The organism is Paenibacillus sp. Y5S-9, assembly GCF_036894235.1.
Classification (GTDB): domain Bacteria; phylum Bacillota; class Bacilli; order Paenibacillales; family Paenibacillaceae; genus Paenibacillus.
On sequence record NZ_CP145887.1, the window covers coordinates 1,557,129 to 1,614,799 of the forward strand.

At 46.5% G+C, this 57,671-nt stretch carries 44 protein-coding genes and 2 tRNA genes (2 of these 46 cut by a window edge); 28 read left to right on the forward strand and 18 right to left on the reverse strand.

Going from position 1 to position 57,671, the window contains the following annotated elements:
- Positions 1-844, reverse strand: the 5' portion of a protein-coding gene (locus tag V6669_RS06820) for a helix-turn-helix domain-containing protein (protein ID WP_338592078.1). It extends 1,211 nt beyond the left edge of the window; 844 of the gene's 2,055 nt are visible here — the first part of the coding sequence; it begins with the start codon at positions 842-844; its stop codon lies beyond the left edge, outside the window.
- A gap of 494 nt (positions 845-1,338) precedes the next feature.
- Here V6669_RS06820 and V6669_RS06825 point away from each other — a divergent pair, with 494 nt between their 5' ends.
- The 6 genes from V6669_RS06825 to V6669_RS06850 all read left to right on the forward strand — a co-directional run bounded on the left by V6669_RS06825 (position 1,339) and on the right by V6669_RS06850 (position 6,631).
- Complete coding sequence (locus tag V6669_RS06825; RefSeq protein ID WP_338592080.1) at positions 1,339-2,559, forward strand: amidohydrolase family protein; 1,221 nt, start codon at positions 1,339-1,341, stop codon at positions 2,557-2,559.
- 56 nt (positions 2,560-2,615) lie between these two features.
- The gene (locus tag V6669_RS06830; RefSeq protein WP_338592082.1) at positions 2,616-3,782 is read left to right on the forward strand and encodes a hypothetical protein; all 1,167 of its coding nucleotides are present in this window, start codon (positions 2,616-2,618) and stop codon (positions 3,780-3,782) included.
- A gap of 256 nt (positions 3,783-4,038) precedes the next feature.
- A complete protein-coding gene (locus V6669_RS06835; protein ID WP_338592084.1) occupies positions 4,039-4,974 on the forward strand; it encodes a helix-turn-helix domain-containing protein in 936 nt (311 codons plus the stop codon).
- Positions 4,975-5,001: 27 nt separating this feature from the next.
- The gene (locus V6669_RS06840) at positions 5,002-5,490 is read left to right on the forward strand and encodes a DinB family protein (protein WP_338592087.1); all 489 of its coding nucleotides are present in this window, start codon (positions 5,002-5,004) and stop codon (positions 5,488-5,490) included.
- 189 nt (positions 5,491-5,679) lie between these two features.
- Positions 5,680-5,967, forward strand: coding sequence for a hypothetical protein (locus V6669_RS06845; protein WP_338592090.1), 288 nt, complete (start codon positions 5,680-5,682; stop codon positions 5,965-5,967).
- A 142-nt stretch (positions 5,968-6,109) separates the two neighbouring features.
- Positions 6,110-6,631 carry a GNAT family N-acetyltransferase gene (locus V6669_RS06850; RefSeq protein ID WP_338592092.1) on the forward strand — a complete coding sequence of 174 codons (522 nt, stop codon included), beginning with the start codon at positions 6,110-6,112 and terminating at the stop codon, positions 6,629-6,631.
- A gap of 35 nt (positions 6,632-6,666) precedes the next feature.
- Here V6669_RS06850 and V6669_RS06855 read toward each other — a convergent pair whose 3' ends face one another.
- Both V6669_RS06855 and V6669_RS06860 read right to left on the reverse strand, forming a co-directional pair.
- On the reverse strand, positions 6,667-7,911 hold the full coding sequence (locus tag V6669_RS06855; protein ID WP_338592094.1) for a hypothetical protein: 1,245 nt from the start codon (positions 7,909-7,911) through the stop codon (positions 6,667-6,669).
- An 18-nt stretch (positions 7,912-7,929) separates the two neighbouring features.
- Positions 7,930-8,280, reverse strand: coding sequence for a hypothetical protein (locus V6669_RS06860; RefSeq protein ID WP_338592096.1), 351 nt, complete (start codon positions 8,278-8,280; stop codon positions 7,930-7,932).
- A 438-nt stretch (positions 8,281-8,718) separates the two neighbouring features.
- Here V6669_RS06860 and rhaD point away from each other — a divergent pair, with 438 nt between their 5' ends.
- The 7 genes from rhaD to V6669_RS06895 all read left to right on the forward strand — a co-directional run bounded on the left by rhaD (position 8,719) and on the right by V6669_RS06895 (position 21,529).
- Positions 8,719-9,570, forward strand: a complete 852-nt coding sequence (rhaD, locus tag V6669_RS06865) for a rhamnulose-1-phosphate aldolase (protein WP_338592098.1) — start codon at positions 8,719-8,721, stop codon at positions 9,568-9,570.
- Positions 9,571-9,894: 324 nt separating this feature from the next.
- Positions 9,895-11,712, forward strand: a complete 1,818-nt coding sequence (locus V6669_RS06870; protein ID WP_338592100.1) for an APC family permease — start codon at positions 9,895-9,897, stop codon at positions 11,710-11,712.
- 344 nt (positions 11,713-12,056) lie between these two features.
- Entirely contained in the window at positions 12,057-13,019 is a 963-nt protein-coding gene (locus V6669_RS06875; protein WP_047842000.1) for a sugar ABC transporter permease, read from the forward strand.
- Positions 13,016-13,837 (forward strand): carbohydrate ABC transporter permease, encoded by an 822-nt coding sequence (locus tag V6669_RS06880; protein ID WP_338592104.1) that lies wholly within the window; start codon positions 13,016-13,018, stop codon positions 13,835-13,837. The genes V6669_RS06875 and V6669_RS06880 overlap by 4 nt, the downstream gene beginning before the upstream one ends.
- A gap of 390 nt (positions 13,838-14,227) precedes the next feature.
- The gene (locus V6669_RS06885; RefSeq protein WP_338592106.1) at positions 14,228-15,586 is read left to right on the forward strand and encodes an ABC transporter substrate-binding protein; all 1,359 of its coding nucleotides are present in this window, start codon (positions 14,228-14,230) and stop codon (positions 15,584-15,586) included.
- Positions 15,587-16,015: 429 nt separating this feature from the next.
- A complete protein-coding gene (locus V6669_RS06890) occupies positions 16,016-21,181 on the forward strand; it encodes an S-layer homology domain-containing protein (protein ID WP_338592108.1) in 5,166 nt (1,721 codons plus the stop codon).
- A gap of 135 nt (positions 21,182-21,316) precedes the next feature.
- The gene (locus V6669_RS06895) at positions 21,317-21,529 is read left to right on the forward strand and encodes an immunity 17 family protein (RefSeq protein WP_338592110.1); all 213 of its coding nucleotides are present in this window, start codon (positions 21,317-21,319) and stop codon (positions 21,527-21,529) included.
- A gap of 256 nt (positions 21,530-21,785) precedes the next feature.
- On the opposite strand, the gene V6669_RS06900 is transcribed toward V6669_RS06895, so the two are convergent.
- Together V6669_RS06900 and V6669_RS06905 are read right to left on the reverse strand one after the other, a co-directional pair.
- Complete coding sequence (locus V6669_RS06900; RefSeq protein ID WP_338592113.1) at positions 21,786-24,374, reverse strand: glycine betaine ABC transporter substrate-binding protein; 2,589 nt, start codon at positions 24,372-24,374, stop codon at positions 21,786-21,788.
- Positions 24,340-25,569, reverse strand: a complete 1,230-nt coding sequence (locus V6669_RS06905) for a glycine betaine/L-proline ABC transporter ATP-binding protein (RefSeq protein WP_307414572.1) — start codon at positions 25,567-25,569, stop codon at positions 24,340-24,342. Before V6669_RS06905 ends, V6669_RS06900 begins: the two co-directional genes overlap by 35 nt.
- A 501-nt stretch (positions 25,570-26,070) precedes the next feature.
- On the opposite strand from V6669_RS06905, the gene V6669_RS06910 reads away from it, so the two are divergent.
- Complete coding sequence (locus tag V6669_RS06910) at positions 26,071-26,646, forward strand: GbsR/MarR family transcriptional regulator (protein ID WP_338592117.1); 576 nt, start codon at positions 26,071-26,073, stop codon at positions 26,644-26,646.
- A gap of 126 nt (positions 26,647-26,772) precedes the next feature.
- Here V6669_RS06910 and V6669_RS06915 read toward each other — a convergent pair whose 3' ends face one another.
- Positions 26,773-28,404 (reverse strand): helix-turn-helix domain-containing protein, encoded by a 1,632-nt coding sequence (locus V6669_RS06915; RefSeq protein WP_338592120.1) that lies wholly within the window; start codon positions 28,402-28,404, stop codon positions 26,773-26,775.
- 185 nt (positions 28,405-28,589) lie between these two features.
- Entirely contained in the window at positions 28,590-29,876 is a 1,287-nt protein-coding gene (locus tag V6669_RS06920; protein WP_338592122.1) for a DUF5050 domain-containing protein, read from the reverse strand.
- Positions 29,877-30,116: 240 nt separating this feature from the next.
- Here V6669_RS06920 and V6669_RS06925 point away from each other — a divergent pair, with 240 nt between their 5' ends.
- Positions 30,117-31,130 carry a Gfo/Idh/MocA family oxidoreductase gene (locus V6669_RS06925; RefSeq protein ID WP_338592124.1) on the forward strand — a complete coding sequence of 338 codons (1,014 nt, stop codon included), beginning with the start codon at positions 30,117-30,119 and terminating at the stop codon, positions 31,128-31,130.
- 39 nt (positions 31,131-31,169) lie between these two features.
- Positions 31,170-32,156 carry a Gfo/Idh/MocA family oxidoreductase gene (locus tag V6669_RS06930; RefSeq protein ID WP_338594868.1) on the forward strand — a complete coding sequence of 329 codons (987 nt, stop codon included), beginning with the start codon at positions 31,170-31,172 and terminating at the stop codon, positions 32,154-32,156.
- Between the two features lie 3 nt (positions 32,157-32,159).
- Here V6669_RS06930 and V6669_RS06935 read toward each other — a convergent pair whose 3' ends face one another.
- From V6669_RS06935 to V6669_RS06945, 3 genes are all read right to left on the reverse strand, one after another.
- Entirely contained in the window at positions 32,160-32,954 is a 795-nt protein-coding gene (locus V6669_RS06935; RefSeq protein WP_338592126.1) for a MurR/RpiR family transcriptional regulator, read from the reverse strand.
- 135 nt (positions 32,955-33,089) lie between these two features.
- On the reverse strand, positions 33,090-33,923 hold the full coding sequence (locus tag V6669_RS06940) for an ABC transporter permease subunit (RefSeq protein ID WP_289391512.1): 834 nt from the start codon (positions 33,921-33,923) through the stop codon (positions 33,090-33,092).
- Positions 33,916-34,821: an ABC transporter ATP-binding protein gene (locus V6669_RS06945; RefSeq protein ID WP_338592135.1), complete on the reverse strand. Its 906-nt coding sequence runs from the start codon at positions 34,819-34,821 to the stop codon at positions 33,916-33,918. Before V6669_RS06945 ends, V6669_RS06940 begins: the two co-directional genes overlap by 8 nt.
- Positions 34,822-35,265: 444 nt before the next feature.
- On the opposite strand from V6669_RS06945, the gene V6669_RS06950 reads away from it, so the two are divergent.
- Positions 35,266-37,101 carry an HSP90 family protein gene (locus tag V6669_RS06950; protein ID WP_338592137.1) on the forward strand — a complete coding sequence of 612 codons (1,836 nt, stop codon included), beginning with the start codon at positions 35,266-35,268 and terminating at the stop codon, positions 37,099-37,101.
- On the forward strand, positions 37,101-38,150 hold the full coding sequence (locus V6669_RS06955; protein WP_338592139.1) for a hypothetical protein: 1,050 nt from the start codon (positions 37,101-37,103) through the stop codon (positions 38,148-38,150). Before V6669_RS06950 ends, V6669_RS06955 begins: the two co-directional genes overlap by 1 nt.
- Positions 38,151-38,301: 151 nt before the next feature.
- Here V6669_RS06955 and V6669_RS06960 read toward each other — a convergent pair whose 3' ends face one another.
- The 4 genes from V6669_RS06960 to V6669_RS06975 form a co-directional block, all read right to left on the reverse strand.
- Positions 38,302-40,452, reverse strand: coding sequence for a serine hydrolase (locus tag V6669_RS06960; RefSeq protein WP_338592142.1), 2,151 nt, complete (start codon positions 40,450-40,452; stop codon positions 38,302-38,304).
- A gap of 107 nt (positions 40,453-40,559) precedes the next feature.
- Positions 40,560-41,330, reverse strand: coding sequence for a DUF3169 family protein (locus V6669_RS06965; RefSeq protein WP_338592144.1), 771 nt, complete (start codon positions 41,328-41,330; stop codon positions 40,560-40,562).
- Between the two features lies 1 nt (position 41,331).
- Positions 41,332-41,541, reverse strand: coding sequence for a helix-turn-helix transcriptional regulator (locus V6669_RS06970; RefSeq protein WP_338592147.1), 210 nt, complete (start codon positions 41,539-41,541; stop codon positions 41,332-41,334).
- Positions 41,542-41,715: 174 nt separating this feature from the next.
- Positions 41,716-43,011, reverse strand: a complete 1,296-nt coding sequence (locus tag V6669_RS06975; protein ID WP_338592149.1) for an MFS transporter — start codon at positions 43,009-43,011, stop codon at positions 41,716-41,718.
- A 165-nt stretch (positions 43,012-43,176) separates the two neighbouring features.
- Here V6669_RS06975 and V6669_RS06980 point away from each other — a divergent pair, with 165 nt between their 5' ends.
- The gene (locus tag V6669_RS06980; RefSeq protein WP_338592151.1) at positions 43,177-45,063 is read left to right on the forward strand and encodes an ABC transporter substrate-binding protein; all 1,887 of its coding nucleotides are present in this window, start codon (positions 43,177-43,179) and stop codon (positions 45,061-45,063) included.
- Between the two features lie 241 nt (positions 45,064-45,304).
- On the opposite strand, the gene V6669_RS06985 is transcribed toward V6669_RS06980, so the two are convergent.
- Positions 45,305-46,798, reverse strand: a complete 1,494-nt coding sequence (locus V6669_RS06985; protein ID WP_338592154.1) for a serine hydrolase — start codon at positions 46,796-46,798, stop codon at positions 45,305-45,307.
- 249 nt (positions 46,799-47,047) lie between these two features.
- Between V6669_RS06985 and V6669_RS06990 the strand changes: the two genes are divergently transcribed.
- The 6 genes from V6669_RS06990 (at position 47,048) to V6669_RS07015 (ending at position 55,646) form a co-directional block, all read left to right on the forward strand.
- Positions 47,048-48,244 carry a DUF4367 domain-containing protein gene (locus V6669_RS06990; RefSeq protein ID WP_338592156.1) on the forward strand — a complete coding sequence of 399 codons (1,197 nt, stop codon included), beginning with the start codon at positions 47,048-47,050 and terminating at the stop codon, positions 48,242-48,244.
- A gap of 395 nt (positions 48,245-48,639) precedes the next feature.
- The gene (gene alr, locus V6669_RS06995; protein ID WP_338592159.1) at positions 48,640-49,827 is read left to right on the forward strand and encodes an alanine racemase; all 1,188 of its coding nucleotides are present in this window, start codon (positions 48,640-48,642) and stop codon (positions 49,825-49,827) included.
- Positions 49,828-50,087: 260 nt separating this feature from the next.
- The gene (locus V6669_RS07000) at positions 50,088-50,369 is read left to right on the forward strand and encodes a ribbon-helix-helix protein, CopG family (RefSeq protein ID WP_017690037.1); all 282 of its coding nucleotides are present in this window, start codon (positions 50,088-50,090) and stop codon (positions 50,367-50,369) included.
- A gap of 3 nt (positions 50,370-50,372) precedes the next feature.
- Complete coding sequence (locus V6669_RS07005) at positions 50,373-50,723, forward strand: type II toxin-antitoxin system PemK/MazF family toxin (RefSeq protein ID WP_024630714.1); 351 nt, start codon at positions 50,373-50,375, stop codon at positions 50,721-50,723.
- A 234-nt stretch (positions 50,724-50,957) separates the two neighbouring features.
- Positions 50,958-53,147 (forward strand): alpha-galactosidase, encoded by a 2,190-nt coding sequence (locus V6669_RS07010; protein WP_338592163.1) that lies wholly within the window; start codon positions 50,958-50,960, stop codon positions 53,145-53,147.
- Between the two features lie 276 nt (positions 53,148-53,423).
- On the forward strand, positions 53,424-55,646 hold the full coding sequence (locus V6669_RS07015; protein ID WP_338592166.1) for a Tex family protein: 2,223 nt from the start codon (positions 53,424-53,426) through the stop codon (positions 55,644-55,646).
- Between the two features lie 180 nt (positions 55,647-55,826).
- On the opposite strand, the gene cmpA is transcribed toward V6669_RS07015, so the two are convergent.
- Positions 55,827-55,970 carry a cortex morphogenetic protein CmpA gene (gene cmpA, locus V6669_RS07020; protein WP_017690033.1) on the reverse strand — a complete coding sequence of 48 codons (144 nt, stop codon included), beginning with the start codon at positions 55,968-55,970 and terminating at the stop codon, positions 55,827-55,829.
- Positions 55,971-56,151: 181 nt separating this feature from the next.
- On the reverse strand, positions 56,152-56,508 hold the full coding sequence (locus V6669_RS07025) for a hypothetical protein (protein WP_017690032.1): 357 nt from the start codon (positions 56,506-56,508) through the stop codon (positions 56,152-56,154).
- A gap of 119 nt (positions 56,509-56,627) precedes the next feature.
- On the opposite strand from V6669_RS07025, the gene V6669_RS07030 reads away from it, so the two are divergent.
- From V6669_RS07030 to V6669_RS07040, 3 genes are all read left to right on the forward strand, one after another.
- The gene (locus V6669_RS07030) at positions 56,628-57,089 is read left to right on the forward strand and encodes a SprT family protein (protein WP_036669054.1); all 462 of its coding nucleotides are present in this window, start codon (positions 56,628-56,630) and stop codon (positions 57,087-57,089) included.
- Positions 57,090-57,182: 93 nt separating this feature from the next.
- Positions 57,183-57,258 (forward strand) — tRNA-Asn (locus V6669_RS07035).
- A 6-nt stretch (positions 57,259-57,264) separates the two neighbouring features.
- Positions 57,265-57,353: transfer RNA gene (locus V6669_RS07040), tRNA-Ser, on the forward strand.
- Positions 57,354-57,575: 222 nt separating this feature from the next.
- Here V6669_RS07040 and V6669_RS07045 read toward each other — a convergent pair.
- On the reverse strand, positions 57,576-57,671 hold the 3' portion of the coding sequence (locus tag V6669_RS07045; RefSeq protein ID WP_338592174.1) for a winged helix-turn-helix domain-containing protein. 603 nt of this gene lie beyond the right edge of the window; only the last 96 of its 699 coding nucleotides appear in the window; its start codon lies off the right edge, out of view — the gene reads right to left on this strand; it ends in the stop codon at positions 57,576-57,578.

Sequence of the window (57,671 nt, forward strand, 5' to 3'; positions counted from 1 at the left end):
TTTCCAGCAGTTCTGAATACATGGTGGCGTTGGAGATGGCAATGGCTGCCTGATCCGCAAACCCCTGCATTACATTCAGATCATGCGGGGCAAATCGTCTGTTTTGTTCAAATTGGTATACCAGCATCACCCCGATTTTGTGGGTGTTCATGGTCACGGGAACGGCGATAAGTCCTTTAGCCATAATACCGTCTGGCAGTGAACTTACAATGATATTCGCATTCTCCTGACTGACATTGCCCATATCCTTAAAGGCATCATCCGGTGTGCTATACATTCGGCCAATGCCTTCCTCGTATACCTTTCCCGTAATGCCCTCATCCAGCTCGCCCTGATATTGATACACACTATCCTGAAAACCGACCTTGGCTCTAGGAATCATCTTGCCAGAGTCCGGATCAACCATCATGAACAGTCCGCAGGAAAGAGAGGGGATGACATGCAGCGCATTCTCCATGATTTTGAGTAACAAGTCGTTCAGCTCCAGGGAACAGGTTAGCTCTCGCAGCCCGGTCAACCATCGATCATTGTGCGCACGTTCCATCTCAATCTGCTGCTTCAGCAGTCCTTCCCGAATCAAAGACTCCAGACGTTCACTCTGTAGCAGAGTAAGCTGCTTCTGGGTATCGATAACCACACGAATGTTGATATTGGACAAAAAAATGAATGTATACCTGAGAGTCTTCCAGGAGGACTCGAGCTGTTCATAATCTGTATATTCAGGTACCTCTCCTTCACGCAGCCAGTTATTCCACTGGAAATCGTATTCATCCTTGATCCAGATTCCGTACGGAGCAGCTCCAAAGACCTGAACCATAAATGAGCGAACCGCTTCATGAATCATAGCAAACGTACCCCTTTTGTGTTCACATGGCAAAATGCTTTCATATATAACATGATCTTCACTATGCTGTGTGATTTATATTTTGTATTGTGTATATCACCATAATTAATATTAAAATGCTGTTGCTATCAACAATGACATTATACATTTGCAACTTATATAATGTCATTAACTTTAACACGATACAATTTCATTGTAGTACAACAGTAGAGCTGTAAATCGAACATGTACACGTAATATTTAAGTTCAACTTAACTTTTTACACGAGAACGGAGAGGACAGAAATAACGTGAAGAAGCAAAGCGTTCGCCTAAAAGCTTTCGCAAGAAAGCTACTTCGGAAGCATAGGCTATCCCCGGATTTTCCCATTGGAGAAGGGAATCAAAAAAATCTGGGGATAACAGCGATCGGAAGGTTATTCTGTCATCGGAGTGGGAGTGTGAATATTCTTTAGTTGAACTTACAACCAAGTCTGAAAATGAGGTGGAGTACAGATGAGTCAAATTACTGCTTTTGTAGGTGCATTGTTGATTGATGGACAAGGTGGAGAGCCTGTTTCCGATAGTGTGGTCCTGGTTGAGAACGGGAAATTCATAGCAGCGGGTGCGAAAGTAACCGTTCCAATTCCGGAAAATGCCGAGCTTGTTGATGTAAAAGGCAAAACGGTGATGCCAGGATTAATCGATGCCCATGTCCATGTACACGGGGCCAAAAATCTGAATATGGCTGCGGTGGCGCTGGAAGCCAATGAACTCCAGATGGGGAGAGCACTTCAGGATCTGCCGAAGCTGATCAACGCAGGATTTACAACCGTCAGGGATGTCGGTAGCCATGTTGCTGTATACATTCGCGATCTGATCAAGGAAGGTGTGGTGAAGGGGCCGCGGATTAAAACTTCCCGTCATATGCTCTCTCAGACGGGTGGACATGCAGATATCCATATGATTCCAACGGAACTGAATATCTTCACCGTGTGTGACGGCGTTCCCGAAGTCATTAAGGCAACACGCACGCAGTTCCGTGAAGGGGCGGATTTTATTAAAGTGTGTTCCACAGGCGGGGTACTTTCGGAGAAAGATGACCCTCGTTGGTCGCAATTCCGCATGGATGAGCTGAAGGCGATCGTGTATGAAGCGGAAGCGGTACAGTCTTATGTGGCTGCACATGCGCAAGGTGCACAGGGGATCAAAAATGCGTTGGAAGCGGGCGTACGCACCATTGAACACGGGATCTACATTGATGAAGAAGGCATTGGCATGATGCTGGATCAAAAGGCGGTTCTGGTTCCAACGCTAGCCATTGTACATCGGATCATCAAAGAAGGGCATAAATACGGTGTTCCCGAATTTGGCATCCGCAAAGCCAAAAGTGTATATCAGGAGCATATTGAGAACATGATTATCGCGCGTAAGGCAGGCGTAACCATTGCAGTAGGGACAGATTTCTGCACGTGTGCACCTGTTGAGCATGGCGGGAATGCACTCGAACTGCGATTGCTTGTTGAAGATGTTGGATTTACGCCGATGGAAGCGATCGTAGCCGCAACAAGAGATGCGGCGAGAGCGATGCAGATGGAAGCGGAGATCGGTACGATTGAACCTGGCAAAGCTGCTGATCTGCTGGTACTGAATGTGAATCCGTTGACGGATATTGGACTGCTCGAACACACAGAGAATATCGAACAGGTCTATTTATCAGGTGAACGCTTGAAATAAGAAAGATGGTTCCACGTGTACTGAACTGACAACATAGAGAATGGGGAGAAGCCACCATGTTTAGTCAACCGATATATATCGCTACAGTATTACTTGTTATTTTAGCTATAGGGGAACTGGTTTCGATCTGGTCCAAAGCGCGAATTCCGTCCTTGCTTGTTATTCTGATCGGATATTTGCTGCTGAACTGGGCGGGTTTATTTCCCAAAGGAGTGGTCTCCAGCTCTGCTTTGACTGCGTTCGGGGCTCTCATGGTGGCTCCGCTGATTGTACACATGGGGACATTAATACCGCTGAAATTAATACGGTCCCAATATAAAGCAATACTGATCTCACTGTTCGCATCACTCACGGCGACAGGTCTGATCCTGTTGATCGTATCACCGATCTATGGTTATCCTACAGCTGTTGCCGGATCAAGTCCGGTTGTTGGTGGCATTATCTCTTATCTGATCACAACCACGAAGTTGCAGGAGATGAACTTGGGTCATCTGATTACAATTCCGGCTGTCATTCTGGGTATTCATTCCCTCGTGGGGATGCCGATTGCAACCAATATGTTGCGCAGATATGCGTTAAAACTGCAGAAGCAGGGCGCATTTGAAAACAAGGTTGCTGGGGAAGGCCATGTGAACATTAAAGAAGCGAATGCCAAAACATTCCTTCCACAGCGATTCCAAACCGCACCTATCCTGCTGTTGCTCTTGTTCATTATGGGCAGTCTATCCATTTATCTGGGCAATATAACCGGACTTAGCTACAGTATCTGGGCTCTGTTGCTTGGAGTTCTAGGACATCTGATCGGACTGTTCCCATCTCGTATTCTGGATAAAGCAAGTACATCGGGAATTGCCATGATAGGTCTGATCGTAGTCGTTATGACAAGTATGGAGTCGATCACTTTCGATGCGGTGGTTAGTTCCATTATTCCAGTGTTGTTCATTATCGCAATCGGTGTAATTGGGGTGTTGATCGGTGGATTTGTTGGCTCCAAGCTGTTCAAATGGGACCCGCTCAAAGGTCTGCCTGTGGCACTGACTGCACTATTCGGTTTTCCGGGGGACTACATTATCTGTGAGGAAGTAAGTCGTTCAGTTGGACGTGATGAAAATGAACGCAAAGCCATCCTCGATGAGATTTTAACGCCGATGCTGGTAGGAGGATTCACAACGGTCACAACGGCATCCGTGTTAATTGCGTCCATATTGATCAAGACACTTTAAGAGGTTGTTCAAAAACGGTCTTTTTGAACACGCACTATAAGAAAAATTGATGTTCTTTTCATCCCAATTTCAGTTTCCATTAAGGTTGGGAAGGTAAGATAAGTCTTGTAAACCCCTTCTCGTGTTAAATAGATGTGTGACTGGCCCTATCGGATTGTCCTCCGGTAGGGCACTTTTTTTCTTCATTTCTTCGGTTGGTGGTATGATAGATGAATACATAATGTGTAACCAACTCTAGTGATCGGAGGATGGAATTGTGGATCACAGCCTGCACCCGTTGTTTAAGCCTATTCAGATAAATGGAACGTACCCTAACAGTTATTATGTTGAGAAAATACCTGCTGCCGGCTTGATGGCTTATGTGGCCTGTTATTGGGAATCAGGATCTCTTCCGAACACGCATGCAGATGTTGCTAATAAAGAAGGTCCAGAGCGATCGATGACGACGGCACCTGCCCGGGTATTGCCGGATGGTTGCACGGACATGCTGATTACATACGACCCAGTCTGTTCAGAGCACTCCTATGCTTACTGTGGCAATTATACACAGCCATTCGCTGTACCTGAGCCAGCCGATGATGGTCCCCCTGCTGGAGACTACACCTTTGGTGTCCGGTTCTTCCCGGGTGGAGCGCATGTCTTCCATGGCATGCCTCTGGAGTGGTTTACGGATAAGCGAATTGCCCTTCAGGAATGTTGGCCGGAGAAGCTGAACGAGCTTAAGGAACGGATGGCCGAAACGAATAGTTTTGCAGAGCGAGTAGAGGTTATGAATGCGTACTTGAGTCCGTTTCCCGTGCAGGCAAGCACATCGGAGAACAATTTGATGAAAAACGTGCTGCACCGCATCTTTATAGATGGGGGACGTATGAGTGTCCAAGAGCTGGCGATGCGTGAAGTGATCAGTGAGAGGCAGTTGCATCGCAAGTTCTCGGAATGGGTAGGAATCAGCCCCAAGCGATTCAGTGAGGTGGTTCGTTTTCATCGTGTGTTGAGTGATATTCATCAGGGGAACACGGCAGATTGGGCAATGCTTGCCCAGAATCATGGATTTTTTGACCAAGCCCATCTAATTCGGCAATTTCGCAAGTTTTATGGAGAGACTCCGTTGACGGCAGCCAGGGAGCACGGCAGAATGTTGTCCGATTTGTACAATAGATCTGCAGCACCTTCGGTTATACTGAAGTCGTGAGAATAAAAGATAAGGGAGACATCATATATGAATGGAACATTGCAGATTCGGGATCACTTGTTAAATGAATTGAAAACAGGCGTACGGACGGGGGCTTCGTTAATTCGCTTGATCCGTTCGGAGGATTGGTCGTATCGTCCACAGGAGAATATGCGTTCATTGGCGGAGCTAGTGCATCACTTTATCCAGATCACAGCATCGGATCTTGCCATTATGCAGGAGAAAGGTGAAGCTGAGGTTGGGCTGGTAGAGAATAGCCTGTCGGGGACCCAGGATATCGAGAAGCTTGAAGCAACGTTATGGAGCAATTTCGAATCCTACAAAGCCTATATTACGGGATTGAGCGAAGACGACTTTTTGAATCGTTCAACAAAAGCTTTTTATATGGAACATGGTCACTTGCAGGTTCAATGGCAGATTGAAACGGTAACACATGTATTCCATCACCGTTCGCAGCTGTATAACTATCTCAAGCAGCAGGGCCATGAACTGAACTTTTTCATGCTGTATGCGTAATTAAACCTGTAATATTAAAGTAAGCTTAGTTGGCTTCACCGGATGGTCCGGTGGGGCTTTTTTTGCGTACATTCGTCTATCAATCTATGAAGTCTATCAAAATTGGACATTATGACGCTGGTAATTCACCGTTGCTTTAATAGATTTCAAGCATAGAATACCGTATCAAAGCAAAAGGAGGTGATTTCAATGGCCATCCTTTTACCGATACAAAATTATAACCTTCCTGCCGGTGCGGGCAAGTCCTACTACGAAAACCTGGCTGGAGGCACAAATGCCAGTGCTACAGTGAACAACGCTGGACCTTTTCCGGTATCTCTCGTGATCACACGTGTTAATGCACCAGTAGTCACTTACGTTGTTCCTGTAAACAGCAGCCTTACCATTTCTGCAGGTGGAGTTCTGGTTTTTGCCTTGTTAGCAAACGTTGGAGGCGCAGCTTCCGGAACAATTCAATTCGCCGTAGCAGATTTGTAATTGATGTGAACTGGATTGGAATGGCCTCTGTCGGACATCTTGTCGGCAGGGGTCTTCTTTTTTTGTTTATCCTGACGGTCATTCGATTAATTTAAGGTATAGGCGGCACGCAGATTGGTGTTGGCATACAGGAGGTTAGTGGATGATGAACAGAACAATCTTATTTGAAACGGAACGGTTGGAATGTGCGACTTGGAATGAAGGAGATCGTGCGCTGGCGTTTGCATTGTGGGGCGATCACGAGGTTGCCAAATGGATTAGCAGCAAGGGGTTCCTGAGCGAAGATGAAGTAGAAGCGAGATTAACACAGGAGATTCAAAGGCAGAAGGAAGCGGGTGTGCAATATTGGCCCCTTTTTGAGAAAGAGTCGGATGTGTTTGTCGGTTGCTGTGGCCTGCGTCCGTATTCTTCAGAAGAGGATATGTATGAATTGGGATTTCATCTAACCCGGGATCACTGGGGCAAAGGGTATGCGCAGGAAGCGGCACGGGCGGTAATTGGTTATGCCTTTGACAAAATGAACGTGAAGGCACTGTTTGCCGGGCATCATCCGGATAATGAAGTGTCACGTCACATCTTGATCAAGCTGGGATTTGAGTATACAGGTGATGAACGTTATGAACCGACAGGAAAGATGCATCCATCGTATGTGCTGCGAAAATAAGAAACCCCCGACCAGTGAAGGACAGGGATTACATGTTAGGCGATACTGAATAATACGGTTTTGGTTCCCACAAGTATAGATCCGCTGTTAACAAAATAATAGTTGGAGGCGGCATCCAGCGTTAAAGGTCCTGTCCAGGTGATCGTAGCAAACTGACTACTGAATATGCCTGTTGGAGGCACGTCACTTAAGGCGAGTGTGACGGTCACATTGCCACTGATCGTGGAATTGGTAATGTGGGAGTATCCTCTGACGTTAATGGTACTGTCTGAAGCACTATCTACCATCCGTTGAATATTCAAACCGTTATGAATCATCGTGTTGATTCGACTGTGATACAGGTACGTATTCAGATTACCCATATGACCCGATTGTACAATATTTCCTACGACTCTGGCATTGAGCAGTTGAAATTCAATAGTCGTGAACGGGTCACCAACAGCTACATTCTGAAAAGTGACGTCACCGCTTATAATGGCGCCGTCCGTGTAGTTGGTATGCGTACTGACGGACGTGCCGTCATTAAACGTTCCTATAACCGTAACAGGACGAGCATCAAATGCAGGTCCTTGAACCAGATAGACATCTTCTGCAGCCTGGCTTGTCTGGATCGTGACATTGCGGGGAATGGAAGAAGCGAAGTTGGCCAGATCCGAATTTCCGAGTTGCCAGGGGCCAAGTCCCAAAATTTGCACATGTCTTGCGGGAGGAATAACAATGTCTTCATTGAAGGATGAATTGCCGGCAATTAGAATAATCAACCGGGCTCTCATACCAAAAGTAACCGCAAGTGGACTATTCGTGGCTGCGTCGATAGCCGCCTGTAGGGAGTTGAATGGATCAAAGGGTGATCCGGTACCCGGTCCAGGAGCACTGGAATCCGCCCAGTAAATTGTCTGTCCCCACTCGAAGTCGGGAGTGCCACCTTCAGCACCCAGCAACTCAGAAGTCACCAGTCGATGGGCAGCGACCAATTGTCCTGTGGCATTTTTGCCCCACATGGAAACGTCGGTTAAGCTCTCCGCCAAGCCACTGGTAGTGAAAATAAATTCGAAGCCATCCAAGTTTGCAAAATAACTCTTGGTGAAGACTTCATTGGGCGCAAGCGAGATAGATTCCAGTACATACAAGGTCCGGCTTCCGTTCAGCGCATATCCTTCGATAAGAACATTTGAGGCGTTGATTGGATCTTCGTTATCTATTTTGACAGTAACCGATTGGGTAAGTCTTGATCCGGATACCAGATTGTTCTCAATGGGTCCGGATGAGATTGTGGCCATCTTTGTTTCCCCCTTTTTTTATAGAGCTAGTTCATTTGAAACAATGCGGTGTGCGGTGACGATTTGCCCGGTGCTGTCTTTTCCCCACACCGAAATTTCAGTCAATGCGGCTGCGTCTCCACTCGTTGTGAATACATATTCGTATCCATCCAGGTTGGCAAAGTAGGTTTGAGAGAAAACTTGCCCGGGGGTCAAATTAACGGATTGCAGCACATATAAGGTCCTCGTTCCATTCAGGAAATAACCTTCAATGAGTACATTGGACGTATTGATGGAATCGGTGTTGACCATTTTGATGGTGACTTGTTGTGTAGGCCTGCTGCCACCGGAGAGATTGTTCTCGATCGGGCCTGTAGAAAGGACTGCCATAGGTTCATCTCCTTTTTTATGAATGTCTTTTCCTGAGAAAAGCTAGAATAGCATATGTTAGAATTGGCAAAAGCGTTTGGACAGAGAGATAGATGTACTGACTGAAAAGAAGGCACTCAAATTTCTGTCCAGAGGGGATATATGTTTTCATGTTTTTTTTATTTCGCTTTCAGCTTCTATTAAGGTAGAAGAGGTATGATAGGTCTTGTAAACCCCTTCTCGTGTTAAATAGATGTGTGACTGACCCCGCCGGACGCCGGTGGGGTATTTTTTTTGTTTTATTTTCAAATAAACAAAACTAAACAAAAATAAATAAAAGTTTATTTCTGTGTTTTTTATTGACTATCAAAGATAAACAAAGGTATAATGAATGTGAAATAAAGAACTTACTATGTACGTGGCAAGCCATATGATTTTCAATATAAGGAGAGATTGATCATGAACGTGACCCTTACCAATGAAACAACGCAGGTTGCAGGTTTCCATATTCCATTTGTCCGTGAGATGGCTGAGATTACACAACATATGTGGAAAAATGGCTGGGATGAGCGCAATGGTGGTAATGTCAGCTATCTGCTGGAGGAAGAGGAAGTAGCCCAATATATCGATATCCATCATGTGATTCGCAAGATCAAACCGGCATTTTCGGTGCAAGAGCTAGCAGGCAAGTATTTTATTGTGACGGCATCGGGCAAATATTTTAAAAATGTACTCGCTGATCCCGAGAGCAACCTGGGGTTGCTACGTGTATCGCAAGATGGTCAGGAGCTGGAAGTGCTCTGGGGATTGAAGTCGGGGGCAAACCCAACAAGTGAGTTGCCTACACATTTCATGAGCCATATTGAACGTTTGAAGCTGGACCCCAACCACCGGGTTGTCATGCACAACCATGCCACTCATGTATTGGCCATGACGTTTATCCACGAATTGGATGAAGCAAAATTCACCAAGACCCTCTGGCAGATGTGCACGGAGTGTGTGGTTGTATTCCCGGATGGAATTGGCATTATTCCATGGATGATTCCTGGATCGAACGAGATTGGCCGCGAAACGGCTGAGAAAATGAAAGAATACCACGCGGTCATCTGGCCGCAACATGGTATCTTTGGAACAGGCACAACGATTGACGAAGCTTTTGGTCTGATTGAGACCATCGAGAAGGCAGCCCAAGTGTATATGCTGGTTGCTGGTCACGAGATCCGGCAGAGAATTACGGACGAACAGCTGACCACACTGGCACAAGCGTTTGGTGTTACTCCTCGTCCAGGCATTCTGGACGTGAAGGTGTAACGAATTAATCCGAGGTTAACAACAATTGAAAGGTTGATCTGACGCGTAGTGATTCTGATTGAGAATATTGATTCGTTATATACAGGAAGTGGTCTTTGGTTCACTGAACCAAAGGCCATTTTCTGTTTTTCGGCTAACAAACGTCGTTTTGGTTCAAAATAGTTCAAAATACTAAACAAGAATGGCTTTGTTATCGATTATTGAATCGTAGAATGCATTATCACGCGCTGGCGAAATTCGGGTGAAATGACGTATTGTCAACGGCTCTGCGATTTTGCATAATAACAATGCTTCACAGATGAGAGATGGAAGGAAGTTATGATCATGCTTGGCAAAATGAAGAGAATCTTAATAGGCAAGCCAATGAAATCGGCTCAACTGGATGGAGAAAAATTGGGGAAATGGAAGGCACTCGCCATCCTGTCCTCGGATGCCCTATCGTCCGTTGCCTACGGTACGGAACAGATTTTGCTGGTGCTCGTTGCGGCCGGATTCGCCGCCCTGTGGTACTCCGTTCCGATTTCCATCGCCGTGCTGGGATTACTCGTCATTTTAATTTTTTCCTATCGCCAGACGATATTTGCTTATCCAACAGGGGGCGGCGCTTATATCGTAGCCAAGGATAACCTGGGTACAACATCCAGTCTGATTGCCGGAGGATCTCTGCTGGTCGATTATATTTTGACCGTTGCGGTAAGTTCGTCCGCAGGGACGGATGCGATTACGTCGGCTTTTCCTATGCTGCATGATTACAGTGTTGTGATTGCACTGATTATGATTGTTTTTCTAACCATTATGAATTTGCGGGGAGTGACGGAGTCAGCGTCTGTGCTCGCGATCCCCATCTATCTGTTTATTTTTTCGATTGCAATTCTGATTATCTCGGGCGGAATCAAATTTCTTGCCGGGGGGATGGAAGCAGCTGCACCTGAATTCGGAACAAGTCTATCCCATGTAAGTATGTTTCTGTTATTAAAAGCATTCAGCTCCGGATGTTCTGCGTTGACTGGTGTGGAAGCGGTAAGTAACGCGATCCCGAACTTCAAGCAGCCTGCCGAGAAAAATGCCGCGGGTACATTACTGCTTATGGGTTGTATATTGGGAGCCATGTTCATCGGCATCACCTTACTGGCTTATGGCTACGGAGTGAAGCCTGATCCCAAAGCAACGGTCATTTCCCAGATTGCTGAAGCGACATTTGGCAGGGGCACGATGTATTTTATCATCCAGGGTGTAACAGCTCTGATCCTGTTCCTGGCAGCCAACACAGCATATTCGGCTTTTCCGCTGTTATCCTTCATGATGGCTAAGGATAAATACATGCCGCATGCATTTATGGTCAGAGGAGACCGCCTTGGGTTCTCGAACGGGATCATTTTCCTCAGTGTGATGTCTGCGCTGCTGGTAGTTGGATTCAAAGGAAATACGGAAAGTCTGATTCCGCTCTATGCGGTAGGGGTGTTCATTCCATTTACCCTGTCACAGCTCGGTATGATGATTCGCTGGATCAAAGTCAAGCCTTCTGGCTGGCAGATGAAGTTGCTGGTCAATACGGTCGGTATGTTGACTACATTATCGATTACCCTGATCTTTATTTTCACCAAGTTCACGCAGACATGGGTCATCTTTATCTTTTTGCCGGTCGTTGTTTATGTGTTCATGCGTATTCACCGTCACTATTGCAACATTGCCGATGAGCTGCGGATTGATATTCAGGTCGATAAGCCAGCCAAAAAAGGCAATACGATAGTCATTCCTGTTGCGGGCATTACCCGAGTTGTCATGAATACGATCAGTTACGCCCAGACGATGTCGGATCACGTGGTCGCGCTGTACATTGGATTCGATGATGAGGCCATACGCAAGATGGAGCAGAAGTGGGAAGAGTGGAATCCAGGTGTTCGTCTGGTCGTGATCAAATCGAGATACCGTAGCATTATGGGGCCGCTGAAGAAATTCATTGATACCGTAGAGTGGAAAACGGCCGAGACCGATCACATCACCATATTAATCCCGCAATTCATCACCAAGCACTGGTGGCAAAATGTACTGCATAACCAGACCAGCTTCATGATCCGGGCCTATCTGATCAATTACAAAGACGTGATTGTCACCACTGTGCCATATCATCTTAATCGTTAATTCGAACGGTTAATCGCTTCACCTCGTGTGGAAGATTTACAGATTATTGTAAACTGAGTCATGTTCTTTAACAGGCAAACGTTCATATTCCATTTACACATCGAACCGCAGGGATATCTCCAAAAAGGGGAGTTCTTGCGGTTTTTTTGTCATGAGATAAGGTCTGGATACCGCTCTCGAATGGATGCACATTTGCGTAAACTCCCTTGTCCATGATTAACGTTACGTTGATTCAGAATGAATTTTGCTGTGACATTCGACTCTTACACTAGATAACGTGGTGCTGAAGTTGATGTAACATTTCACACACACTGAATGCGTGAAACAAGGGGGAAGAAAATCCGATGAGTGAGCTTGATAACCGGATCAGCTTGCCCGCCGCCAAACGGCGCGTATCCGGTACGAGTGCGCGCCGGACAGCCTCGCTGCGTGTGCAGCGAATGCGGGAGAATCTGCTGGCCTATGGTTTCCTGGCACCATCGCTGCTTTTGTTTGCAGTGTTTCTGTTTTACCCGATGTTTAAGTCCGTGTATCTCAGTCTGCATTCCACAGATCCGACGGGGCAGATTGCGGCTTATGTAGGACTGGATAACTTCAAGGCGGTGTTTCAATCAGGACTGTTTATGCAAGGGATGAAAGTGACGTTACTATTTGTCCTGTTTACAGTACCCACAGGTATGCTGGCTGCTCTGATTCTAGCTGCACTGACTCACAATAGGTTCAAGGGAATGCGTGTGTTCCAATTTGTGTTCTCTCTGCCCGTGGTGTTATCCGTCGGCTCGTCAGCGGTCATCTGGAAGTTTCTATTCCATCCGACCCTGGGCATGCTGAATTATCTGCTTGGCAAAGTAGGCATCGACCCAATTCCCTGGCTTACCAGCCCGGATTGGGCATTGATCTCGATCTCCATCATGACGATCTGGATGAATCTTGGATTCAACTACATTATTCTATCCAGTGGTTTGGCAGGCATCCCGGATGAGATCTACGAGAGTGCCAAGATTGACGGCGCAGGACCATTGCTGACATTTCGCAAAATCTCGATGCCACTACTGTCACCCACGTTATTTTTTGTTACGGTCGTATCGATCATTGGTGCTTTTCAATCGTTCGGTCAAATCAACATTCTAACCCGGGGTGGTCCGATGGACAGTACAAATGTTTTTGTATATTCCATCTATCAGGAAGCCTTTGTTAATTTCCGCTTTGGTACAGGTAGTGCACAGGCACTGATCCTGTTCGTGGTGATTATGCTGCTGACCCTGATCCAGTTCAAATGGGTAGAAAGGAAAGTGCATTACCAATGAGTGCAACATGGACCAAAACGCTGTTGTATGGATTACTGACGATCTGTGCAGCGCTTGTGCTGTATCCGGTGATGTACACCTTTTTCATGGCTGTGATGACACCGGAAGATGCGAGCGCTTATCCGCCGCTTATCATTCCAAATTCTATCGATCTGTCCAACTTTAGCGAAGTATTTGATATTGTTCCGATTGGTCGATTTATCGGCAATACCTTCCTTGTTGCAGGACTGACGACACTTGGTCAATTGATTACAGCGAGTATGGCAGCCTATGCTTTTGCGAAAATGCAATTCAAAGGCAAAAACGTCATCTTCAGCATGTTTGTCGCAACGATGATGATTCCATGGGAAGTGACGATGATCCCCAACTACCTGACAGTTCGCAGTTGGGGTTGGCTTGATAGTTATCAAGGGCTTATGGTGCCGTTTCTGGCAACGGCGTTTGGTACATTCCTGCTAAGACAGTTCTTCATGCAGCTACCCAAGGAATTGTTCGAGGCGGCGAGAATCGACGGTTGTGGTCATATTCGCTATTTCATATCGCATGTCTTGCCTTTGTCCCGTCCGGCACTTGGAACACTGGCAATCTATTCATTCTTAAGCATGTACAATTCGTATCTCTGGCCGCTGCTGGTGACAAACACACCGGAAATGAGAACCGCTCAGATCGGGATCTCGATGCTGGAGTTCCAGGAATCCACAGCGTGGAATCTGGTATTTGCCGGAACAGCGATGGTCATTCTACCATCCTTACTGTTATTGATCTTCGGGTTGAAACAGCTTGTACGCGGAATGGCCGCAGGCGCACTGAAGGGGTAAGAGGGGGAAGTTTTACAAGTGTTTAAGTGAAATGGAAGCTCTGAAGGTTTTGATCTAAAGATTTTGATTTAGAGGTTATGAATAAAGGTTTTAAATTAAACCTTGTATCTTCGTACAAGGTCTAAGGTTTGGATACCAGGAGCGAATAAAATGAGGCTCGTGCTTCAAATAAGATGTTGAAATGAACGACGGTAGTAGTGGAGGGGACGAAATCGATTCTGCAGAAGCAAAGCGTTCGCCTTTATCCCCGGATTTCCCCCTTTGAAAGGGGATGAAAAGAAATCCGGGGATAACAGCGATCAAAAGAACGATTCGTAACCGTAACGGCCACACCGCGTCATCCCCAAGATTTTATTGTACGCGAGCCATATAAAAGGAGAGCGATTTCGTTTGAAAAAAAGAGGAACATTTGCATTAATGCTGGCTGCACTCATGTTGGTCATTTCCGCTTGCGGAACAAAAGCTGAAACAAGCAGCCCGGCAAGTGGAGCACAAGCAGAAGCAGCCGCAGCTGAAACAACACAATTGACGTGGTGGCACTCCATGTCTGGCGCTGGGGAGAAAGCCATTAACCAGCTCGCTTCCGACTTTAATGCTAGCCATCCGGACATTCAAGTGAAGCCCATCTATCAAGGGAAGTACGATGAGAGTCTGAATAAACTCAAAGCATCCATGGGCTCAGACAGCGGTCCAGACATTATCCAGGTTTACGAGATCGGCAGCAAGTTCATGATCGATTCGGGCATGATTACGCCAGTACAACAGTTCATCGACAAGGATCAGTTCGACCTGTCCCAACTGGAGCCAAACATTATCCGATACTACACCATCGATGGCAAATTGAACGCCATGCCGTTTAACACATCCAACCCGATCCTTTACTACAACAAGGATATGTTCAAAGCAGCAGGTCTGGACCCGGAGAACCCGCCGAAGACGTATGAAGAGTTTGAGCAAGCGGCAAAAGCACTGGCGAAAGACGGTAAGCCAGGAGCATCCATGGCGATCTATGGCTGGTTTATGGAACAGTTTTTTGCAAACCAGAATGCAGATTATGTAAACAATGGAAACGGAAGAACTGAAGCAGCTACTGAGTCTCTGCTGAACTCCGAAGCTGGAGTGAAGACATTAACGTGGTGGAAAAAGATGATTGACGAGAAAACCCTCTCCAATCTGGGACGTAGCACAGACGATACAACAGCAGCATTTACCGCTCAGCAAATCGGTATGACCCTGGATTCCACGGCTGGCCTGCGTAAAATCGTAGAAGGTTCAGGTGGCAAGTTTGAACTGGGAACAGGCTTCCTGCCTCGTCCAGCGAATGCCAAAGAAGGCGGAGTTGTAGTGGGTGGAGCAAGCTTGTACATCATGAATAACAAATCGGAAGCACAACAGCAAGCGGCATGGGAGTTCATCAAGTACTTGGCTACACCAGAGGTACAAGCGAACTGGAGTGTTGCTACAGGATACTTCCCTATTACGACAGCAGCCTACAATGAGCAAGTATTAAAGGATAATATGGCGAAGTACCCGCAATTCCAGACAGCAGTCGATCAATTGCACGCTTCCGCGGATTCGACAGCAACATCCGGGGCATTAATGGGTGTATTCCCGGAAGCCAGACAACTTGTCGAAGGAGCGATTGAAACGGTTCTGAATGGACAAGGTACACCACAGGAAGCATTGGATGCAGCAGCCAAACAAATTACAGACAAGATTGCGCAATATAACAGCACGGTGAAGAAATAACTGTAGGCTAATCTCAAAATAAAGATGCGGCGATCAATCCTGATCGTCGTATTGTTATGCCTGTGTCTTGAAATTCTATAAGGCGAAAGTCTGATTTTTCTTGAGAAGGGATAAAAAGATGCTGTAAATAAATGTCGAAATACTAAACGATTTATATTTTACGTGTTAGTTTATATGACGCTTATGGTTTAATGTGCACATGAATATGACTCGAAAAGATCAAAAAGACACAATTTCGATCTGAAATTAGTCCTAATTAGCTTTAGATAATAGAAAATGGTTTCTTTTTGTAATGTATGTGTTCTATTTTCTTTCATAACGAAGAAATATTGTTTACACAAGTCTGTTATTCAGTTATCTTATATTTGAACTAATGTACAAGCTGTCTGAACAAATGATTGCCAAGTTGATAACATGGGGGTAGGACGAATGAACAACAAGCAAATGAAACGTTGGGTACAAGGGCTTCTGGTTTTCGTTCTTGTCGTTACAGGTGCGGCACCAATAGGTGGATTAAGTAGCACCGCATATGCTGATGAGGAAAGTGTAGTAGCGGAAGAGCAGCAAACAAGTGATCAGGAGACCTCCATACCGAATACTGTCCCAACTGAAGAATCGTCAGACCTGGAGGGGACAGAGTCACCAACTAACGAAGATGGTGATTTTGATGGAACTGAAAGTGAAGAACCAGCTGAGACCGATAATTCAGAAGTGCAGGAAGCAGACGGGACTGGGATCATATCCATTGCTGATGCGCGAGTCCTTGCACCAAATACAAATGTAGCCGTTTCAGGTGTCGTAACGTACAGTGAACTCTCCGGAGAATTCACGAATTATTATATTCAAGACGAAGAAGCTGGCATTGTAGTCCGAGCGAAGAATCAAGTTGACGTGGGGGATCGCATTGAAGTGTATGGTCCAATTACCCACTACAGCGGACTCGTCCAGATTGAGAAGGATAAGTCAGGTTTTACCGAAGGATACATGAAGGTCACTGAGCAAAATGTAACACTCCCCGCACCCAAAAATATGGTGTCCACAGACTTTGTCAGACCAGCAGACCAAAGTAACAAAGGTCCGGGCGAAAAGTATGAGGGAATGTTTGTCGAAGTAAGAGATATTCAGGTAACACGTGGTAGTAGTTCGACATTCTACGCTACGGATAGTCATGGTGCTGAGATGACGATTTATGCCAAAAACTCTCCTACCGCGCTAACTGTCGGCAAAACCTACGAATATGTGCAGGGTGTTCTCGCGTTCCATACAAACTATGGTTTGGAACTGATTCCGCGAACAGCAGCGGATGTTGTAGAAAATAGCATGTCTGTGATGGCAAGTGTTCCATCCGGCGGGATTCCCCGAAACAATGAAGTCACATTAACCTCTCCAGCCAAGGGTGCGATTGTACACTTCACAACGGATAATACAGAGCCTACTTCTTCTTCCACCGTGTATAGTGGCCCATTAGTGATTGATCAAGACATCGTAATCAAGGCTGTTGCCATTCTTAATGGACAATCCAGTGCAGTGTACACCTTTACGTATCAAGTACTTCCTGATAAAGAAAACTTGCGTATCCATGATATTCAGGGCGCAGGACATACCTCTGTTTTTAACGGATACGATGTTAAGGATATCGAAGGTATTGTTACTTCCGTCAGTACAAGCAGTTTTTACATGCAAGAGCTTCCAGGTGAGATTGACGATGATGTTCGAACCTCCGAAGCCATTCAGGTATATAAACCCAGTCATGGGGTTATCGTTGGCAACCAGGTGAAGGTATCCGGCAAAGTTACGGAGTATGGGGCGGTTAACGAATTAACCACCACGCAAATTACGGCGAGTACGATTGTACAAGTGTTAGATAAAGTTGATCTACCTGTTCCTGTGAAGTTGGGTGTCAATGGGCGTATTATTCCCACAGTCATTGACTCGGACTCTTTTGCAGAATTTAATCCGGAGACGGATGCTATAGACTTCTATGAAAGTCTGGAAGGCATGCGTGTTGAACTGGAAAACCCTGAAATTATAGGTCCTTACTCCAGTCAGCCAGGTCTGGCCGTTGTTGTGGATAATGGTGAGAATAATCCACTTCGCACACCTAATGGTGGTGTTATTCTGACCGATAACAAGAAAGATATGAATGAGAGCGATCTCAATCCGCAGCGTCTGTTTATTGGCAAGAAACCTTCCAAAGCAGTAAAAACAGGTGACAAATTGGATGGCAATGTGATCGGAGTAATGACATATTCTTCCGGTAATTTCAAGGTGAGTCCTGAAGGGAATTTGCCAGCAGTCATCCCGGGAGAAACGAAACAAGCGACTACTTCCATTGAACAAGCGGCAGATAAACTGACCATTGCCACGTTTAATGTGGAGAACTTCAGCAAAAAAGATGCAACACGAGCCAATAAAATCGGCAAAATCATCGTAGATAATCTGAACACGCCAGACATCATTGGCATTATGGAAGTTCAGGATAACGATGGCGATGCCGACACGGGCACAACAGCGGCCAATGAGAGTTTTCAGACTCTAATTGATGCAATCAAAGCGAACAACGGACCAACATATCGATATAGTGAGATTTCTCCGGAAAATAATAAGGATGGCGGAGCACCAGGGGCCAACATTCGTGTAGGGTTTCTTTATCAACCGAACCGTGTATCGTTGGCTACTGGTATCGGAAAAGGAAATGCTACGACGGCGATCACAGTCAAAGCTGACGGGAGCTTATCCAATAATCCGGGTCGTATTGCACCAGGGGATGAGGCGTTCGCCAGCTCCCGCAAACCACTTGCCGCTGAATTCGAATTCAATGGTGAACGTGTAGTGGTGATTGCCAACCACTTTAATTCCAAAGGCGGAGACCTGAAACCTTTTGGAAATATACAGCCTGCCACTCGAAGCAGTGAAGTTCAACGGGCGAAACAAGCTGCATTGGTGAATGGATTTGTGAAAGAGTTACTGAACAAAGACTCTGACGTAAATGTCGCCGTTCTCGGTGATTTCAATGACTTCCAATTCTCAAATACATTGAACATTGTCGAAGGTAATGAACTGGACAATCTGGTAAACGAACTGCCAGAGAATCAGCGTTACTCCTACATCTATGACGGCAACTCTCAGACACTGGATCACATTCTGGTGAGCAAAAATCTGACTGAGACGGCAGCCATTGAAGTGGTTCATGTAAATGCCGATTTTGAGACAGCGGATGGACGAGTGAGCGATCATGATCCACTGCTCGCACAATTGAGTATTGGAGATCCAGTGGAAGAAGGGGACTTCAACCTTCGCGTGCTGCACACAAACGACACGCATGCGCATCTGGATAACATCCCGCGCCGAGTAACGGCAATTAAGGAAACACGCAATGATAATACCCTGGTTCTGGATGCAGGGGACGTATTCTCGGGTACATTGTACTTCAATCTGTTTAACGGTCTGGCTGATCTGGAATTCATGAACATGATCGGATATGATGCCATGACCTTTGGTAATCATGAGTTTGATAAAGGTCCAAGCGTACTGAAAGCATTTATTGAAAAAGCAGAGTTCCCGTTTGTGAGTGCCAATATTGATTATTCAAAAGATGCGAATTTAAGTGGTTTGTACAACAATCACATCGGGAATCCGGGTGAGAAAGCCGAAATCTATCCGGCGATTATTACGGAAGTGAATGGTGAGCGAGTCGGTATTTTCGGACTGACAACACCGGACACGGTATCTCTTTCTTCACCGGGAGATGACTTGAAGTTTGTAGATTATAAGGCAAGTGCACAAGCAACCGTGCAGATGCTACAAAATGAAGGTATCAATAAAATCATTGCTTTGACTCACCTGGGCTACTCAGAGGATCTCAAATTGGCTGAAGCCGTAGAAGGAATCGACATTGTGGTAGGTGGTCATTCACACACCATTCTGAACGCACCAGTTTTGGTGGATACCCATGCGGACCCAACTTTGGTTGTGCAGACTGGGGAATATGATGTTTCTCTTGGTCAATTGGATGTTACGTTTGATGAAGGAGGCGTATTGAAAAAGTGGAACGGCAAATTGCTGAGTCTGGATGCCAAAGATGCAAACGGCCAATTCGTCTATGCTGATGATGTGGAAGCCGCAAACAAGCTGAAAGAATATGCGCCTCAGCTGGAACAATTCAAGAAAAAAGTTATTGGTAAAACGAATGTCTTCCTGGATGGAGAACGTGGCACTGTGCGGAAACAGGAAACCAATTTAGGAAACCTGATGACAGACGGTATGCTGGAGAAAGTGAAATCTATTGTGCAGGAAAATGACGTCAAAGGATACGTGGCGATCCAGAACGGCGGTGGCATTCGAGCTTCATTCCAGACAGGGGATATTACGCTGGGCAATCTCCTGTCTGTGATGCCGTTCGGGAATAACCTGTCTGCGTTGAAAATGACAGGCAAGGAAATCACAGCTGCACTGGAAAATGGTGTTAGTGGTGTAGAAACGGGAGAAGGGCGCTTCCCGCAAGTGGCAGGCATGCGGTTCTACTACGATTCCACGAAACCAGGCGAAAAAATTGATGCCACGACCAACACCGTAACCCAAGTTGGTCAACGTGTAGTCAAAGTTCAGATTAAGAATGCAGATGGTACGTACACGGATATCGATCCGAATGGGTATTATATCGTCGCAACCAATTCATTCATGGCTAACGGTGGAGATTTCTATCGTGCTATGAGAATGGCGAAAGATGATAATCGATTCTACGAATTAAATCTGGTCGATTATGAAATCTTCCATGAACATCTGGACCGTGTAGGTACAGTTGATCAAAAGACGGAAGGACGTAGTACGGATCTGAAGGGAGCGCCACTTCCGGGGGACGGTAATGGAAGCAATCCTGGTAATGGTGGCGGCAATAATGGAAGTAATCCGGGCAGTGGTAACAGTGGTGGAGGTTCTACAACACCTACTACGCCTGTAACCCCAACCACACCGACTACACCAACCAATCCTACGAACCCAACTACGCCAACCGTTCCTGGTAATGGAGGAGGTACTAATCCAACCACTCCGGTCGTAGACCTGAAGGACATCGGAAATCACTGGGCAGCTGCTGCCATTGAGCAGGCCATTTCCCGGGGAATTGTGAATGGGTATCAGGATGGTAATTTCCGTCCGAATGCACCAGCCACACGCGCCGAATTCATTGTAATGTTAGGGAGAGCATTTGAACTTCCAGCCAGCAACAAGGCATTGACGTTTAAGGATGCTGCGGGAATACCTGCATGGGCACAATCCTTTATTGCTCAGGCAGTGGATCAAGGCATCATTAGTGGGTATACGGATGATACGTTCCGTTCATCGGGCAAAGTATCGCGGGTAGAGATGACAGTTATGCTTGTTAGAGCGCTCGGTCTCCCGGTAGAGTCGAATCCGGCACTGAGTTTTGCGGATGCAGATAAAGTACCGGCGTGGGCTGTTCCATATATCGCTGCTGCATATGATGCAGGACTGGTGAAGGGAACAGGAAAAAATATGTTTAACCCCCTCGCTGAAGCCACACGTGCTGAAGTGGTGACTCTGTTATTGTCGGCAAGCGAGTTGCAAAAGCAATAAAACGCATGATACAGACGTAGCAGAACAGCTTGCAGACTTCCATCTGCAAGCTGTTTTTTTTACTAATTAATGCCTGTTAATTTTCACCAAGTGAAGGTATAGTAGACAGGATTATATTGAAGGAGTGTTGACGAGATGCAAGATCAACCCGTTTTAATCGCACTATTTGCCATAGCTGCAGGGATTTTTAGTTTGCTCGGTGGTATCAACAATTGGGACTGGTTTATGAAGAGCTTCAGAGCAGGAATTTTTGTGAAGACTATTGGACGGCAGGGTGCAAGAGTGGTATATAGTATTCTCGGTGTTGTTATGATTGTCATTGGTGTATTACTGTTACTGATCGGATAGTTATGGGGAAATGATCGAACTAACCAAGTATCATCTACATACGATGTTCATTAGCGAAGGCGAAGTAAGAGGATGTGTGAGAAGAGTCAAATGGAAAAAGCGTTTGAATGCTTGAAGCAGCAGTATGCAGTATGACCAAGATAGAATATCAAATCAAATAGCACGCCTGAAAAAATCATAGCTAAAACAAAAAAAGACCACCGAAAAATTTCGGTGGTCTTTTTACCAATTTCAGGTTTAATCATCTCAAACTGGTTTAATTATCTTTTAAGTCTTCAACAGAGTTGATATCCATGTATGTTGGAACAACCAGACCTTGTTTGACTCCAGTCATACTGACAGCGATATCTTCAATCTGGTCTCCATATGTTTCCCAGTAGTCTCCATGTGTAAGTGGGAGCCAAACGGCTGGAGAAGCATCGATATCACCTGCCGCCAAGCCTGCCCACATGGGACCAGCTTCGACTTGTAGTGCTTTGACAGTGTAACCCAGATCCGTCTCCAGCACATACTTCATCAGGTTCGTACTCGCAATTTCAGAGTCCCATGCAACATAACCAAGACGTAAATTGTCACCTTTAACAGGGGTTAACCCCTTGGTCCACTCTTCAATTTGGTCCGGATGTTTTTCCGCATAAGTCTTGGCAGCTTCTTCAGGCGAAACGCCCTTTTGAATGTCTACCATGATTTCACTCATTTGATCCGCAGTCCAATTAAAACGAGAGAAGAACTCATAGGCAACAGGATGATCTTCTTTGATTCCCTTACGTCCAACCGTGTGAACTTCCTCTGCATCGCCGAAAATTAAGTCGGGATCGTCCAAATACTTCAGATCATACTGATTGAACATCCAGTGCGGAGTCCAACCCGTAACGATGATGGGTTCTTCATTTTTATAAGCTTTGTCCAATGATGCAGTCATTGCTGCTCCAGAACCTTCAATCAGATTCCAGTTAGACAAATCATAATGTTTAATGGCATTTGCTGTGGCCTTCATCAGACCTGCACCTGGATCAATACCAACGATTTGGTGATTAACCTCTTCGCCCACATTAGCACTTGCCGATGGAGTGGAAGAAGCGGCACCTGTCTCCAGATCAGCAATCGAATTGACTTCAGTCATGTAACTAGGAACCACGAGGCCTGTACGTACACCTGTCATATTAGCCCCCAGATCGTCCACCTGGTCTTTGTAACGTTCCCAGTAGTCTGCGTGTGTCAATGGCAGCCAAGCTGCTGGAGAGGCATCTACGTCGCCTGAGGCAACACCCGTCCACATTGGTCCGGCTTCGACTTGCAGAGCGTTAACTTTATAACCCAATTCGTTTTCCATCACATATTTCAGCAAGTTCGTACTTGCGATTTCGGAATCCCAAGCCACATAGCTTAGTTTGAATGCATCACCGTTCACTGGAGTCAGACCTTTGGTCCACTCAGCAATCTGATCGGCATGTTTCTCAGCATAAGCTTTAGCTGCTTCTTCTGCGGATGTGCCATCCTGAATGGCAGTCATCATTTCACCCATTTCATCCGATGTCCACTGGAAACGGGACAGGAATTCAAACGCAACAGGGTGATCTTCTTTTAGACCTTTACGGGCAATGGTATGAATTTCTTCAGCATCACCGAAAGATTTCTCAGGGTCTTCCAGATATTTCAGATCATATTTGTTGAACATCCAGTGCGGAGTCCAACCTGTAATAATGATTGGGTCTTCATTTTTGATCGCTTTGTCCAGCGTGGCCGTCATGGCTGCACCAGAGCCTTCAATCAGAGTCCAGTCAGTCAGTTTATAGTCTTCGATCGCTTTTGCAGCGGACTTCATGATGCCAGCCCCTGGATCGATACCAATAATCTGATAATTTACTTCTTCACCTACAGCATTGGCTGCTGAATTTTTGCCACCAGCGGAAGTTGTGCCACCAACAAAGTATTGTGAGAAACCAGCTACAAGCACAAGGAATGTTGCCGCAGCAGTGATCCATGCTTTTTGCTTGGCTGTAATGCGTGAGGTCTTTTTGCGACCTGGCATAAACACATTTTGTGTAAAACGGTCCAGAACAATCGCGAGTACAACAACGGCCAGACCGGCTTCGAAACCTTTACCGATTTGCAGTTGTGTTACGGCACGATAGACTTCCGCACCAATACCTTGTGCACCAATCATGGATGCAATAACAACCATGGACAGTGACAGCATGATGGTCTGGTTAATACCGGACATCACGGTAGGCAAAGCGAGTGGAAGCTGTACTTTGAACAACTTTTGCATGGAAGTTGAGCCGAATGCATCAGCTGCTTCAACCAATTCGCCAGATACCTGTCTGATACCCAGGTGAGTCAGACGAATCGTTGGCGGAATCGCAAATATAACGGACGCGATAACACCTGGAACGACACCTAGACTAAAGAATGTAACCGCAGGCAGTAAGTAGACAAATGCAGGCATCGTCTGCATGAAGTCAAGCAGCGGTGTAATGATACGCGCCGCAGTTTTACTGTATGCGAGCCAGATTCCGACAGGCACACCAAGCAGGATCGAAACCAATCCTGAAGTGATAACCAGACCGAGTGTGTCCATCGATTGGGACCAGTATCCCAAGTTATCTACGAGCAAGAACCCGATAACCGTAAATAATGTCAGTGGGAGTCGACCTACGAGGAACGCAAGAACACCCAATATTGCAATGAACAGAAGTGGATGGGGCAACATGAACAGCCCGGAGAAGAATCCGACTACTGCCTGAATAACAACAGAGATTACATTAAACAATCCGGAGAGCGAGGAGCTCATCCAGTCAACGATGGATTCAATCCACGATGCTAGTGGTATTTTGGGAATCATTCACAAGTTCCTCCTTTACTGCAACTTCACCGCTAAGCGCACCCAGCAGGGCACCGCGGACGATAACACCTTGCAGACGGCCATTCTCACCAACAACAGCGAGCGGCACATGGGCAGAACTTACAATCTCGAACAATTCATGAATCAGGGTCTCAGGTGACACCGTCGGCCCGTCCGTGATCAGAATGTCGTTCAATAATTTGTTTTCGCGCATGGCACGGGTTGCATCTTCAGCTGTAATAACACCAAGTAGTTTGATCGAACGGTCAATGACAAACAGGTTGGAAATACCACGTTCGCGCATTAATTCGAGGGCAACACGAGGACCACGATCAAGCGTAATTGTTTCAGGGCGACGCATTACGTGAGATGCTGTAAGGACCTTGGACAGATCCACGTCTTCGACGAAGCGGGCCACATATGAGTTGGCCGGTTGAATCATGATTTCTTCCGGTGTACCGATCTGCACAACTGCGCCGTCTTTCATAAGGGCAATACGATCGCCGATGCGCAGCGCTTCGTCCAAGTCATGGGTAATGAAAATAATCGTCTTTTTCATTTTATCCTGAAGCTCGATCAACTCATCTTGCATATCACGACGGATCAATGGATCAAGTGCACTGAAGGCTTCATCCATTAGCAGCACTTCCGGGTCATTGGCAAGTGCACGCGCCAAGCCGACACGTTGCTGCATCCCGCCACTGAGTTCATCTGGCATTTTGTCTTCCCAGCCCTTAAGGCCAACCAGCTCAAGTGAGGTTTTTGCTTTCTCCCGGCGTACTTCCTTATCTACTTTTTGTATTTCCAATCCATACTCCACATTATCAAGAACGGTACGGTGCGGGAACAACGCAAACTTCTGGAAGACCATGCTGATCGTTTTCCGGCGCACTTCGCGCAATTGTTCTTTGTTCATCTTGCGTAGATCCTTACCATGGACCAGGATTTCTCCGGATGTTGGTTCAATCAGACGATTGAACATCCGAACCAGTGTGGATTTACCACTCCCGGACAGTCCCATAATAACGAAAATCTCGCCTTCTTTAATGTCCATGTTGACCCGGTTGACACCAACCGTTATCTGTTTTTCTTTGGCCAACTTTTCTTTACCCCAACCTTGCTCCAGTAATTGCAGACCTTGCTCGGTTTGGGGTCCAAACAATTTACTTACGTTTTTCACTTCAAGTATGGTCATGTTTTCACCCCTTCTGATGTGTTGTGCACTTCGAACGGCTTTCAGCATCCATAAGCCCATACACTTATGCGCCCAGCCACGAAATCCGGTAGTTGTTGCTTCGCTTCCCGTCTTTCTGGGTAACGTTTTGTATTCTAACAATACTTACCCAGTATAGCAACCGAATAAACAGTACATAATGTTTGTACAGTAAAAACTGTACAAAGTTTTCCTCCCATATGCTCCGTCATTCTCCTTATTCTGCCTAATAAGGTTCCTTTACATTTGATATCGCTTTTTCTACAATAGAAAATGAGCTGAATTGAAGCTGAATTTTTTGGTTAAAAGATAGTCATAGGCAATTGTAGCCTGGTAAAGTTCCCATTTTCATACATTGGGTGAATGAAAGCCCTCTGGCATATATGATGTCCGGCCGAGTGCTTTCCCATGTAAGCAGGACTTTTAAAGTGTTGCAATTATTTCGCCAAAGACTGTGGAATGTTCAGAATGGAGGTTGCAAGCATGGGCTTGGACCATTTACAAGAGGAACAGCAGGCAACCGTGCTGAAGATTCGTAAGCGCGTCATTGAAGCCATTGGACGTAATATGGATCTTTACGGCGTTACGCTGTCGACGGGACACTTATATGGATTGCTATTTTTTGCAGACAAACCAATGACCCTTGACGATATGGGACGGGAAATGGAAATGAGCAAAACGAGTATGAGTACAGGTGTACGAACACTGCTGGATTTGAAAATGGTAAATAAAGTGTGGAGCAAGGGCTCCAGAAAAGACCTATATGAAGTGGAATATGACTGGCATCAGACGTTTACGGATTATTTTGCCATTAAGTGGAGAAAAGCCGTGGAGAGTAACCTTCAGGTTCTACGCAAATCAATTGAAGAACTGAATCGATTACTCGAAGATCTGGATGAAGAGGCGGATGCTGAACTGATCCACATCCTGATGGAAGACAAACACAAAGTTTTGCAAGCGGAAGCATATTACAAATGGTTGGATCGGTTGATTGATACCATGGAAAATGAAGAGATATACAAGCTTGTTCCGAAGGAAGAAATCAAGGAACATTTATAATTACACGCAAAGGGCCCTTTCCGTTATAGGAGAGGGCCCTTTGGCCTGTCAATATCTTACTGAATTATAATGAAGAAACACGATGTAAAAGATAACCTTGCCCATCGTATCGACCTATGTTCACATCTAATGTCCGATCAGACCTGCCTGAGGAAAGACTACAGACTGCTGAGCAATCTCTTCGAGTTCGTTCAGAATCTGTAACCGGCCCGCCGGGGTCCAGCATAACCGTTGCCAGTTCGAGATATCGTGAACGTTACCATACAATACAGCAGGAGATCGATTCCACGATGCTGTTTGTTTCATGCGTCGGAACAGCTTTTCACTGGTAGGCTGAAGCGAAGCACGATGGATCAACAGGTAATCCGTGTCCAGCACGGGAATACTATCGGCAACATACTCATTTCTGGAACTTTCGGGAGATACAAGCTGAGCAGGCTGGAGTCCCAATTCAGCATACAACAAGTGATTTAATGGATGCTCGCCAGTCCCCTGTAAGCGAATGAACTGATTCGTAACCTCCATCAGAGCCAACCGTTTTTGTCCGAAATAGGATTGCAGGTTCAGGCTTGTTTCAAGCTTGCGAAACTCTAGTTCTTTGAAATTCAGCAACGCCTGCTGCTCACGTCCAACCAGTTCGGCTAAGCGAATATGGTTCTCTTTCCAGTCATCAGTGGACTCCAAGATGATGGTGGGTGCAATATTTTTCAGGCGATCGTAATAGGGCTTATGGTACAAATCACCGATGATCAAGTCTGGCTTCGCCTGCCGAAGTTGATCGAATTGTCTGGTTAATCGGCGTTCTTGTTCATATTCATCCGATTCTTGGTCAAACACACCTTCACCTTGCAGCACAGCTACCGGGCGCAGTCCAAGTGAGGCCAAGTTCTCATGAAATCCCATAATAGATGCCGTAGCTACGCGAAGTTGGTCTCTTTTCATATATACGCTGGGGGCAATCCCTAAGGTTTGTTTGAATTTGCGGCTAAAATAATACTCATTGCCATACCCGACAGATACCGCGACGTCTTTGAGGACACATGATTCCTCTGCCAGCTGTTTTTTGGCTTCGTCTATACGTAAACGATTCAGGTAATCGGTTGGTGACATGCCTTTGGCCTTCTTGAAACTGCGCGAATAGGAGCTGGGTGTGAGTCCAGCAATTTTGGCAAGCTGATCCATGCTGATTCCTTCACTCATGTAACGTCGCATATACATAATGCTGCGTTCCAAGGCAGGGTCCACTTTCTCATGATTGGCTTCCAGCCTGTTCTCCGAGAGAAACTGCAGCAGATCATGCAGCTGGCTATGTATGCTGATAAAGTGATCCGGTTGAAGACCGCGATAGGTTTCATAGAGTTGCTCGAAACGTAATTTAGCCTGCTGCTCGTGACGGACCAGCAATCTGCCTGTTTGCCAATCCAGCGGGAAGGCGGGTGAGGAGGCCATTTTCCATTCCCCGCGTACTTGCTGCAAACGAACCGTATCCATGCTGAGCAATATACATTCGGTCACATTCGAGCGTGCAGCGCCCTCAATGGTTGTTCCTGCTTTCAGTACAAACAAGCTGCCCGCTTGAGCCGTATAGACTGTATCATTCAGGACCAGAACACCGTCTCCTTGCAAAATAAGACAGAGCATGGGCCGTGACACGGTCTTGCCTTGCACACGGAAATTCTCCCCACGACGCACACGGCACATGGAGGAGAGGAGCGGTAGAGATGAGGTTTCAGCAATGAAGGGAAACTGTTCAGTCATACGGACCATCCTTTTGTCTTATTTTTCTTAATGATAACAATTATCATTCTCATATGGAAGATGTTTTTGAAAAATAGTTTTCGACAACCAAAAAAGGACTACCAAGCGCCGTTATAGCTACCGGGTAATCCTCTTGATATGGACAAGTCCGTTGAATGGCTATACGCCTGAATCAACATGATATGTTAGTACGGTGTCACCAATAGAATATTGTCGAGGAAAACGTCACTCATTACTTTTTTCCCTGTTCCACCCGTTTGCACGTGATACAAGCGATATTGATCTTTGGCATTGATGTAGAAGAGGCCCGCAACATCATCTCTGATATGGAATGCATCCCATTCGTCCCCGGTAAGTTTCGTTACCTTGAGAGCTGTATTAACCGAATAGAGTCCGTTGTTGCCCGAGATGTATGCAGCCGTAGCTGTACCATTGGTCAATTGATTCGCAACATACGTTACATTGTTCAGGTTCAGGTTGGCAGACTTGGTCACTTTGTTGCCCGAGACCGTTTTGGCATAAGCCTTTTTGTCTGCATCAATAAGGACAACCTTGTCTGTACCTAAGGCACTTACTTCACGAACGCTTTTGTTATGAAGTTGAAGTGTTTTGGCTGAAGTCGTTAACGCAAACGCTTTGCCTTTGGCATAATTGTAATCTTTGTTGCTGTCGAGATCGATTCCTTTGTTATACACGTAAAGATTGTTTCCCCAACCACCGGAATATACAGCATTCACATCCAGTTTGGCTTTGGGATTAACAGCGGTCGCCTTACCAGTGTTGTAATTCACCTTATACATGACAACAGCATTGGTGGAATAGAAATCCTCGTAGGGGTCTGTATTTACCATCAGTTGCAGTTCGTTTTTTGCTTGGTTCGTAAAATAACGTCCTTCCACTGCGCCTGCGGCAATCCGCTGCACAGCTCCAGAACCGTTGGACGTTTTGGACACGATCCACGTGTTTCCATTAACCAACGCATTATAGTAGGCACGCCCTTTGGTTACCAGGAGGAAAGGGAAGTCGGTATCAGCCTTGTCAGCAATCTTGGTGACAGCTGAAGCGTCACTATTGCCATTCGCGCGATAAATGGTACCTGTAACATCCAGATAATAGATGAATCCGTTATCCGTATAATAGCTGAGTACATCTGTAGCAAATGTCTCTGCCGCATCGCTGGACCCGTCATTCGGAACCCGAAGCAAGGTTGTGGAAGAAGCAGTCTGCGTGTAGTAGAGATAAGAGCCTGCCGCGAGCAAGTCTACACCTTGGAAATCAATTAATACTTCTGTTGTATTGCTGCCATCCGCGGATACTTTGTACAAAACTCCGTCAGATTCATAATACACTGTGGATTGGCTAAGTGAAGCTGCCTGGGCTGCGGTAGCACCTCCCAATGTCACTGCTGCAATGAGTGTAAATAACAGCAATGTACAGATGGTGTGTTGTACGTATGTATACCTTGTTTTCATTCGTTCATCGTCCCCTTCGTTCTATATGTATGTCGTTATTTCCTTATGTTATATCGGTAAACTATGGAAGATATGTTAGATCTCAAACATGAAAAAAAGAAGAGGATGAAATTGAATTTCATAGTCATTCAAACCTGAAATCGAATTGCGCATGATGCTGCCAATCCCGTCCCAAAGCATTCTCCGCCTGACTTGATCGTGATAACATAACTCTCAACCAGAGCAGAGGAGTGAGCGATCATGGTATTGAATATGGCGATCATCGGATTTGGGAACGCAGTGGTGAATTATCATTTGCCTTATCTGGACAAGAAAGAAATTATCAAGGTGAAGACGATATACCGTCGCGAGGAAGACCGGGTTGGCGATACAGAGCGTGAATTACTTTATCCCGAGATTACTTTTTCGACGAATATCCACGACATATTGCGGGATGATGAGATTGAATTGATTGTTGTTGCCACCCATGTGGATAGCCATGCAGAATACGCCAAGCTGGCATTGGAGAACGGGAAACATGTGCTGGTCGAGAAACCTTTTGCCTCCACTTCTGCGGAAGCCAAAGATATCTTTGAACTAGCCAATCGTAAAAATCTCATCGCCATGGCGAATCAAAATCGCAGATTTGATGGTGACTTCCTGACATTGAAAAAAGTGATTGAGAGCGGCAAACTGGGGAATATTGTTGAAATCCAGTCCCACTATGATTATTTTCACCCACAGTACGCCAGAAGTGGATTTGGACTGCTGCATGGTTTGGCTGTACATACCATCGATCAGTTGATCTCCATCTATGGCGTAGCCGACCGAATTGATTATGATGTTCGGAGTTTGATCGCGCCGGGTGAATCCGATGATTATATCGATATTGATTTTCGTTATGGACGAATGAAGGCCACGATTAAGTGCAGTCTGCTTGTGAAGATCGAACATCCAAAATTCATTATACACGGGGATCGAGGGAGCTTTGTTAAATATAGCAGCGGACATCAAACGAAAAATGGAGATGGACGAACCAGGGTATCCATTGAAGCTGAACCGGAGAATAACTGGGGTACGATTAGTTATGTGGACGATAAGGGAACATCACATACGGAGAAAGTTCCTTCGGAAGCGACAGACTATGGCATTTTATATGATCAACTGCTTCAAGCCATTCGACGTAACGGTGATAAACCGGTCAAGGATGAAGAGGTTTTATATGTATTGGATATTTTACATGACGGAATCGAAGCGGCGAAGAGAGCCAACTGACAAACAACCAACGACCAACGATAGGAGAGAGACGATATGATGAATATAGCAACGATTGGTACAGGGTCCATTGTGGATGCCATTTTAGCTGCGATTAATGAACTGGATGATGTTAAGTGTACAGCGATGTACTCCCGGAAGAGAGAGACAGCACTGGAGCTTGCGGGTAAATATGGAGTAAGTACAATCTATACGGACCTGGAATCCCTATTTTCAGATGCAAATGTAGATCTCATATATATTGCTTCACCAAACAGCATGCACTATGAACAGGCCTATCAGGCACTTCAACATGGCAAACATGTGGTCTGCGAAAAACCGTTCACGTCCACGCTTCAGGAAGCAGAGACGCTAATTGCACTTGCAAAAGAAAAGAATCTGTTGCTGTTTGAAGCCATCTCCAACATTCATCTGCCCAATATTAAAGTCATACAGGAGCAACTGCCAAAGCTTGGTCCGATCAAACTCATCCAGTGTAACTACAGTCAATACTCGCGCAAATACAATGACCTGCTTGCAGGGGAAACGCCGAACGTATTTAATCCACAATTCTCTGGCGGAGCGCTGATGGATATCAATATTTATAATCTTCATCTGGTCATGAATCTGTTTGGCAGTCCGAATACCGTATCGTATACCGCGAACCAGCATGCAAATGGCATTGATACATCAGGAGTAGTGGTTCTCAAGTATCCGGATTTTATTGCCGAATGTGTAGGTGCCAAAGATACAAACAGCATGAACTTTGTGCTCATTCAGGGCGAGAAAGGTTATCTTCAGGTTGTGGGAGGAGCAAACGGTTGCCGGGAGATCAAGCTTCAAATCGGGAATGAGCCTGCTGAGGGGTATAATGAGCAGACCAAATCCAATTGGCTGTACTATGAGTGGGAAGCGTTCAGGGACATCCATGCAAATGGGGATTACAAACGGTGTTACGAACTATTCGAACACAGCCAGTCTGTGATGAGTGTACTCATGAGTGCGCGCAAGAATGCCGGGATTGTATTTGCAGCGGACCAGCTTTAATCGTTAATACGTATCGCTAATGCTCCCCATGTATAACATGTCGAAAATGTAGAGTACCGAGACCATCGAAGACATTTTGGATAGCCTTAATTGTTCATTGTATCCATAAGCCAGCAGCGTTTCATCACAATGTCTGGACAGGGTTGAATGGTTGTTGCCCGTGACCGCGATGACTTTCATCTGTTTGTTGCTGAGCACTTTGGCGGCTTCAATCATGGATTGGTTCTCACCTGTGTGCGATATAACAAAAGACAGCGTCAGGCTATTGGGATTCATCGTGTTCAAATAATGCATATTCGGACTATTGTGAGCAATGGCAGATATACCGAGTTCATTCCACTTGGCACAAGCCTGTTGAGCCAGATAATAATTCATATCACTGCCATAGATATCGATACGTACGGATTCTTTGACCCAGCTAGCGATTCGTAGCAAAACAGGAGCGCTTAACATCCGGCGGGTATCCTCCAGCGCCTGCTGGTACAGGTAAGGAACCGAGTCGATGGCAGCCAGCACGTTCCCTTGTTCTGCAATTGCATGATCCTGCGTTTGCATCGCGGAAGGCATCTGTTGATATTCAAGAGCAAGCTTTAACTGAAAGTCTGGGTACCCCTTGGTACCCAGCTTTTTGCATAAGCGAACAATAGTGGATGAGCTTGTATAGGTCTGCTGAGCCAGTTCATGGGCTGTAGAATCAAACACAACTTCGGGATTGTTCAGGATATAGTCCACAATATGTTTCTCCTGTGCCGTTAATTGTGAAGCATATTTTAATTTTTGAAGTAGTTTGGATTCCATACAGTTGTTCCATTCCTCTCTAGAATCATCCCATAGCATATATCTCCACATCATAACCCGCGTATATTTATTTCTCAATCTGTATAGCGGAGCGACAGTGTGATCTGTTGAATTTCCTCGTTACACGCACATCATTCAGATCTGACTTTCCGCCAGTTGCTGACGACCATTCCACGCCGTGACCAGACGAAGAAGAACCAAACTTATGAGCAGGAGCACTGCTCCAATCATGAGTAACATCCAAGGACCAATGAGCAGCATGCCACTGGCTTGACCAGCGACTAAGGCGATGAGGGGAAGGACAATTAATCCGCCGAGCTGATAGGCTTCCTGGAACCCACGGACCTTGGCCGAGATCAGGACGTTCAATAAAATGACCATAAGACTGCAAGCGGGAACAACCCACACCACAAGTATTATCCAGTTCAGATTGGGAAACATCAACGTTCCAAACATGGGGTACATCAGAATATTGGCAATGATTCCGTAGATCAGGAAAGTAACCCAGGATAATAGAAGGGAAGGGATCAGTGCAGCTAGCACTTTGCCTTTAAAAAGAGTGTTCATACTGATCGGTGTGAACAACAATCCTTCCAGCGTCTTACGTTCCTTCTCACCAGCGAAACTATTGGCCGTCAGAATACTGGAGGCCATCACCGGAATGATGAGAAACAAGGGAGCGAACATATACATGGCCAAGTAATAGACAATACGATGATTATCTGTAGGCATGGAAGCAAGCTGAGGAATCTGTCCACCATGGGTTAACGCATCCAATGATTCGAGTAGAAAGCTGATGTTGCCCAGAGAACGAAGTTCCATTCTGGAGGCCGCCCACAGGAGGGCAGAGGGCATAATGATTCCGATAATCAGTGGGACGATCAACATGGGCAACCAGAGCTGAACGCTGGCTGTGACGGACCGGATATCTTTACGTACCAGTGCACGTATGGCTTGGCGGTTATTCATGGTGGTGTGCCTCCCTTATGGCAAAATAGATACTTTCCAGATCACTGCCCGTGATGCGGGCCTGATAGACTTGACCATGCTCCGTTAATTGTCTTAGGAGTAATGGAATGTCTTCACGCGATGTAAGCTGAAATACTGCTTGATGTGCGGAGATTATTTCAGGCGTGAAGTCGGTTGCCGTGTGCCATCCATTGGGCATGTCGGCTTCTACTTCGAGCGTCGGCGTGGACAGGTACCGGCTAACAATCTCCTGCTCTGTGCCTTCCTCCACGATGTGCCCCTTTTCCATGAAAATATAATGATCACAGACGGCTGACAGCTGGGACAGCACATGGGATGAGACCAGAATCGTCATCTTTTCTTCCTTATTTAACTGACGGATAATGCGCAGCACCATCTGAATTCCATCCGGATCAAGGCCATTGGTGGGCTCATCCAGAAACAGGATGGAAGGACGGTGCAAGAGTACTCGTGCAAGGCCCAAGCGTTTCTTCATGCCTGTGCTATAGGTGCCGACTTTTCGATGCTGATAATCCTGCAACTCGAACAGAGTTACAAGCTCGTCGATTCGTTTCTTGGCATGCTTCAGGCCAAAAACATCTGCGAAGAAAGTCAGATTGTCACGCCCGCTCATATTTTCATATAATCCACTTTGCTCGGTAAGGGTGCCACACATGGCAAGTACTTTCTCCGCCTCACGAGCGGCGTCCAATCCGTTAATGGTCACCTGTCCACCGGAAGCGCCCAAGACCCCATTCATGATACGGATCAGTGTGGTTTTGCCCGAACCGTTGGGTCCAATCAACCCGGTGACACTGCCTTGTTTAACTGTGAAACTGACATCATGCAGTGCTTGATGCTCCTTGAATTGCTTGGATATGTTGCATACTTCGATCATGTATATTCACCGTCCGATCTGAGTTTGGAGATTATACGTGCGGTAGGCTGATATCGTTCAAATGGACGACAAAAAAGATATTTTCCTCCTTCAATAGTCCCGAATGTAGGATGCATATTTACCCTGAAGTCTGTCTGAAATCGGGTCTCAGGTTTGTTTTTTCTCTGCCGTGTAACATGTATCCTTATTTTAGGGTAGAACATCCGTTTCATTGCCATTCATAATGTGGTAATGAAAGATAAGGCCATACGTCTCATGAATGCCTGTAATATTCATCTAACGCCGGTCTTGGTTATCCAGGGGCGGCTTGACGTGATGTTTAGGCGTGCCTGTCACGGGAACGTCTGTTTTTAACGATTACATAATGAATTCGTCTAACACATCCATATGATTACATCGTATGGGTACATATTGTGTTTGGACTTAGAGGAAGGTGAGTGAGTCATGACAGCATCCAATGAATATCGTTTTCAAGTGAACCTGAGCGGGATGATCCAGATTTTATCCAACCATCTATATAGCAGTCCGAAAGTGTTCTTGCGAGAACTGATGCAGAATGCGACGGATGCGATTACCGCACGAACGGAGGCGGAGCCAGGGTATCAGGGTGAAGTGCGTGTTGAACTGACGGGAACAGGTGAGCAATTGACCATGATGGTGGAGGACAACGGCATCGGCTTGACTGAAGCTGACATCCATGAGTTCCTGGCGATGATTGGACAATCCTCGAAGAGGGGGCAGCAAGCGCTGCTGGATGGAGAGACTTCGTTTATCGGGCGTTTCGGGATCGGGTTGTTATCCTGTTTCATGGTGAGTCACGAAATTGTCATGCTGACGCAATCCGCGAAGGGCGGCCCTTCGATGGAGTGGCGGGGCAAGCCGGATGGCACCTATACGATTCGACAGTTGGATACACAGCTGTCCCCGGGGACCAAAGTATATCTGCGTTGTACAACGGACGCAGCGCACTACTTTGAACCAGATTATGTGAAAGAAGCTCTGTTCTATTACGGAGCGTTATTGCCGTATCGGGTCATGCTGGATCATGACGGTGCGCAACATGTAGTGAATAGCGAGACACCGATCTGGCTGATGGACCCTGCACTCGCACGTTCACGCAGAGCGGAGGTATTGGCTTTTGGTGAACGTCTGCTTGGGGAGCAGTTCCAAGACTTCATTCCGTTGACGACAGCTTCAGGCCGTACCGGGGGTATTGCTTTTGTACTGCCACACGCGGTTAATCTGAATGCCAAGCGTTCTCACCGGGTTTACCTGAAGAGAATGCTGATTTCGGAGAAGGCTGAGAACATTTTGCCAGAATGGGCTTTCTTCGTGAAATGCCTGATCTGGACAGATGAGCTTCAACCGACGGCATCACGGGAACATTTTTATGAAAATGAAAAGCTGGAGGAAGTTCGCTCCGAACTTGGAGACGCACTTCGCAAGGGACTGGCCGACATGGCTGAGAGCCAGACGGAACGGCTACAGAAGCTGATTCGCCTGCATGCCTTGTCCATGAAGGCACTGGCTGTACAGGATCAGGCATTCTATGCCATGATTCATCGCTGGCTGCCATTTGAGAGCACGAGGGGTCACCGTGAACTGGGTGAGCTAATCGATGAAGGAGAGAAGTTGTATTTCACGTCTTCTGTCGATGAGTACCGTCAGATTCACCATGTAGCATCCGCACAATCGATGCTGGTGATTAATGGTGGTTATATCTATGACGGTGAGTTGATGGGGACATTGCCGATGGCTGTGCATAATGTACAGACGGAGCGTCTACAACCGGACCAGGTTTCGATGAGTTTCACCGATGTACCTCCCGCTGAACGCAATCAATATTATGATGCATTGCGACTCGCAGATTCTGCCTTACAGCGCTTCCGTTGTCGGGCTGAGGTGAAAGGTTTCATGCCATCGGATCTGCCGGTGTTGTTCACGCTGTCTCAGGAATCTTCAACACTTCGTGCGCTGGAAAAAGCAAGCGAGGAGAGCACGGAATTGTTCTCGTCTGTTCTGGGTTCATTGTCTTCTAGCATGAGTTCAGCAGGGTACTCAACCTTGTATTTGAACGTGAGTAATCCGATCATTCAGCGGGTACTGACATCACCGGATGATCAGATGACACCAATTGCCATTGAAATGTTATATGTCAATGCACTGATGATGGGGCATTATGCGATGAGCAAACAGGAGCTTGAAGTGTTAAATCAGGGCATTGTTCGTTTTATAGATTGGGGTTTACGTGCAAATACAGATCGTAAGGGGGATGCCTGATGAAGACAGAGATGGATTTTGAAGAATTGATGGACGAGGCCTATGGCTTACCCAATGGTCCGGCGAAGCTTGGTATGCTGGAGGAAGCGGCAAGAGTTGCCGATGTCAATGGCATGGTTATGGAGGCGTACGAAGCACGCTCAGAGATTGTGGATGTAGCCACCTTCTGTGGATATCCGATGAAAGCTTTGATTGCTTTTTCCTGGCAGCTGGGCAAGTTCGACCAACAGCCCGAAGAATATGATGAAGAAACATTAATGTGGTCGTACAAATGGATATTGGGCAAGATGCCCGACTTCCCGGAAATATCACGTGAGAAGATCATGGAGTTGTTGGAGGATTTCGGACGGCGTTTCAAGTCGTACGGTTACAGCGAACGCTCCTACTGGTATTATCGATTCCGGATCTTTATGGATTTTGGGGAGCTGGAGGAAGCGGGACGCAGTTATGATCGATTCAGAACGATGGATCGTGACTTTATGAGTGACTGCGAAGCCTGTGAGCAGGATGAGATTATGCGATATTTCCTGTTAAAAGGAGACGATGAGAAGGTGTTGGAGGCGGCACAGCCTATCCTGAAAGGGCGTATGAGCTGTGCGGAGATTCCGCATCTGACTTTGTCTGAAATTTTGATGCCGTTATATCGGTTGGGACGGACTGTGGAAGCAGATAAACATCAGACCAAGGGATATCGACTGATCAAAGGCCAGAACGATTTTGTGCAGAGTTTTGCGGAACAGATGGATTATCTCACACGTACGAACCCTGCAAAAGGCATTGATGTGCTGGAGGAAACACTGGTGTTCGCTGCGGATCATGAAGATCCTTACGCCAAAATGTTGTTTTATGCCAGAGCAGCATCGTTGCTTCGCCGTTGGGCGGAAGAATCTCCAGAATACCGATTGCGTCTGCCAGCGTCCTTCCCGTATGAAGGCGATCCAGGCGATCTGCTCAAGCTGGCCGATTACTTTGCGGAGCATGCTCAGACCGCTGCAGCCAAGTTTGATCAGCGCAACGGGAACCACCATGTATCTTCGTTGATCGAATAGAGACGGATATCACTCAGTAACAGATCGCTATAATAATAAGTTATGAAAAGTAACAAAACAGGCTTGTTCAAGAAGGATCGTATCCTTCTGAACAAGCCTGTTTTTCTTGTCATAAGCATGATAAATCTAATCGGTATGAGATATTTTATTTTTATTGTGCTGATGCTGCAGAAGGGACCGGCGCTGGTACAGGAACCGGCGCAGTTTCAGATGTCTCCTCTGCAGGCTCGGCTCCTTCAGCAGGTTCAGCTTGCGGCTGCTGAGCAGCCATCAGTTCAGCGACGATTTGATCTGTTGGTTGGGTAAGCAGCGCATACATAATCGCAGCCTCTTCCTGACGAATCAGAGGTTTGCGGGAAAGTAAATCAATGGACCCATCTTCCAGCACTTTTACCTCAGGTCCATGGATACCAAGCTTCGCCATCATCTGAACGGCTGGTACAGCCCATGGGTCCGTGTGTCCCGCAAGTTTGACATCTGTGAACAGTTCACTAGGATATTGCAGTTGCAGAATTCTCCACATCATGACCATGGCTTCCTGTCGGATAATCACTTGATCCGGTTTAAACTGCGTTTCATCTGCGCCCGTAATCATACCCAATTCATATCCAAGTTGAATATATCCGGCCGCTGTATGGTCTGCCCAGTCGGTGTCAGCAGGAGGCGTAGTTTTGCTGGGCTTCAATCCACTCAGTTTAAGGGTGTTCTCAATAAATTCAGCTCGTGTTACACCTGTTTTTGGTTGGAAAGACTTGTTGCCATCATTCTCATAATATCCAAGAGATTGTATGGCGTAGATGGCTTCAGCATAAGGACTGTTCTCACGAACATCCCGGAAGCCCATAGGCTTTTGACCTTTTTTCTCATAACCCATAGGGTTGAGGTAAGGTTCTTTCATGTATGTGGTGCCATCTGCATATTCTTTGAATGCTGTGAATTGACCAGTCAATTCATCTTTGAAGAGATTATCTTCCACTTGAATCAGGTTGCGTTGACCCAGAAAAACATCCGAAATGCTCAGTTGTCCAGGCTCTGTACCTTCATTTTTCAGGGAGCTGACGATCGTGCTAATTCGTAGATCAGCGTACAATCCGGTGAAGCGTTGTAGCTCAGCTGCGGATTGCGGCGTGTATTCCTTGAACTGTACAGGCTCTGCATATTGCGGGAAGAAACTTTGAATGAATGCCGGGTAGAACAGATTACGAAGTGCTCCATTTTGATTATACGTCAGGAAAACGCCTGTATTTTGCTCGGGAATAAGGAAGAGATAAGAGCTGAATCCGGTCAGGTCGCCTCCTTTTGTAATGATACTTGGATTACTTCCTGCTCCGGGAAGCTGAAATGCAGCTTCGAATCCATACGTGGTGTTTGGTAACAGTGGATGAATGGAAGACCGGTACTGTTCCATGCTTTTCACTGTGGATTCCTTGAGAATACGCTCGTTGTCTTTCACGCCATCATTCAGGAACGCAATCATGAACTTCCCGATGTCCTCAGCGGTAGACAACATGCCACCTTGAGGCATTGGTGTTGGAGAGATGGTGTACAGATCAAGCGGATTGTGTGCCGCATCATAGCCTGTAGCAAGCTGCTTCTGGAACTTTTTGTCCAGCATGAAACTGCTGTTATCCATTCCCAACGGTTTGAAGATATGCTGTTGCATGTAGGATTCAAAAGGCTCGCCGCTTACATTCTCGACAATCATGCCAAGCAGCAAAAACGAAAAATTATCGTACATGTAGGCGCTACCAGGCTCTCGAACGACAGGAGGCATGTGTTGCTGTGCGTAATCCTCCATCGCTATGTACTTGTCAAAATCAGTATGGATGTCTTCCTGCTGCGGATCACGGATCTCGAATCCGGTCGTGTGGGTGAGCAGGTTCTCCACAGTTACAGGTTTGTCAAAAGGATTATCAAATTCGAGCCCTTTCACATAGGTCTGAAAATCAGCTTGCAGATCAACCTTGCCTTGCTCCACCAGCTGCATTACAGCAGCAGACGTGAACGTTTTGGAGACAGAGGCTACACGGAAGGCCGTATTTTTCGGATCGATCGCTGTTTTGCTCTCCACATCGGAGAAGCCATAGCCTTTTTCCGCCAGAACTTTGCCATCCTTCACAACAACAACGGAGGCTCCCACATAATGGGCTTTTGCCTCAGGTGAATCGAAGAATGAATCCAGAAATGCTGTAGCCGATTCAGTTGTCAGCGCTTTCGTCTTTCCTTGTTCAGCAGCTACTGGAGTCGCTGTCTCCGCCTGGACTGCGGGTACCCATAGACTGAGAGACAGAACCACAGCCATGAAAGCTCCTGTTAGGGAGGTGAACCTGAAACGGGTCTTTCGTTTGGATAAATGCATGCAAACACTCCTTTATGAAAATATTTACAAAATAGTTACTTACCCATGTATTACTGATTACTCGCACGATAGGTTTCACGATAATAGATTCCAATGTTGGCAATCCAGATCACAGAGAGCATTACAATTGGGAATGGAGCAAAGGTAAAGAGCATCGAATATAGAACCATAGAGACCATTCCGACACCAAGAAGTACATTCATCATCTGAAAAGAACGATAGGCTGCGCGATACACAAGCCATTTCTCGCCTTCATCCAGCTTCTCAAAATGATCCTTCTTCATATTGCGCGAGTTCAGATCCAGAGTGCGTTCAGGATAATAACGGTTGTATCGCTTCACAGTCAGAGTTTGCACGACCACAACGATGATAATGGAGATACACGAAGCAACGAGATTCAAGAGGTTAAACAGTTCTGGAGAATTCGGCATGGTTCGGTTGGATGCATATAAGGACAAGGCGAGTGCTGCCCAGGTAAACGCAAGAATAACGCTGAATCCGCTGAGGATCATCGCTTTCCCAAGGGAGCGCTCTGCGGGAGAGATGAGTGAATCGGAATCTCCATAAGCATCATCTTCCATGGGAGGGACAGATGGCGTGCGGGAGAGACTGAAGATGTTCCACACCGTCATAACTACCACAAGAGCCGCCAGTATTGCGAATAAAAGATCATAGTCATAATACACAGACAGCGTCCAGTTCAAGTCAGAAGGGAGTTTACTGACTCCGCTAGCTCCCAGAAAACCAACTACAGCGCCACCTGCTGCATACAAGGGAAGACGCAACCGCTTTTTGATGGACGAGGATGATGAATTTTTCATTTTATTCTCCACCTTTCAGTTCAAAGAGTTTTTCGACAGGTTCACGAAATACATGTGCTATTTTTAGTGCCAGAACGACCGACGGAGAGTAATCTCCACGCTCAATCAGGGCAATGGTTTGACGGGATGCACCAATGAGTTTGGCCAGTTCCGCTTGGGATAGCCGGTCTCTGGCTCGTAACTCCCGAACGTGATTGTGTAATTCTTCCACTTGCTCACCTCCATGAACCTAATGTACATGATATATGACTAAATGTAAACTATAATATACAAAATGTTAATAATAATTTACCTGTATGCGATGAGGTTGGTCATGAAAAAGAGAGCCTGCTGGGCTCCCTAGGATGATTATTTTGTTGTCCGAAAAGTTGCCAGAAAAGTGAAATCAAGATGCATCTGCACACGGCAGATGTTGATTCTGTTCCTCTGACTTCCGAAGTAACATTCGGAAAAAGATGAGCGCTCCAAGCCCCATCAGGATATACAGACCAGCCATCGCATAGGAGGGCAGAAAGGCTCCAATAGTTAACCCAATACTGCCGAGGAGGGCAGCAACGTTATAACTCAACCCGTCAGCAGCCATATAGGCAGCACGTTCCGAATCTGGAATCATACCCGCGAGCATGACCAGACGAACAGGGGCGTACATCAATTCTCCAATGGTCAGCAATATAGCGGAGAAGATAAGTAACCAGGCCCAGTTGCTGAAAGCAAGTACGGTGAAACCTGCGGTATAGAGGAGCAAACCGACAGTCATGATAGATCGGGACTGGAAGCGACCTATCCATTTGGAGAATGGAATGGCAACCAAGGCGACCAGTACGGTGTTGATGACCATGATTAGGCTGAACATATGCAAACCTGAGATATCTGAGCCGAACAGTTGAGAGGTGAATTCTTTTTTTAGACGAACAGCGATGTATTTATCCAACTGAAATTCCAGGGAGACTGCAAGTACAGTAGCCGTGAAAAATATCATGAAACGTTTGTCCTGAAAGACGGCCCAGTACGTTTTCAGTATGTTCCTCTGGATGGGAGCATCGGCCTCCAATGCTCTGGTGGATGGGCCGGAATTATTGGATTGATCTTCACAATCGTACACGCGTTTATACATTGTTTCACGAATCATAAAGATCAAAATAAACAGGGTAGCTATACTTTCTAGGCATACCAGACTGAACAATAGGAAACGAAATGATTCGAATAATAGCCCGCCCATCAGTGCGCCAAAGGTTACAGCAACGTTTGTTGTCCAATATTGCAACCCATATACATAATGACGTTCATGTTCACTGCTCACGTCAACAATCATGGCATTAGCTATCGGCACTGTGATCCCTGAACTGAGACTGCTGAGCAGAAACATGAGACAAGTGACAATGATCGAATCCATCCACGGTGAATTTGCGATGGCCAAGCCGAGTAGAGCCATGACTTGGAGACTTTGTGCGATCACCATCAATTTCTTCCGTCCAATTCGATCAGACCAATATCCTGCCCACAATCCAACAATCATGGAAGCCACAATATTGACCGTCAGTAATACCCCCGCCATACCTGCGCCAATCTGAATACTCAGATAGATCGCCATGAATGGAATGATGGACTTCTGGGTCAAATCGGTGAAAAAATCAGTAATGATTCGTATCCTGATGTTAGGGTGCAGATCAGCGTATTTCATAAGTCGTTTTTCTTCCTTCCCACTGTTCATGTTGATGTTACTGAGTATAATGGAGGAAAACCTGAAGAAAAACTGTAGAAGCAACCAGGAAGATTTCGTATTTTAGCAGAATGAAGAAGGAAATTATTAGATAGAAATTTAGAATGAGAAGAAGGTAGGGCATATATGGACGTATCAGAACATTACATTCAACTGCGGTTAAACTTTCCACATGTGCATGATGAACAAGAAGTACATACAACAGTAGGTGAACTCGCCGATTTTTTATGTTGTACTATGCGCAACATGAACCTCATTATGAACAAATTCAAGGAGAACGGATGGGTCAGATGGAACCCTCAGCGTGGCAGAGGCAAAAAATCGATGCTGGTATTTTACGTCCCGTTGCTTGAAGTGGCGCATGAACGGTTCGACTATCTACTGAATGGCAACAGGATGGAGGATGCCTATGAACTGGCCGCTACCTTGCCAATACCGATGCGAGAACATCTGATGCAACAAATGCAGCATCAATTCGGTCTGCGTTCGAATGAAGGGGACAGAGGCCGAGTGGATACATTGCGAATTCCGCAGAATACACCTTTTAAGACTCTCGACCCAACGCAGACGGGGATGTGGGGAGAAGTATTCATTATTGCAGAGGTCTTTGATCGTTTGGTTCGTTATAATGCTGAACGCGAAGTCTGTGAGCCGGGCCTGGCTATGGCATGGGAGAGTCAAGCGGGTGGAAGGGAATGGACCTTTTATCTGCACAAAGGCATACCTTTTCATCATGGAAGGATACTGGATGCCGAGGACGTCAAGTTTACCTTTGATCGTATTATCTCTGACAAGAGTAATCCGTGCAGGCCTCTGTTTGGTTCCATTGAGAGCATAGAGGTGTATGACCAGTTGACTGTACGTTTTGTGTTGAATAAACCCAACTTCATGTTCCCGGATCTGATGAGTAGTATGTCTGCATCGATCTTGCCGAGAGATGTGGAGATGAACCCGCTTCATCCGATTGGCACTGGACCTTATCGATTGACTCGTCATGATTCGAAGCTGCTTGTGCTTGAGGTGTTCCTTGCTTATTTCAAAGGGCGGGCTTATGTGGATCGTGTTGAAGTGTGGCAGCTCCCCCACTCGGGCAAAGCGGAGTCCATCATCAAACATGATTTATTTCCGGATGCACAACCTCGTGCTGTACAGCATGAGATGCAGGGCGGTGCGTATATGACGTTTAATATGCAAAAGGAAGGGCCGCAGCATGATGTGAATTTTCGCCGGGCTGTTCAACAGCTATTGAATGTGCAGGAGTTGTGGGAAGCACTCGGAAGCACGAACACACAGCCTGCTTATAGTTTAATTCGAGGAAGAGCACAGCAACGGCATCTAACGGAGCATGTGGATCAAGGGGAGCCATGGAAACAACATTCGGAACAACCGGATGGTTCGGTCACACCTGAAACAGTACTTTCTGTCGAGACCTCACTGGCGCGGGCCTCAGCATTATTACGTCGTAGCTCTTACCAAGGGCAGATGTTATCTCTGTGGGTGGAAGAAGGAGAAAAGATGGAGGCAGACATGGTCTGGTTTGCAGAGAGATGTAACCAGATTGGCCTACATATTAACATTATGCCGGGAGACCCGGTCCATGCAGTCTATCAAGATGGATTCAGGGATTGTGATCTGATCTATACGGGAGAAGTGTTCGATGATCATATCGTGCTGAGTCTGGTGACGATGTATACCTTTCAGAACACATTATTCCTGATTGCGATGAATAATTACTGGAGATATGAACTGGAACAGGAATGTGGACGAGTGGTCATGATCCAGGAACCTGCGGAGCGGTTGAATAGATTGATTCGGCTAGAAGATCGACTGATTCAGGAGGCATTGCTTCTGCCCACGTACAGCTTCAAGGAAGAACACGCCCATCATGATTCGCTGAGAGATTATCGTGTTGCGGGTTATGGTCTGCCTGATCTGCGCCGATTGTGGGTGAAGAGAAGACCTGGTGCCGAGGAAGAGGATGCGAGTTATCCGGTGTATATTCCGTTGTGGTAGGTAGGGCTACCACAACGTAAATGAAGCAAGTGTTCTCTATATAAATTGAATTAAACATTGATACAAAACGGAGAGGACAGAAATAACCTGAAGAAGCAGAGCGTTCGCCTTTATCCCCGGATTTTCCCTTTATGAAAAGAAATCAAAGAAATCTGGGGATAACAGCGATCAGAAGGTTGTTCTGTCATCGGAGTGACCAGTGTAAACATTCATTAGTTTAATTTATATAGGTTCTGATCATTTACGAAACCCTAATGAATTCAATAGGCTTTGCACCCGGCTCAAGTAACAAAGGAATGGAAATGGATTGTGCAACTTCTGATGATTCATTCAGGGTGAACGTATATGTGATCTTCAGACCGAATAACACAAATTCGACGGAAAACGTATCTTTTCCGGTGTATTCCATAGGCATTTCGATGGCGTTAAAGGTTGCTTGTAACCCGTCCGATGTTTCCTTAATAGACATCTCGCCATAACCAGGATTCGTGTAAATACCTGCATAAGTGATGAGAGGACGATCACAAGGTGTAATGTGAGGTTCTTCAACTTTTTCCTCAACGGCAGAGTCTGGCTGAATAGGTACTTCCAAAGGATTCTCCGGATTAGTCTCCGTTTCTGCTGATTCTTTCCCCATTAATTTGCTCATTCTGGAACTCCAATTGACGGGTTCCAATCCAAGCAGTCGGTCCATGATATGAAAAGCAACCGTATATGGAATAACACTTCCGTTGGTATTGCTCAGTACTACGATCCCGATCTGCTCCTCTGGCAAAAAGGCAACCTGTGATGCGAAGCCATCAATAGCCCCACCATGATGAATCATGGCATGTCCACGATATGGCTCAATCATCCAGCCCAGACCATATGTACCCACAGGCAGCTCTTTGCTGTTGAATGGTGAATCAAAAGCCATCTGAGGACTGTGCATAACCTTCATCTGTTCCTTAGAGATCAATGATATTCCTTTCCATTCTCCTGAATGCAATTGGAACTGAAGCCATGCAATCATATCGACTAGATTACTGTTAATGGAACCAGCGGGTCCTATGGTATCGATGGCTCGAAAAGGAGTTCTAATATTCTGACCATCTTTCTCTATATAAGGACAGGCATAGTCAGTCTGAAGCTGCATCTCATCGACAGAGAATAGGCTTGAGTTCATACCTAGTGGGTCAAATAGAGACTTTTGAACAACCTCTTCCCACGAATTTTCTTTCAATTGTCCAACCAGATAACCTGCCGTCATGTACATCAGGTTCTGATACTGCCATTTGTTTCGGAAATCTTGATTTGGCTCCAGATACTGTAATGTACGAACAAGTTCTTCTCTTGTGCGTGGGGAGTTGTACCATACCAACTCATGCCTTGGAAGACCGGAGCGATGACACAACATGTCGCGAATAGTGAGACGTTCTGTTGCGACCGTATCGAACATCTTGAAGTCTTTCATATACGACTTCACAGGGGTATCCCAGTCCAGTATCCCCTGATCCACAAGCAGAGCAGCGGTTGCTGCGGTAAAGGCTTTGGTACTTGAACCGATGGCAAACAACGTATTAGGGGTAACTTCAAGTTTGGACTCCAGGTCACGATAACCGTAGCCTTTTTGCCAGATGACTTCATCCTTATGAATCACAGCCACCGCTGTGCCGACACCATTCCATAATCGAAGCTGCTCGTCGATGAATTCATCCAGTCCTTCCAGTGATGTGCGAAGCTTTGTTTTCGTCATACCTTTTCCCTCCCAATATTCAACAAAACGAATAATATCCTACAATTCACTATGCCTTTTCTGGATAAAGTTAACATCCTCCCCGAGACTGATTTTGCGTAGCAATGCCGTATTAACGGACTTCACCGATTGCTTGTCAAACTAGTCCGCATATATCGAACAAGTCCCTCATAACATGTACTAATCAAGTAGGGGTTCTGCTGCAAGCACAATCCTGAAGTGAAAACATGTGCTAAAGGGGATGATGTCATGCGCCGAATATCATGGATGCTTGCCATGGTATTGGTCTTATCGGCCTTACTTGCCGCCTGCGGGAAGAAGGATGCGGCAGCTGTGGTCAAAGATCTGAACGAAGTCGTAGGAGAGATGGAAAGTTACCAGGGGGCAGGCGTGATGACGCTGCATACCGGAGATACGCCGCAGCAGTACAAGGTCGAGGTATGGCATCAGAAGCCTTCCTATTATCGTATTGCGTTAACGAATGCCAAAAAGGATGTAACACAGATTGTACTGCGTAACGATGAAGGCGTATTTGTTTTGACACCGAGCCAGAACAAAAGCTTCCGTTTTCAGAGCAATTGGCCAGATAATCAGGGACAGGTATATCTCTATGAAACATTGATTCGTAGCATTACGGGGGATACAACCCGTCAGTTTGCGGATGAGAAGGAGAGCTATGTTTTTGATGTAGCTGCCAATTATAATACACACGCACTTGTCAGACAGAAAATCTGGCTGAACAAATCGGATTACGCACCTAAACAGGTGGAGGTATCCGACTCCAATGCCAATGTTGTGGTCGATGTGAAATTTGACTCCTTCAAATTCGGGACTGAATTTGAGAAAGATGCCTTTGACATGCAACGTAACATGACAGCCAATACAGAAGAAGGCGGCAAAACAGGAACGGATTCTGGTGTAACTCCTGCGGAGCAAACAGGTGAGGGTGGTAAAGAACCTGCCAATCCTCAGACAGCGCCTGAACCTGATGGAGCCGTTACTGATGGACAGTCGGGTGTAGGTGGTGACACAGAGCAGCAAGGTACAGAGGGTGCTGCAACAGGTCAGGAAGGCGAAGAACCAACGCTTGCAGAGCCGGAAGGGGCAGACAGTTTTGGTGTAATTCAGCCGACTTATGCGCCAGAAGGTGTGCAGCTCAAGGATGATCAGATTCTGGAAGAGGCTGGGGACTATTCGGTTATGCTTCGTTATGAAGGAACATATAATTACACGATATTCGAAGCCAGACCGCAGGATCGAGCCGTATCGCTTGCTCCATCCAGTGTAGTGGATCTTGGATTCACACTGGGGATGATCAGCGGAGATGCGTTGCAGACACTGACATGGATGACAGATGGTATAGAGTATCGGATCACCAGTGCAGACCTGCCTCAGAACGAAATGGTACGCATTGCAACATCGATGCAGGAAGAGTCAGGCAAATGATTTTTGAACGAATGAACGAATAGTAGCATAAACATAAGGAATGCTAAGAAGCATCGGAGACCCGTTCTCCGGTGCTTTGCTTTGATGTAAGACAGGTATTCATCTGGCGCCGTTTTTCTTACTCAATACACCCAATAATGCAAAATGCGCTTCTACGCAGAGGGAACCGGGTAAATAATCGATATAAGCAGATTTTGCTGGGGTGGGAAAGTGGAATTTAGCCCTGCCAATCTCGCTTATTGGTCTTCTTCTGTGTTCGCATTTGTTCCTCAAACGGCGCACCTTACATCTGTTTTTGAATGCGAAACTTCGGTTCATTTGACAGTCACATGCTGGAGCATTACGATGGAGTTTGACGTGAGCCGGATTAAGATGATTAGAGAAGGTGACTTAACGTGCAAGGACAATATCGGCCGACCCAAGCGGACATCAATTTGGATCATTTGTGTACTAACGTAGAAGCTTTCCGCGAGGCATTGCCTCAGGGCATGAAATTCCTCGCCTGTGTGAAGGCCAATGCCTATGGACACGGAGCGGTGGAGACGGCTAGGGAACTGGAACGAGTGGGTGTGGATTACTTAAGTGTGGCTTTTCTTGACGAAGCTCTGGAACTGCGACAACATGGGATTACGATTCCAATTCTGGTATTGGGTTATACGCCGCCTGAAGGGATCGCTGTTGCATGGCAACATGATGTGACCGTCACACTGTTCAGCAGGGAAGTGCTTGACGCCATTCGACATCTGGATGCGAGCACATTCGCTAACAAACTGAAGGTTCATATTAAAATCGACAGCGGTATGGGCCGATTAGGTCTGTTGCCTGGCGATGAGGCATTGGCTTTCATTCAGGAAGTAGCTTCGCTCAATCAGGTGATGCTGGAAGGCATGTTTACCCATTTTGCCAGAGCAGATGAAGAAGACAAAACCTATACACTGGAGCAGTATAGACGGTTCCAAGGCGTGGTTCATGCGCTCAGGGATCAGGGATGTTCCATCCCGATTATACATACGGCGAACAGCGCCGCTGCCATTGATACACCGGAATTGTCCTATGACATGGTACGTGTGGGAATAAGCCTGTACGGACTGTATCCTTCGGCTGAGGTGAATCATCAGGTGGTGAAGCTATCCCCGGTATTGACGCTGAAGACAAAAGCGGTTCTGGTCAAAACACTGCCACCCCATTGGGGGATCAGTTACGGAACCCGTTATTTTACGCAAGGTTACGAACGAATAGCGACCCTGCCGATCGGATATGCAGACGGATTCTCCAGAATGCTGACAGGTAAAGCACAAGTGCTTGTACGCGGCCGCCGCGTCCCTGTCGTCGGTACGATCTGCATGGATCAGTGTATGGTGTCGTTACAATCTTTCGCGGAAGAGGCGGAAGAAATTCAAGTCGGCGAAGAGGTTGTCCTCATCGGTCATCAGTCTGGTGGCGTAATAACCGCAGACGAGGTGGCAATCCAGCTCGGTACAATTGCTTATGAGGTGATCTGCATGATGGCGCACCGCATTCCGCGGGTATATACCCGCGGGGGAGCAGTAGTCGCCAGAATCAATCCACTTTTGACATCCTGATAGTTAAACTGGACGTCATTACCAATAAACTTTTTTTCAGAACAGAAGGAAAACTGTCGGAGCATCTCGAATTATGTATGACGGTAAGGATTTAATTCCTGAATTGAGATGTTTGGTCTGTACGAATATTGTTCCCCGTGTTTATAATGGAGTACAGCATACTTGATATACTCGGGGCATATATATTCCTTTGTATAAAAGTTCTGGAAAAACGTAATACTGGTTCACAATGGCGAAAGGTTTGTGGGGGTGGAAGAAAGGTGGCCAACTTGCAGAACACCAAGCGGATCATGATCAGTTTACCTGATTATCTTTTGCAGGAAGTGGATGGCATCGTAGCGCTGGAGAATTCCAACCGCAGCGAATTGATTAGGCAGGCTATGAAGCTGTATTTAACGGAGCGTAAGAAACGTTACATCCGTGAAACGATGCAGCGAGGGTACATGGAGATGGCAAAAATTAATCTGACCATGGCATCCGAAGCCTTTCATGCGGAGGAAGATGCGGACAGCACTCTGGACCGCTTAGTTAGCGGGGTGTAGACATTGATCGTAAAACGTGGTGACGTTTTTTTTGCGGATCTTTCTCCCGTTGTCGGTTCCGAGCAAGGTGGAGTCAGGCCGGTTCTGGTGATCCAGAATGATATCGGCAACCGGTTCAGTCCAACTTGTATAGTGGCGGCTATCACCGCCCAGATTCAGAAGGCAAAGCTGCCAACGCATGTTGAAATTGATGCGGCGGCACATGGCTTTGACCGGGACTCGGTTATTTTGCTCGAACAAATACGGACGATTGATAAGCAGAGGCTGACTGACAAGATTACCCATCTGGACGAGGAGACCATGAAATTGGTCAACGAAGCCTTACAGATCAGCCTTGGTTTAATCGATTTTTAGGCAGTAACCAGCGTCTTGTACGCTGCCCTGCCGTCCGTTGGCAATGGATGTTCCTGTAAGGGAACACACTGAATTCAGACTGTAACCAAAAGAGCGTATGACATCCTTCGGGCTGTTATGCGCTCTTTTGATTAAAGCTTGATGAAAGCGTAGAACATTGGCGATCTTTTCGCTATAATGAAACCTGAGAAACCGTTTACCCGAAAGACCTATATATAGAGGTGGAGGAGACATATGAGCATTTACATCAATCAGGAGAAACTTCAATTTCATTTACAGACCCGTGAGGCCAGTTACGTATTTCAGGTACTGCCTTCAGGATATTTGGTGCATTTGTATTATGGCAAAAAATTACGCGACACCGATCTGAGCTGGTTGCATGTACGGACAGAACGAGCGTCCTTTAGCCCTAACCCTGTGCCAGAGGATCGTACGATCTCATTCGATACGTTGCCAGTGGAATTGCCAGTGTATGGCACGAGTGATTTCCGTAATCCTGCAATCCAATTGGAACTTGAGAATGGCTCAACGGTTTCAGAGTTTACGTATACAGGTCATCGATTGATCAAAGGAAAGGCAGCGCTTACTGGATTACCAGCAACGTATGTTGAATCTGATGAAGAAGCAGAGACGTTGGTTATTGAGTTGGAAGACCGCGTTGCAGGCATCAAAATCGAGCTTTCCTATACAGCCTTTACGGCATTTAATGCAATTACACGCTCAATGCGTATCGTTAATGAGAGCGCTACCTCAGTGAATGTGGTGCGTGCGCTCAGTTCATCTGTTGATTTCCCGCATGCGGATTATGAATTGTTGCAATTGTCAGGTGCATGGACACGGGAACGTGATATTGTTCGTAGACCGCTTGCTTCAGGACTGCAAGGAATTGAGAGCCGTCGTGGTTCAAGCAGTCACCAGCAGAATCCATTTATTGCGCTGATGACACCAGGTACGGACGAAGATCAGGGTGAAGTCTACGGATTCAGTCTCGTCTATAGCGGTAGCTTCACTGCACAGGCTGAAGTGGATCAGTTCCACACCACCCGTGTATCACTCGGGATCAACCCGTTTGAGTTCAGCTGGAAGTTGGAGCCACAGGAAGCGTTCCAGACACCTGAGACGGTTATGGTGTACTCGGCTGCAGGTTTGGACGGCATGTCACAGTCCTACCACGAATTGTATCGGGAGCGTCTTGCGCGTGGTAAGTTCCGTAATGCGGAACGTCCGGTTTTGGTCAATAACTGGGAAGCGACTTACTTTGGATTCAATGCGGACAAGATTGAACAAATCGCTCGTGCCGGACAGAAGCTGGGTATTGAGCTGTTTGTCTTGGATGATGGCTGGTTTGGACATCGGGACAGTGACAACTCCTCGTTGGGCGACTGGATTGTAGATAAGAACAAATTGCCACAGGGTCTGGATGATCTGGCTAACCGGGTAACAGGTCTGGACATGCAGTTCGGATTGTGGTTTGAGCCTGAGATGATCTCACCAGACAGTGAGTTGTACCGTGCGCACCCAGACTGGTGTCTGCATGTGCCTGATCGTCGCCGGACAGAAGGACGTCAACAACTGGTACTCGACTTCTCTCGTCAGGATGTACGTGATGAGATTGTGCGCATGTTAACAGACGTACTTGGTTCTGCACCAATCACTTATGTGAAATGGGACATGAACCGCAATATGACGGAAGTGGGTTCTGCGTTGCTACCGGCAGATAGACAGCGTGAGACAGCGCATCGTTACATGCTCGGACTGTATGACGTCATGGAACGAATCACTTCGGCGTTCCCGAACATTCTGTTCGAGAGCTGTTCAGGTGGTGGTGGCCGCTTCGATCCAGGTATGCTGTATTACATGCCACAGACGTGGACAAGTGATAACACGGATGCAATATCCCGCCTGCGGATTCAATACGGTACCAGTCTTGTGTACCCGGTAAGTTCGATGGGATCACATATCTCAGCGGTACCGAATCATCAGGTCAACCGGATCACTTCGCTTGAGATTCGGGGACATGTTGCGATGTCAGGCAACTTCGGGTACGAGCTGGACCTGACAAAATTCACGGAGGAAGAGAACAACATCGTGAAAGCCCAGGTTGAACTGTATAAAGAGATTCGTGGAACGGTTCAGTATGGAACATTCCGTCGCTTGCTCAGTCCGTTTGAAGGCAATGAGACAGCGTGGATGTTTATTGCACCGGACGGAAGCGAAGCCGTTGTATTCTACTTCCGCGTGCTCTCTGAGCCTAATGCGCCACTTCAGCGGCTGAAGCTGAAAGGATTGGACCCTAATGCGGATTACCGTCTGAAAGGCGGATCAGAGACCTTTACCGGCGATGCTCTTATGTATGGCGGTATTTCGGTAGGCAGCACATCAGGAGACTATCTGAGCGAGATGTTCCGGTTCGAGCGCGTCTAGACTGCAATTGCATATAAAGTTTTAAAAAAAGGAAGGACCGGGGAGCGTCGTGATGACGTTTTTCGGTCTTTTTTTGACGTAATGGGGAAGGCTGGAGGATAACATGACTCTGTCAGAACTTGTATGCTTGCGGATTGATGGAAATCTGGACGTGATTTTGTGATAATATAGGGTAGAGTGGAAGAAACAAATGGTTTAACTATACTGTAATTACAGCAGCAAAGCTGCCCTGAAATGATTGTAACGAACGATTCAGGAAGGAAAGAGGGATTTATTTTGTCTGAACAGGAAACGGTTCTGGAACCCAATGAAGAAACAATAAAGGCAGAACGCCATGAACGAATCATCAAACAGGTAGCCAAGGAACTGTCACTGTCCTTGAAGCAGGTCCGTACAACGTCGGAGCTTCTGGACGAAGGCAATACGATTCCATTTATCGCCCGCTACCGTAAAGAAATGACTGGAGAGCTGGATGAGAACCAGCTGCGATCGATTGAAGAACGCATTGTTTATCTGCGCAATCTTGAGGATCGCAAATTGGAAGTCATCCGTATTATAGAGGAACAGGGCAAACTGACCGGAGAACTGAAGCAATCCATTACGCAGGCTGTGAAGCTGCAGGAAGTGGAAGACTTGTATCGACCTTACCGTCAGAAGCGGAAAACGCGTGCCAGTGTGGCCAAGGAAAAAGGTCTTGAACCCCTTGCTGTATGGATCTGGGGTCAACCGAAACAAGGCGATGTACTCCAGGAAGCTGCGAAATATATCAATGCTGAACTGGGTGTAGAAGATGCGGAGTCGGCACTTCAGGGAGCCAAAGACATTCTCGCTGAGAATATCGCAGATGATGCTGCCATTCGTGCCTGGATTCGTCGGTACACCTTGGATCACGGGATGTTGACTTCAGAAGCGAAGGATGCTCAAGAGGAATCCGTGTACGAGAATTATTATGATTACCGCGAACTAGCCAAAAAGATGCCTCCACACCGTATTCTCGCGATTAATCGCGGTGAACGTGAGAGTATTCTGAAAGTCGGCCTGGACGTACAGGCAGAACCGGCCCATCGCCATATGGAAGGACAGATCATTCGTGGTGCTTCTGCCGTGCAGGATATCCTGCGTGATGTGATTGAAGATGCATACAAGCGGCTTATTGCGCCTTCCATTGAGCGCGAAGTTCGTGGAGAACTCACGGAAAAGGGTGAAAATCAGGCCATATCGGTATTCTCGGCCAATCTGCGTAACCTGTTGCTTCAACCGCCGATTCATGGCAAACGTGTGCTGGGTGTCGATCCGGCCTATCGTACCGGCTGTAAACTGGCTGTAGTAGATGATACGGGCAAGTTGCTGGAAGTGGCGGTGACCTACCCAACGCCACCACACAACAAGAAACGTGAAGCTGCGGAAGTATTCCATCGCATGATCAAGCAATATGATATCGGACTGATCGTCATTGGTAATGGTACCGGATCGCGTGAAACGGAGCAGTTTGTTGCCGAGATCATTCAGGAGAACGGTGATGAAAGTCTTGTGTACCTGATCGTTAACGAAGCAGGTGCGAGTGTGTATTCTGCATCCAAGCTGGCCCAGGAAGAGTTCCCGGATCTGGATGTTGCGGAGCGCAGTGCTGCTTCCATTGCACGCCGGGTACAAGACCCGCTTGCGGAGTTGGTTAAGATTGATCCAAAAGCCATTGGTGTGGGTCAATATCAGCATGATGTATCCCAGAAGATTCTGGAAGAAAGCCTGAAGGCTGTCGTGGAATCCGCAGTTAACCATGTGGGTGTGGACGTGAATACGGCATCACCTTCGTTGCTGTCATATGTTGCCGGAGTTAACGCTACGATTGCCAAAAACATTGTGAAGTACCGCGAAGAAAATGGCCGGTTTACGAACCGCCGTCAGCTTCAGAAGGTGCCACGTCTGGGTGCCAAAACCTATGAGCAGTGCGTAGGATTTATGCGTATTGGTGAGGGCGAGAATCCATTGGATCGTACACCTATTCACCCTGAGTCTTACAAGGTTGTGGATCAGCTGTTCAAGGAGCTTCAGGTTGCACTGGACAAGCTGGGCAGTAAGGAACTATCGGTATTACTGTCAGAGCAACAGCCAGAGCAATTGGCTGTGAAACTGGACGTAGGTGTGCCTACATTGCGTGACATTCTGGACAGCTTGCAGCGTCCGGGTCGTGACCCGCGTGAAGAAATGCCGTTGCCAATCTTCCGTACAGATGTATTGAAAATTGAGGATCTGGTAGAAGGCATGGAGCTGCAAGGTACAGTTCGGAACGTAATTGATTTTGGTGCCTTTGTTGATATTGGAATTAAGAGTGATGGGCTTGTCCATATTTCACAGCTCAGCAACGGATATGTTAAACACCCGATGGATGTTGTATCTGTCGGGGATAATGTAACGGTCTGGGTTATGAATGTGGATACCAAAAAAGGCCGTGTCGGCCTTACGATGAAGAAGCCTGCTTCTGCGCAACAGACTTCTTAAGTAATAAGATTGGAGAACAGCCTTCCCTAACCAGGAAGGCTGTTTGTTGTCGACAGTAATAGTCCCGTTGTTCGTTCTAATTCCTCTAGTAAGTACGGTGGGCAATATGTGCATTTTCTTAAAGTGCGTGTTCAAAAGGCCATCCTTCGTAATCCGATGCAGACTTTTATGAACAACCTCTTAAAGTTCGTTCTCCGCGCTGCGTGGTGTGCCATTTGCTGGTTTGTTACGATAAAAGAACCAGCATTCGTTCAGCAACTTGATTTGCCGGCTGTCCTTTTTGTGAAATGCACGCATCAGTTGATTGCAAAGCCATTGAGGCAAGGGTATCTCCTCCTCTTGCATAATTCATCTGTACGTTAGCATATGTGGCAATAGCCTGGACTGTGCGGGATAAGTGGAGGCCCTCCGGCAAATCAATCTTTTTCACTCAAAAAAAGCACAAATCCCAATTCAGGGAGATGTGCTTTTCGTTCTCATCATTATAAAATGATACTGCGGTGAATTAGAGAGCTTCCATCTCTTCTTCATACCATTGTTCCAATTGGGCCTGAAGAGCCCGGATTTCGGTAAGCAGAGAAATCAAAGGATAATGGCTTTCACGTAGTGCTGCAAAAGATTCTTCAAGCGCATTGATATAATCAAGGCCGCCGATGATAGTAAGATTTTCGTTTAGGAGATCGAGGCTGTCACATTCGGCGATCGCCCAAGGCAGGACAGGGACATCTGCTGCAGTGAGTTTATCAATTTCCTTGTGCAGGCGCAGGTTGAGCGCACTGAGTTGATAGGCGTAATCTGCCGGCATTTCCACGAACTGCAATTGTTGTTCCTGCTGCAGGATGACATAGCGCATTGTAGGCATAACGAGTAATAATCTCCCCTCATACATTCTACTTGACAGTGTAGCCTACGAAACGGTTAAAATTCAAGTATTATGCCGGAAAAACAAATGCTCCGAGGGGGTGCAAGGAGAGGATACCGATGGAAAATGAGGAATTGCAACAATGGATCGAACAGGTATCACTGGATCATTTCGGAGTACCGTTCACCCATGAAGCGTTGTTTAACAGTCGCCTGACCACGACGGGTGGGCGTTATATGCTCAAAAGTCACCGGATTGAGATCAATCCGCATCAACTCGAAGCCTATGGGCGAGATGAGGTTGAGAAAATCATCAAACATGAGCTGTGTCACTATCATCTGCATATTCGTGGGCGCGGCTATCAGCATCGTGACCCGGAATTCAAGGCTTTATTGCAGAAGGTAGGCGGCTCGCGTTACTGCCAATCACTTCCTGACGGCAAAGGCAGAAAGCCGCTGCCATATCGTTATAAGCTGGTGTGCAAGAGCTGTGGTACGGAATATTTGCGCAAACGGAAAATAGATCCGAAGCGTTATCGCTGTGGTCGTTGCGCGGGAAAACTGGGCCTTCAGAATATCTGATGTGTGTATCATTCAATGTATTAGAGAAAGTGATGGAAGGGATGTTGACTTGGATTATTAATCATGATAAATTAATCTTATTCAAGTTAATTTTCCCTGATAGCTCAGTTGGTAGAGCACTCGACTGTTAATCGAGTTGTCACAGGTTCGAGCCCTGTTCGGGGAGCCATTTCTTGGAGAGATACCCAAGTGGCTATAAGGGGACCCTCTGCTAAGGGGTTAGACTGCGTAAGCGGTGCGAGGGTTCGAATCCCTCTCTCTCCGTTCTGAATTAAACTTCTCTGCAAAGGGATGAGAACCCTAAAGGTTCGTCGGAGCATAAGCTTCGTCAGCAATACTTCGCAGTCTCGAACGAAGTGAGAGTACCCCTCTTTCTCCGTTCTGATTGCACAAAAAATCCTCTTCACATTAGACCGGTTAACGGTCAGTGTGAAGGGGATTTTTTGCGTTTACTGATCTTTGGTTATCCCTCGTGTACGCTTCAGCCTAAAGTGAAATGCTCAACATCTCATATAAACCTTTCTTGCCTGCTTCCGTTACTTCGACAGAGCGACTTCCTGTTTTTTGACGAATCCAGTCCAG

Excerpts from the sequence above, each read along its gene's own strand:
- V6669_RS06825 (WP_338592080.1), top strand. The coding sequence starts at position 1,339 with ATGAGTCAAATTACTGCTTTTGTAGGTGCATTGTTGATTGATGGACAA.
- V6669_RS06830 (WP_338592082.1), top strand. The coding sequence starts at position 2,616 with ATGTTTAGTCAACCGATATATATCGCTACAGTATTACTTGTTATTTTA.
- V6669_RS06840 (WP_338592087.1), top strand. The coding sequence starts at position 5,002 with ATGAATGGAACATTGCAGATTCGGGATCACTTGTTAAATGAATTGAAA.
- V6669_RS06845 (WP_338592090.1), top strand. The coding sequence starts at position 5,680 with ATGGCCATCCTTTTACCGATACAAAATTATAACCTTCCTGCCGGTGCG.
- V6669_RS06850 (WP_338592092.1), top strand. The coding sequence starts at position 6,110 with ATGATGAACAGAACAATCTTATTTGAAACGGAACGGTTGGAATGTGCG.
- V6669_RS06855 (WP_338592094.1), bottom strand. The coding sequence starts at position 7,911 with ATGGCCACAATCTCATCCGGACCCATTGAGAACAATCTGGTATCCGGA.
- V6669_RS06860 (WP_338592096.1), bottom strand. The coding sequence starts at position 8,280 with ATGGCAGTCCTTTCTACAGGCCCGATCGAGAACAATCTCTCCGGTGGC.
- rhaD (WP_338592098.1), top strand. The coding sequence starts at position 8,719 with ATGAACGTGACCCTTACCAATGAAACAACGCAGGTTGCAGGTTTCCAT.
- V6669_RS06870 (WP_338592100.1), top strand. The coding sequence starts at position 9,895 with ATGCTTGGCAAAATGAAGAGAATCTTAATAGGCAAGCCAATGAAATCG.
- V6669_RS06875 (WP_047842000.1), top strand. The coding sequence starts at position 12,057 with ATGAGTGAGCTTGATAACCGGATCAGCTTGCCCGCCGCCAAACGGCGC.
- V6669_RS06880 (WP_338592104.1), top strand. The coding sequence starts at position 13,016 with ATGAGTGCAACATGGACCAAAACGCTGTTGTATGGATTACTGACGATC.
- V6669_RS06890 (WP_338592108.1), top strand. The coding sequence starts at position 16,016 with ATGAACAACAAGCAAATGAAACGTTGGGTACAAGGGCTTCTGGTTTTC.
- V6669_RS06895 (WP_338592110.1), top strand. The coding sequence starts at position 21,317 with ATGCAAGATCAACCCGTTTTAATCGCACTATTTGCCATAGCTGCAGGG.
- V6669_RS06900 (WP_338592113.1), bottom strand. The coding sequence starts at position 24,374 with ATGATTCCCAAAATACCACTAGCATCGTGGATTGAATCCATCGTTGAC.
- V6669_RS06905 (WP_307414572.1), bottom strand. The coding sequence starts at position 25,569 with ATGACCATACTTGAAGTGAAAAACGTAAGTAAATTGTTTGGACCCCAA.
- V6669_RS06910 (WP_338592117.1), top strand. The coding sequence starts at position 26,071 with ATGGGCTTGGACCATTTACAAGAGGAACAGCAGGCAACCGTGCTGAAG.
- V6669_RS06915 (WP_338592120.1), bottom strand. The coding sequence starts at position 28,404 with ATGACTGAACAGTTTCCCTTCATTGCTGAAACCTCATCTCTACCGCTC.
- V6669_RS06920 (WP_338592122.1), bottom strand. The coding sequence starts at position 29,876 with ATGAAAACAAGGTATACATACGTACAACACACCATCTGTACATTGCTG.
- V6669_RS06925 (WP_338592124.1), top strand. The coding sequence starts at position 30,117 with ATGGTATTGAATATGGCGATCATCGGATTTGGGAACGCAGTGGTGAAT.
- V6669_RS06930 (WP_338594868.1), top strand. The coding sequence starts at position 31,170 with ATGAATATAGCAACGATTGGTACAGGGTCCATTGTGGATGCCATTTTA.
- V6669_RS06935 (WP_338592126.1), bottom strand. The coding sequence starts at position 32,954 with ATGGAATCCAAACTACTTCAAAAATTAAAATATGCTTCACAATTAACG.
- V6669_RS06940 (WP_289391512.1), bottom strand. The coding sequence starts at position 33,923 with ATGAATAACCGCCAAGCCATACGTGCACTGGTACGTAAAGATATCCGG.
- V6669_RS06945 (WP_338592135.1), bottom strand. The coding sequence starts at position 34,821 with ATGATCGAAGTATGCAACATATCCAAGCAATTCAAGGAGCATCAAGCA.
- V6669_RS06950 (WP_338592137.1), top strand. The coding sequence starts at position 35,266 with ATGACAGCATCCAATGAATATCGTTTTCAAGTGAACCTGAGCGGGATG.
- V6669_RS06955 (WP_338592139.1), top strand. The coding sequence starts at position 37,101 with ATGAAGACAGAGATGGATTTTGAAGAATTGATGGACGAGGCCTATGGC.
- V6669_RS06960 (WP_338592142.1), bottom strand. The coding sequence starts at position 40,452 with ATGGCTGTGGTTCTGTCTCTCAGTCTATGGGTACCCGCAGTCCAGGCG.
- V6669_RS06965 (WP_338592144.1), bottom strand. The coding sequence starts at position 41,330 with ATGAAAAATTCATCATCCTCGTCCATCAAAAAGCGGTTGCGTCTTCCC.
- V6669_RS06975 (WP_338592149.1), bottom strand. The coding sequence starts at position 43,011 with ATGAAATACGCTGATCTGCACCCTAACATCAGGATACGAATCATTACT.
- V6669_RS06980 (WP_338592151.1), top strand. The coding sequence starts at position 43,177 with ATGGACGTATCAGAACATTACATTCAACTGCGGTTAAACTTTCCACAT.
- V6669_RS06985 (WP_338592154.1), bottom strand. The coding sequence starts at position 46,798 with ATGACGAAAACAAAGCTTCGCACATCACTGGAAGGACTGGATGAATTC.
- V6669_RS06990 (WP_338592156.1), top strand. The coding sequence starts at position 47,048 with ATGCGCCGAATATCATGGATGCTTGCCATGGTATTGGTCTTATCGGCC.
- V6669_RS07010 (WP_338592163.1), top strand. The coding sequence starts at position 50,958 with ATGAGCATTTACATCAATCAGGAGAAACTTCAATTTCATTTACAGACC.
- V6669_RS07025 (WP_017690032.1), bottom strand. The coding sequence starts at position 56,508 with ATGCCTACAATGCGCTATGTCATCCTGCAGCAGGAACAACAATTGCAG.
- V6669_RS07030 (WP_036669054.1), top strand. The coding sequence starts at position 56,628 with ATGGAAAATGAGGAATTGCAACAATGGATCGAACAGGTATCACTGGAT.